This window comes from Clostridium sp. C105KSO13, from assembly GCF_001517425.1.
GTDB lineage: Bacteria > Bacillota > Clostridia > Lachnospirales > Lachnospiraceae > Muricomes.
On record NZ_FBWL01000168.1, the window covers coordinates 1 to 57,233 of the forward strand.

Here is a 57,233-nt window from a genome sequence, read left to right on the forward strand (position 1 = left end):
GATATGCCTTTTGAATCCGCCCTCAGAAAGTTGATTCTACAAGCAGCATAATCCGTTTTTATTATAACAAATTTTTCAGGCATAGCGACAGTTATGTCTATTTCTCATACTCTTTTTTCACTATTTATTTCATTTTGGATAATATTCACTTTTCAATGTCCTGTTGCCAGCAGTGCTGGCATGATCAATCAGAATTCCGAGAGATCATTGTATTGTTTGATAAGGTCAAGGCGCTCCATCAGAGAATGAACGGAACGCTCGGTTTCGACAGGTTTCGACAGGATACGACATTTTGCAGCCAGCTTATCCAGTAAGGAATTGGTGACAGCAGCACGGGAAAAGAGCATCGGGCCGTCGGCCTTGTTCTCCACAGGCGTGTCACTGGGACGCATCAGGATTTCATCGGCAAAGCCCATATCAACAGCCGTATGTGCATCCATCCAGGTCTCTGCATCCATGAGATGAGAGAGCTTGGCACGGCTCATGCCGGTTTTGATTTCATAGGCGTTGATGATGCTTTCCTTCACTTCGTCCAGCATGGCGATGGCTTTCTGCATTTCTGCGGAATCACCAAAAGCCACAGTGGCCGGATTGTGAATCATCAGCATGGACACGGGAGATACCAGCACCTTGGTACCGGCCATTGCAATGACAGAGGCTGCCGAAGCAGCGATGCCGTCAATCTTTACCGTGACGTTGCCCTTGTAATCCATCAGCATGTTGTAAATCTGTGCAGCAGCCACGCAGTCACCGCCCGGAGAGTTAATCCAGACAGTAATGTCACCGCTGCCGGTGAGCAGCTCGTCTTTGAAGAGCTTTGGTGTGACATCATCGTCAAACCAGCTGTCCTCGGCGATGGTGCCGTTTAGGAACAGTGTCCTCTCCAGTGTTTCCTCCTGAGTCTCCTGATTGGTCACTGTTTGATTCTTCCACTTCCAGAATTTCTTCATGGTCATCTTCCTCCTTTCCAGCAGCAGTGGTCGCTGCAAATATACCGGCATCCTCCAGCTTGGTCATGTTGCCGTTAATGAGATATAGGTCACCACCTTGCTCGGTGGGGATGCGGTCGAGATTTTCAAGTTCACGGATGTCATTGGCACTCATCCAGCCGTTCTGTCTGGCTGTTGCATAGCCATTCATGCGGCTTTGGTAATCACCACGGAGAAGACCGTCAACATTGAACTTCACAAAATAAGCAGCCTTCTCGGATTCGGAGAGAAGTGCCCGGTTGATGGATTGTTCCCAACGGACTATCCACGGCTCCAGAGTGTACTTCACGAATTCCAAGGATTGCTGCTCAATATTAGAAAAGCTCGACTTCTCCAAATCGCCGACCATGTGAGGCGGCACTCGGAAAATTCGAGCGATTTCATCAATCTGAAATTTTCGGGTTTCTAAGAACTGTGCCTCGTTTGGTGAAATGGAGATAGGCGTGTATTTCATGCCTTCCTCCAGCACAGCGACCTTGTTTGCATTGGAGCTGCCGCCAAAAGCGCTGTTCCAGCTTTCTCTGACCTTGGCTGGGTCTTTTACCGTGCCCGGATGCTCCAGGATACCGCCCGGTGTGGCCCCATTTGCAAAGAACTTTGCACCGTATTCCTCGCAGGCAATCGCCATGCCGATAGCGTTTTTGGCCATCGCAATGGGAGAGTAACCGACGAGGCCATCAAAGCCAAGGCCCGGAATGTGCAGCACATCGGTGGTCTTTAGCGTTACCGTGCCTGTTTTCATGGTGGGTGCATCGGAATCCTGCATCTGGTACTGATAGTAGAGCTTGCCCTTGTCATCCCGGTCGACAGTCATTCGATTGGGCATCAGTGGATACAGGGCGATGACTTCACCCTTGCCATTGCGAATAATCTGTGCGTAGGCATTGCCCCACAGGAGTAGGTGTGTCATCAAGGTTTCCCGAAACACAAAGGATGTCATCTCCGGATTAGGCGCATCGTGCAGGAGCCGATACAAGGAATGCTTCAGTGCTTTTTCCTTGCTGCCATCCTCCTGATATTTATATAGATGTACAGGCAGTCCGGCGATGGCCTCGGACAAGATACGCACGCAGGCGTATACTGCAGTCATCTGCAGCGCCGAGCGTTCATTGACCGGTTTGCCAGCGGTGGAGCCACCAAAGAAAAAGCGGTAGGCACTGCCGGAGGTGCTGTTTGTAGGCTTGTCCCTTGACCGGAACAGACCAGAAATAATGCTCATATAAAATCACTCCCTTCAGATAAACAAAATGCCTCTGTCATCATAAACAGAAGCGCCAGCATCGTTGCCACAGCGGATAGCTCGGTCGAGACCCATGATAGTAGCAACAGCGCCGTCAATCTTTTCTGTGGATTTTTCCTTGTCAGCCTTGATATTGCTAGCCGGGTCAGTACGGATGAAGATGTTATCCATCATCCAGCGGAGCACCGGATGCCCACTGTGGGCCAGACGTTGTTCCAGGGTCAGCTTCATCAGCTCCTTGGTAGGTGGGCTCATATCCTTAAAGCCCTGTCCGAAGGGCACGACGGTGAAGCCCATACCCTCCAGATTTTGCACCATCTGGACAGCGCCCCAACGGTCAAAGGCAATCTCGCGGATGTTAAAACGCTCACCGAGGCTTTCAATAAATTTCTCAATGTAGCCGTAATGCACAACATTTCCCTCGGTGGTTTGTACGAAGCCTTGACGTTCCCAAACATCATAAGGAACATGGTCTCGCTTCACACGCAGGTCGAGGGTTTCTTCTGGTATCCAGAAATACGGGAGAATGGAATATTTGTCGTCCTCATCCTCCGGTGGGAATACCAGTACAAAGGCGGTAATGTCAGTAGTGGAAGAAAGGTCAAGGCCGCCATAGCAGACCCGGCCCTCCAGGGCTTCCTCATCCACCTTAAAGGAACAGGCATCCCACTTATCCATTGGCATCCAGCGGATTGCCTGCTTGACCCATTGATTGAGTCGCAGCTGCCGGAAGGAATTCTCCTCACCGGGATTTTGCTGGGCGGATTCGCAGGCTGCCTTTACCTTATCCATCCCGACCGTGATGCCGAGAGAAGGATTGGCCTTCTTCCAGACCTCCGGGTCAGTCCAGTCATCGCTTTCATCCGCACCATAAATGACCGGATAGAAGGTGGAGTCCACCTTACGGCCCTCCAGAATATCCTTTGCCTTCTGATGCGTTTCATAGCAGATGCTGTTGGTGTCGGTACCGGCGGTAGTAATCAAAAAATACAGCGGCTGCATACGGGCGTCACCGGAACCCTTGGTCATAACATCAAAGAGCTTTCGGTTTGGCTGGGTGTGCAGCTCATCGAAGACAACGCCGTGAATGTTGAAGCCGTGCTTGGAGTAGGCCTCAGCGGAAAGCACCTGATAGAAGCTATTGGTAGGCTGATAAATGATACGCTTCTGAGAAGTCAGTATCTTTACTCGCCGGTTGAGCGCAGAACACATACGCACCATATCGGCGGCCACGTCAAATACGATGGTCGCCTGCTGGCGGTCAGCTGCACAGCCGTATACCTCAGCGCGTTCCTCACCGTCGCCGCAGGTAAGCAGCAGGGCCACCGCAGCGGCCAGCTCGGATTTTCCCATCTTCTTTGGGATTTCCACATAGGCGGTATTAAATTGTCGGTAGCCGTTTGGCTTGAGGGTGCCGAAGATGTCTCGGATAATTTGTTCCTGCCAATCAATAAGCTCGAAGGGCTTTCCGGCCCAGGTGCCCTTCGTGTGACAGAGGCACTCAATAAAATTGACTGCGTAATCCGCCATCTGTTTGTTGTAGGTGGAGTCCGCAGCCATAAAGCGTGTGGGTTTATAGCTTTTCAGTTTTCTCAACGGTGCAGCCTCCTTTCGGGCATAAAAAATGACCTGCCAACGGCAAGCCTTTGTAACAAGATACAGAGCCGTCAGGCTCCGCACTTGGGATATTCTGTTATCCAGGTGTTCTTAGTTGTGATTGTTTAAAAGGATGCAAAGCGCAAGCTCGGCTTCCTTGCAGGTGGGCTCGATGTCCCAGCCCCTATCGTAGTTGCAGATGATTTTGCCGTCTGCCTTCAGCATCAACTTGGAAATTTTGCCGCCATTGATGCCGTATTCCTCGCTGGGTTCCTCGTAATGCTTGACCCAGTAATGAACGACGGTGTACTTGCTGTCTGCTGCGGGGATTCTAATCGTTCCTTCACTCCACATGGTTTAGGCCTCCTTTACCGTCATCTTGATGGCAGGAATGCTGGCGTGTTCGCCGGTCTGCCAGTCGGTGTAGCGGGCCTTGACCTGGGTGAGCCCGGCCATGTGGCAGCCGCGCTTTTCAAATTCTGCCAGGGTGGTGATGAGGCTTGAAAAGGTGGAGCTGATGGTGAACTCGGTGATGCCAAGTGCTCTGCAATTTTCGAGGATTGGGTCGATGTCGTAATCCCAAATGACCTCGTTAAAGTCAATCAGGTTGTTTCCGGCTTCCTTGCTGTTCTGGTAAGCCCAGTAAAGAGTGCCGTTTAAGCCCTGTTCCTTGAAGCTCTTGCTGCGGTCGATGTTTTCAAATGTGGTAATCTCTTTCATGTTCGTAACCTCCGTGTGTTTGTTGTCTCGTCTGCCGACTCGGTCGGTGCTGTTGTCCGCTTTGCGTCCAACGGTTGCCACTGGCAACCCGCACCCTTTCGGTAGGTACATATTCGCTCTAAAAGCACATAATAGCAACTCATTTAGGGCCTATATATGTACCAAAGATTGTGACGATAAACTGTGTAATTTACAGCTTTCGACATCTATCGACACCGAAGATTACGTTGAGGCCGGAGCCATTGTCCCAGTTCACCAGAAGGCTGCCAGTATCATCGACACCGTAGACGGTGCCAAGAGTACCAATAGGCGGTGCCTGTAGGTCATCCATCTGAAGCAGCCCCACACGGGTGCCGTTTGGATATTGCTGACGCAGGCGTTCGACCTGCTCTTTACTCGGAAATCTCATTAGAAGGCACCTCCTTTTTTGTACCGGACTTGAAGGCTGCGGAGCCAGTCAGGTTGCGGAGCAGGATTTTGCGCTCCTCCTTGTACTCGTTGCCAATGAAGCCGAGGCGGAGTAGAAAGCAGCGGAAGGCGTACTTCTCGTTTTCCACCGGCTTCTCTGTGGCGCTAATGCGCTTCTGATTTTTGCTCATCTGGCAAAGGGCTGCGATGAAGTGAGTGTAGGCCTTGACCTCGTCAGGCTCCGGCAGCTTGTGGAACCAAGGGAAGGAAATAGTCTCCTCGGTGATGAGGATAGGCGTTTCTTCGATATTCAGCGCCGTCTTGATGAGCGTGCCCTTGGCCTCCAGAAGGTTTGTCAGGTTCCCGGCTGCGGCCTTGTCCAGTGGAAGTGTGACCGTCAGGCCAGTTTCCTCGTCCGGAATATCGTAGGCCGGAGGGCAATCCTCCAGCGGTTCCTCGCAGTCAAGTTCCGGCTGGGGCTCGTCGTATTCGGCACTTTCGTAATGGAAGCCGCGCTCGGTGAGGGCTGCCAGCACCTGCCGGATTTCCTCCGGGTCAGCCATGTCATTGAAGGTAAGATTGCCTTCTCTGGTGACAGTGAAGTAATCCACCTCGTAGGCGTAGGTTGGTGTTTTCTTGTAGATTGCCTTGGCTCCTGTGATTTCCTCAAGGGCCTTTACAAAAGGCTTTCTGTTGGTAACGTTGTAAGTAACTTTCATGGTGTGTACCTCCTTTGTTTTGGTACTACATTAATCACTCTAAAGGCACATATTAGCAAGTCAATTCGAAGAATAAACCTGACAAATATGTGCCTCCCAGATTGTGTATAGTACCAAGGCGGTTACTCAGCCACGACAGCGATTTCATCGTAGGAATAGGTCAGACCGTCACGGATGACGAAGACCTTTTCGGAGGAGCCGACCTGTTCAAGGTAGCGCTCCACGATAACATCGCAGAATTTTTCGTCCAGCTCGATGGTGCAGCAGAGGCGTTTCGTCTGTTCGCAGGCGATGAGTGTAGAGCCGCTGCCACCGAAGGGGTCGAGTACGATGGAATTGCTCATGCTGGAATTCATAATCGGATAGGCCAGAAGCGGGATAGGCTTCATGGTCGGGTGGTCACCATTTTTCTTTGGTTTATCAAATTCCCAGATGGTGGTTTCCTTGCGACCCGTGTACCACTGATGTTTGCCATTTTTCTTCCAGCCAAACAGCACCGGCTCGTGCATCCACTGGTATGGGGAGCGCCCCAGCACCAAGGACTGCTTTTTCCAGATGCAGCAGCCAGAGAGATAGAAACCTGCGTCTACGAAGGCTTTTCTGAAATTCAGTCCCTCGGTATCCGCATGGAATACATAGATGCTGGCGTCGTCTGCCATTGCAGCGGCCATCTGGGTGTAGGCGTCGAACAGGAACTGATAAAAAGCCTCGTTGCCCAGGTTGTCGTTCTTGATTTTCCCGGCGGAGCCTTCGTAGTTGACGTTGTAGGGTGGGTCTGTGACCACAAGGTTGGCCTGCTTGCCAGCCATCAAAAGCTCGTAGGTTTCGGGCTTCGTGGAATCGCCACAGACAAGGCGATGGTCGCCAAGGAGCCAGAGGTCACCGGCCTTGGAGAAGGTGGGCTTTTGCAGCTCAGCCTCCACATCAAAGTCGTCGTCCTTTATGCCGCTTTTGGTATCCTCGCGGAATAAGTCTTCCAGTTCCTCCGGCTCGAAACCGGTAAGGGAGACATCAAAGTCAGCGCCCTGCAAATCAGCAATCAAAAGGGCTAACTTGTCGTTGTCCCACTCACCGCTGATTTTATTAAGGGCCACATTCAGGGCTTTCTCTTTTTCTTCCTCCATCTGAACGATAACGCAGTCCACCTCGGTCATGCCCATGTTCTGCAGCACCTTCAAGCGCTGATGGCCGCCGACTACACGACCGGTGGTCTCATTCCAGATGACGGGTTCCACATAACCGAATTGCTCGATGGAGCGTTTCAGCTTTTCGTATTCCTTGTCACCCGGTTTCAAATCCTTACGAGGATTGTATTCTGCCGGGAGCAGGTCTTTTACGTTTTTCTTTTCAATCTGCATATTTCTTCACGACCTCCTCCAAGTGGATATCTTCCTTCAGCGAGAGCGAATCCTCCCAAGTGTTATAGCCGGTGAAATGACCATAGGTGGCGGTCTTTTCATAATCGGCATTGCGCAGGCACAGCTTTTCAAGGATGGCTGCCGGACGCAGGTTGAAAATCTCAAGGCAGCCTTTACGGATAGCCTCATCCGAATACTTGCTGGTACCGAAGGTGTTCACGGTGAAGGCCACCGGGTCAGCCTTGCCAATGGCATAGGAGATGCTGACCTCACATTCCTTGGCCAGCCGAGAGGATACGAGGTTCTTTGCAATGTAGCGAGCCATATAGGCACCGGAGCGGTCAACCTTCGACGGGTCTTTGCCAGAAAAAGCACCGCCGCCATGATGAGCAAGTCCACCATAGCTATCGACCATCAGTTTTCTGCCGGTGAGACCAGTATCAGCATCCGGGCCACCCTTCACGAAGCGACCGGAAGGATTGACCAGAATCTCTGTATCCTTATCAAACGGGAACTTCTCAAAAACGGGCCATAGGATATTGGAGATGATTTCACTGCGCAGCTGTTCAAGCTGTACGTTTTCCTTGTGCTGGATAGAGACCACGATGGCCTTCACACGAGCAGGCTGTCCATCACGATATTCGATGGTGACCTGGGACTTGCCATCCGGCAGGATGTCGTGAACAAGACCGGACTTGCGGCACTCATCCAGTTTTTTGCAGATATCGTGCGCAAAGAGCAGCGGGAGTGGAAGGTAGCGGTAGCCGCCTTCATCAATGGCATAACCATAAACCGTCCCCTGGTCGCCAGCGCCCATAGAGGAATACCAGCTGTCATCACCGTTGCGACTTTCCAGCGAGTAGTTCACGCCAGAAGCGATGTCCGGACTCTGCTTTCTGACATAGACCTGAAGCAAACGTCTCCAGGAGTTCATGCCTACTTCATCCAGCACGCGCCAGACTACCGACTGAATATTGACCTTGGCAGTAGAACTGATTTCTCCTCCAATAATGATGCGACGGCCCACGGCCATGACCTCTACAGCAACATGAGCACTTTTATCTTTTCTCAAATAGGCATCCAGAATCGCATCGGCGATTTTGTCACACAGCTTGTCAGGATGCCCCTCGCAGACAGATTCTGCAGTTTTATAAGTAATGTTCATATCAATTTCCTTTCCGTGCACGCAGCAGAAGTTCCATCGTGTCATCCATAGGAGTGGCACCGTTGTACTCGCTGGCACAATTCTCTTTTACAATTTGATAGATTTCCATCCAGAGACGATTGGTCTGGGACATGAAGTTCTGACTCATGGCCACATAGGGCGATTGGATTGCATTGCCGGTTGTGGGATGCTTGGCTAAGAAACCAAACTCAGAGATGGCTTCCTCGCATTGAATCCAACGGGCAGCACTCATGGCATACCGTTCCAGCAGGTCTGGGGAGACCAGCGAAGCGCAGTGACGTTCCTGTAACCATTCCCAGGTCTTTTTGTAGATACCTGGTGCAAGCAGCTTTTTGCCGTCCTTTTGTTTTGCAGATAATAGTCTGGATGGTTTGGGCATCGGCTGACCTTCTAAATCGGCTGATTGATTATCAAAGTCGATGACAGTCAACTCTCGTTTGCCCGGATTACCCTCGGCGAGCTTATCAGCTAAGGGCTTTTTCTTGGCTCCGGCACCTATACGGGCACCACCACGGTTTGTACCGTCCTTAGCCATTTTCACACCTCCATTTCTGGGGCCTATATACCCCGTTTGAATTTGCGACTTTGTGCGTAAGAGCCCACGCCCGTTCCACGGCGGCTTCAACGTAGAGATTCAGACCGCCCCTACCGGTTGTGCCAGCGGTCACCGTGTTCTGCATGAATCTTCGCATGACAGCTTTTGCACAGGGCAATGAGATTACTTCTATCATGCGTTCCACCCTGAGAGAGTGGGAGCTTGTGATGTATCTCTTCGGTGGCAACGTAGCGTCCGTCCTTTAGGCACTGCTCACACAGTGGGTGGGCAGCAGCATAGCTGTCACGGATGCGTTTCCAAGCCCTGCCGTAGCGTCGCTTGGTAGCAGGGTCACGGTCGTATCGTTCGTAGCGTTTGTTCTCTTCCTTCTCGTGTTCCAGACAGTAGCGACCGTCCGTTAGGTTAGGGCAGCCGGGATGGGAACACGGTCGTTTGGGTTTCCTTGGCATTGGTGTTCACCTCCTTCGGGCATAAGAAAAGCCCTGCAGGTCTGGTGATCCACAAGGCTCTCTGTGATTTTCGCTTTTCGCTATTGTAATAATATCATAGGATAGGACTCTCATTCTATCACATTAACTCTCATGCTTTGTCGGCACGGTGATTTCTTTTAGTGCGGCACTGTGCATGCGGTGGATGTGCTGCATGGAGTAGTTCATGTCCACAGCAATCTGCTCCCAGGTGATGAAGCACAGGTAGCGTTTCTCCAGTAAGGTCTGGTATTCCACATTGGGAACTGCTTTGATGACACCCATGATTTCATGCTTCAACTCAACCAGTGCGTCAATATCCCCGTTGATTTCTTCCTGCAGGGAAATAATCTTGATTACGGCATCTGCCATACGGGAGCCACCGTGATTCGGGTTTCTTGGCATATCCGAAATGGTAGAGGTGCATCTGGTCGCCAGCTCGTTCAAGGAAGCGATTTGCTGGATTTTAGAATTGATACGCTCGTCAAGGTAACGAGCCTGTAGTAAGTATTCTTTTTCTGTCATAGGATACCTCCGGAATTTTTAATTTCCCTCGGATTGGCATGGACTGTCATAGATTGGCTTTTACGGCATCAATCAAAGCGGTCTGGCTCAGCTCCTTTTGGGAGAGAGCCTTTAGTATCCGCTCGTCGATGGTGCCTTTTGTGATGATGTGTTCTATCACCACGGTACAGGAGGTCTGGCCTTGCCTCCATAATCGGGCGTTGGTCTGCTGGTACAATTCCAGTGACCAGGTCAGCCCAAACCAGATAAGGGTGGAGCCGCCAGCTTGCAGGTTCAGGCCATGACCGGCAGAGGCTGGATGAATAACTGCTACCGGGATTTTTCCGGCATTCCAGTCGGTGATATCCTGGCTATCCTTGATTTCCCTGACCGTGAAGCGGCGCTTGATACGTTCAAGGTCATGCTTAAACCAGTAGGCCACCAGAACGGGTTTGCCGTTTGCCGCTTCCAGAATGTCCTCCAGCGCATCCAGCTTTCGGTCGTGAAATTCAATGGTGTCGCCGGTATCGGCATAAATCGCACCATTGGCCAGCTGTGATAACTTGCCGGTAAGAGAAGCTGCATTTGCGGCGGTCACCTCACCGTCTGGAAGCTGCAATATCAGGTCTTTTTTCAACTCCTCATAGCGCAGGCGTTCTTCCTCGGAGAGCTTCACCTCATATTGCGAGGAAATCAGCTCAGGCATCTGCAGGTGGTCGGTGGATTTCATGGAAATCGTAATATCCGAAATCTGCCGGTAGATAAGTTCCTCTGCATAGGGCTGCGGTTTATAGGAATAGATAATCATGCCGTTTCGTTTATCTGGTGAAAAGTAATTGTTGCGGTATTCGGTAATAAAGCGACCGAGGCGCTTGCCCATGTCCAGCAGCCGGAACTCAGCCCATAAATCCATCAGGCCATTGGAGCTTGGCGTACCAGTCAGGCCAATGATGCGTTTGACCTTGGGCCGTACCTTCATCAGAGAACGGAAGCGCTTTGACTGGTGATTCTTGAAGGAGGAGAGTTCGTCGATGACCACCATATCGTAGTCAAAGGGAAAGCCACTGTCCTCTATCAGCCATTGCAGATTTTCGCGGTTGATGATGGTAATGTCAGCTGTGGCCATTAAAGCAGCCCGGCGCTCCTTCACGCTGCCAACAGCAACGGTAAAAGACAGGTGCTGCAGGTGTGACCATTTTTCAAGTTCTGCTGGCCAGGTATCACGGGCCACACGAAGTGGAGCGACCACCAGAATGCGGTGGGCCAGAAAGCTGTCAAACAACAGGTCAGCGATAGCAGTCAGGGAAATGACCGTCTTGCCAAGACCCATATCTAGCAGCACAGCAGCTACGGGATGTGTTTCAATGTAGTCGATGGCAAAGGCCTGATAATCATGTGGCTTGAAGTTCAAGAAGCATCCCTCCAATCTGTTCTATGCTGTCGATGACGTAAACACGAAAACCCAGGGAGCGCAGCAGTCGGTGCCTTGCTTCCTGTAAGGAACGTGGGCGTTTTCCAGGTGCCTTGAGTTCTACAAAGGCGATAACGCCATCAGGTAATAAGATAAGGCGGTCGGGCATCCCATCGAAACTCGGAGACACGAACTTTACTGCAATGCCACCGGCCCTTTTTACCGCCACGGTTAATTTGGTTTCTATCGTTTTTTCTCGCATACTTGTCCTCCCATCAGGGCTTTTAATCAATAGGTGCAAGGTGTATCAATGGTCTTTTCCTAACTTTTTCTTATAGACTTTCTTATAGTCCTAAGAGAATTTTTGTATATGACCTTGATACACCTTGTCATCTATAGAAAATCAGTTCAAAAAATCTTCTTCAACGTCATTTTTCTGTGTCAAACGCAGGCCCTTAAAGTAACGCTTGCGATTTTGTGTGATACGCTCATAACCAGCGTTCTCCAAGGCAAGATAGAAGTCTGCCGTGTTACGCACATAGTCATTGGTATCCACGCAGTAGTTTCGGTATGCCTGATAAAGCCCAGAGGAGCTTTCCTTATAGGACGCATCCACGTCACAGCAGTCCTCCATAAAATGACCAAACCAGTCATTCTGGTTGCGGTAGGCATCAATGGCCGTTTGTACGCAGGCCGGTACGGGAATCTGGTAATCCAGTTCGATGACCTTTTTGGCACCCTCGATGACCCACGCCAGAATACTATCACCGGCATTGTCATATAGGTACTCGCCATAATTCTTGATGTCGCTGTTGCCGGTAATCTTGGCACCAAACGGAATGACGATAAGACGACGCCAGATACCATCATCGGAGGCGCTGACACGAGGCAGATGGTTGGTATAAAGTACAAGGGTGTGGCAGGGCTTGAAGGAAAACGGGTCTTTGTATTTCTTTTCCGCAAACACGTCATCGGTGGAACAAAGCTGCTTGACGGTGGAGTCATTGAGGCGGGCACCTTCCTGCATTTCTGCTGCAATCAGCAGTCGCTTGCCCTTGACCTCAGCCATTTCTGGTTTGATGTTTCTGCGGCAGCCAACGGTCAGGGTGTCGGCGGAGATGTTGCCGCTGTACAGGCCCAGCACTCTGGAGATGGCATTCCAGAAGGTGGATTTACCATTTCGGCCATCGCCGTAGGCAATGATGAGAGCTTCCACGTAAACCTTGCCGATGGCGGACAGTCCACAAATCATCTGAACGTAGTCGATGAGTTCCTGATTGTTCTGGAAGATAAGGTCAAGACTATCGAGCCAAAGCTGCTGACCCTTTTGCCCCGGCGATACGGAGGTGATTTTGGTAATGAAGTCCTCCGGTAAATGTTCTCGTGCTCCGGCCATGCCACGGCGCAGGTCATAGGTGGCTTCCGGCGTACACAGGGCAAAGCAGTCGGCATCCAAATCTCTCGGCGAAATCTCCAGCATCGGATGAGCTTCCTTCAGCGTAGAGGTGATATTCTTGGAATCCCTGCGCTTGACTGCAAAGGCCTGATAGGCTTTCGCTGCGGAAAAATCCTGAAAAGCCTGCAGCTGTTCTTCATTCATCAGCTGTTCGGCCTTGCTCTTTGAGGCACCATCTAAAATCGCCTGTGCACCGCAGCTCTTTAATTTATCCAAGGCGGTGACCAGGTCGTTCCCGGCTTCCTTCAATTGGCGACGGGTCAGCTCATGTGCAACAGCCTGTGCGCCCGGTTCGGATTCCTGCCAGTAGTGGTCAGAGTAGCGAATGAAATGAGTGGCCGGAGAGTAGCGCAGCTCTTTTGAGAAATACTTCGCCAGCACCTCAGCCTGTCCAACATCGGAATAGTCGCCCGGCTTATAGCAGGACGGGTCATTATAAACCTCTGGTGCCACATAGCCTTCCTGGCTTGAGAGTCGCGCATAAAAACGCTGTGCGCTGTGCCAGATAGTGCCAAGCTCGCTGTTATCGAGAGGCGGTTCACATTTGGCGGCTTCTTCAAGGAAGGTCTGGTAGGCCTTATCCGTATCGCCATATTTCTTGATGACACGACCGGCGAAACGGCTCAGGGTTGCATTACGGCTGCCCTCCGGGATGATGGAAGAATCGTATTGACCCTCCGGCAGACCTTCGTCGAACAGGTCATCGTCCAAAAACCCGGTCAGGTTCATGCGCCCCGGATACAAAGCTACCTCGGCAGTAGCAGTTCCGAAAAAGAAGCGTGCAGCATCCAGCGCCTGCGTATCAAAATAAGGGAAGATGGAATTGACCAGCTTTTTCATATCACTGTAAAGGCCAGCATCTGTTACGGTAGCAATAGGAAAAAGCACATGGAACTTTGGCCTTGCAGACTTGCCGTTTTTCTCGCGCTGATTAAAACGACTGAAGTGAACAGCGAAGGTAACGCCGGGAAAAGCCTGCATCACGTCCTCTGGCGTAATCCAATCTTCCGGATTTTCAGAGTGGTCATTGTCACAGTCCACCGGCAAGCAGTCGCTGCCGATAAAGTTCTCACCGTTACGATAGCTGTTGCGATATTCAGCGCATACATAATCGTGGCAAATGGCCGCTTTCAAACCGGCTTCATCCAAAACGACCTGCTTATGGGGATAGGAGCAGTTACCGGGATTGCCGGTAACGTCCGCAGAATACAGTGTGAACATTAGTCAAACACCTCCTTGGCTTCGTCCTCCAACACCTTGGTGATAAACCTCAAGGCACGGATAGTGGTTTCCAGCTCGCAGTCGCCACCAAGGAAAACCTCAAAGCCGGTAGCATCACCGAAACGGTCGCGCAGCACACGAATATCCATATCCGTGCAGGCTGCATCCTGAATGCGGAAATAGGTGCGTCCGCCGAGACCAGTGTCACCACCCTGATAGCCGGTAGTGCCAGCTTCCACTTCGAGAATGTTGCAGCTTACTACCTCACGTGTATAGGTACTGATTTCAGTGCCGTCCGGCAACTTTTTTCTTTTTTCGATTACTTCATACATAGTCTTAGACCTCCTCCAGATTTTCAGTAAAATAGCGCAAGCGGTAGTTCTTCCACTTGGCTCGTTCAATTTCAGCTTCCATGCCGGGCGAGATGCGTTTGCCAAACACCCAGACCTCGGAACACTTGCTCATCAGGGCATTTCCGAAGAACAGACCAAGCTGGCGTTCCTGTGGGTCGGCGTCGTTGAGAAACTGCGGAAATAACAAATGTGGCGCGATAGGGATATAACCGGTTTCCACAGCAAAGCGACTGTAAGCTCTTGCAGCTTTTACGTTGGTTTCGATGTCTCCGGCAAAGGGAGAACAGATATAGACGATAGGCCTGAAAGCGCGAAGTGCTAGTTCTTCCTTGTCAATAACGGATAGTGCGCCATAGGCAGTGGGGTCAAAAGGTCTCACCTGCCGGTTCGGTCGGTGCTTAACGCTCCCCACTGGGGAGCAGCACCCTTCACTGTTAAATTTGCTGATGCTCATTGCACGAGTCCTCCTTTCCGGATGGCACAAAAAACGTCCACCTCATAATCGAGATGGACGTCTATGGGTAAATCTTCAAGGCACCATCTCACTATCCACTGGAGATGAGAGAGTGCTTTTGACGAAACGAATCAATCTTTTTTATAAAAATCTGTAACGTAGCCATCGGCGCGAAGCAGCAGGCCCTTTGCCCACGGTGGTGTCCGGCCCATCTGCTCACAGATTGCCTCCAGCGACATATGAGGGTCGCCTTCAATGACCAGTTCATCGTGGATATGCATGACAATGGAGCAGCAGCGCAGTGTCTTCAGGGCGTAGCACAGAATATCACGTGCGGTTGCCTGCACGATGTTTTCGACAAATTTCGGGCCGTAGGAATCCAGGCGTTCCCACTTCTTGGTGCCGCCGACGCCCTCATAGGTGATACAGCTGCCACCGAATCTATTCGTTCCAACCTTTGGCTTGACGTAGGCCAGCTTTCTGCCAGAGGGAAGCGTGATAAACAGCATTCCGCTGCGGCAGGAAAATGTCAGCCCATAATCGGTGGTGGTATGTTTGTACTTCACGGCTTCCATAACAGCGCGGTCAACGGCCCACCAAAATTCGACAATTTTCGGATTGGACTGTCGCCAAGCGCCAACAAGAGGAGGAAGCTCCCCTTCCGTGAGTCCCATATCCAAAGCGCCCATTGCCTTAAGCGCACCCACGCTGCCTCCATAGCCGAGGGCCAGCTCGGCGATTTTACCTTTTTGGCGAAGGTGGCCGTTGATACCATGCTTCTCTATCGGTACGCGAAACATCTGACTGGCAGAGGCGCAGTAGATATCGCCGCCCTTGGCGAAGACCTCCTGTCGCCAGCTTTCACCGGCAAACCACGCGATGACACGAGCTTCAATGGCCGAAAAGTCTGCAACGTAAAAGCGTGTGCCTTCTCTTGGAATAAAAGCCGTGCGAATAAGCTGGGAAAGTGTATCCGGGACATCCTCATATAAAAGTTCCACTGCCTCAAAGTCGCCAGAACGCACAAGGGCACGTGCCTCAGCCAGGTCAGGCAGATGGTTTTGAGGTAGGTTTTGCAGCTGTATATTGCGTCCGGAAAAACGGCCCGTCCTGTTGGCTCCATAAAACTGAAACATACCACGGGCACGACCGTCGGCGCATACGGTCTTTTCCATTGCCTGATATTTGCGAACAGAGGATTTCGCCAGTTGCTGGCGCAGGGTTAAGACCTCGCAAAGCTCTGGAGGCGCTGTCTTCAAAAGTTCTGCCACGGCCTTCTTGTCCAGGCTGTCAGTTGTCATGCCGTTTTCAGCCAGCCATTGTTTCATCTGCTGGACGGAGTTCGGGTTTTCCAGTGCGGTGATACGCTGCATCGCCGTGGTCAGTTCTTTCCGGGAACGGTTGTCCATTTCAAGCGCCTGCGTTACCAATTCCAGGTCGAGCCTCACTCCGGTGTCATTTATCTGCTGGTCAAGATGATATTCCTCCCATACCATTTCAGGCACAGGGAATTTATAAAGTCTTTGCTGGATTCCCATTTCGGTTTCCACATCACGGAGATTGTAACGCTTGAAGTCGGCCCATTTTTCTGGAGCATGAAAAGGGCGATTCCGGGTGCGTTCTCCATTGACCTTGGTAGGTGCACAGGGCTGGCAGAAATATTTGATGAGGTCTTTGCCCTCCGAGAGCTTTTGCTTTTCAAGACCAAGAACGGCACCAACTCCCTCCAAGGATAAGGGCAGGCCCATTGTGGCGGCCCATATCATGGAACAGCGCCAGCTTTCCGGGTCAAGGTAATCGCTGGTAGGATAGCCCAAGAAGCGTGAGAGGCAGATGCGTTCAAAACTGGCATTAAAGGCCCATTTTGTCACAGTCGCATCCTCCAAGGCCGCCAGTATTTCTTTGGGAATGTGTTCACCGCAGGCAAGGTCAATGACCTGCACAGGGCCAGCATCTACGCTGTAGCCAAAGAGCAGGATTTCAAAATCTGGAGCTTCCACATAGCGATATACGCCTGACTTTTGCAGCGGCGTGCTGCTGTAGGTTTCAATATCAATACTTAAGGTTTTCATAAAAGTACGTCCTTTCCGCGCGTCGCCACAAGCTGCATATCGCTCACTTCCCCACTTGTGCGGAAGTTCGTTCATTTCGCTGTGGCTCCTTTTCCCAAAAAGTCTACGACTTTTCGGGAACCCTGAATAAACAGGGTGACAGATTTCTCCGCCACCCTGCCGGTTACTCAGATACTGCTGTTAGTCAAGGAAATCCTCGGCTTCCTCCGTTGCAAAATCGGACTCAGCACTTGCCTTGCCGCCAAGAGGCTCACCATCACGTACCTTCTGCAGATTGTTCAGGCCGCAGGCGATGCCTTTGTTGCCAGAGCTGTTGAAGGCGTAGAAGCTGATGCTGGCACGACCGTACACGCCGGAGTAGACCTCGGAGCGAGTCAGGATAGGATTGCGGTCAACATCCACGATGCCAGGTGCAGAGGTGGCGTTGGCATTCACGAAGTAGGCGTTCGCGTAGGCGGAGTCATCCGGACGTTCCAGGTCGCCGTCACGCAGTGGAGTCTTGAGAACAGACAGTGCCGGTACGGATTTGCCGCTGCCCTTGAGCTTGCCTTCGCCTTCCTTGTAGGCAGCCTCGATAGCTGCTTCAATCTTAGCGACGGTCTTGGTGTCGGACTTCGGAATGATGAGGCTGACACTATACTTCGGAGTGCCACCGTTGATAGATTTAGGTTCCCAGACGTTGGCGTAGCTCCAACGGGTGTCCGGGCCAGTGATTACCTTCATGGGATTTGCGGTTTTGATATTTTTACTCATTGTCATTTTCCTCCATAAAATCATTTTTTGCGTTGTTCATTGCCGGGCGTTTATCGCTTTCCGGCACGAGTGTTGGTTTACCCTGTGGCTTTTCGATAAAGCCGTTCAGAAGTTCGTCGAAGCGAGATTTGCCAAGACGCTTCTGTAAGGCTGTGATGCCAAGCAGCTTCTTCTCATACGGGTCGAAGCCAGCCTCGCTGACTGCCTGAATGACAGCAGCTTCATTGGTGTACTTTCTGTTGGAACGACCTTCGACCAGCTTCCAGCCGTTCCATTCCTTACCGCTGACTGCCTGCTGCAGGGCGTATTCCTTAATATCGGAAGCCCATGCCACCAGCTCATCCACACGGGAGAGGATGACTTCAATTTCAGTGTCCTCCAGCAGCGGAGGCAGCTTGAAGTCATGTTGTGCAAGGGAGAGATTTGCTTCAGCTCTGGCCCGGCATTCATACTTGGCCTTGCAAAAGCCGCACCACTCACCGCACAGATAATTGCCATCACCGGCGAAAGCCAGAGCAGCGGTAGGCTTTAGAATTTCCTCGGCCCATCGGCCCAGTGGTAAAGCTCGTCCTTGGAAAGCTCAAAGGTTGAGATGTTCTGGCGTCTGGGCTGATAGATGGTCATGCTGACCGTATCGATGTCGTAGATGCCGTCGAACAGTTCCAGAGCACCAAGTGCGTAGCATTTCATCTGAGGATTATCCTCAGCGGAAACGAGGATGCCCAAGCCGTGCTTGTAATCGCAAATTCGGAGTGTTCCGTCTGCGATGACGATGCAGTCTGCGGTACCGAAGCCTTGTTCCACCCAACGAGAGAAATCTACTCGCTGTTCAATCAGGACGACTGGGTCAGCGCAGGTCTGCTTGGCAGCTTCTACCTGCTCAAGGATGTAGGCAGCATAGCCGGTGGCACAATCCTCCATTTCCTCGCTGTACCAGGACAACTGTTTCGTAGGATTTTTGGCCTTCTGACCCAGTGCCTTGCGGAGTTTGTATTCGCAAAGACTATGTGCCTCGGTGCCTTCTGCTGCGTAGTCGCTTCCTTTGTCCTCGTAGCTTTCACCGAGCCTTGCAGAAGGCGGACAATGAAGCCAGCGGTTGGAAGAGGAAGCTGAGAGAATTGCATGTCCATTAGGTGGCATCGCCAAGCACCTCCGCTTCCCTCAAGAGGGCTTCGTAATTTGCCGGGTCAATCTGCGACAGCTTGCTGGCTCCATATTTCAGAAGCAACTCGCGGATGGCAGCAGTATGACCGGCACGGGATTTATCCGCCAGTACAGCTCGTACCTGCTCCAGCGTCAGCTGCGGTTTCGGTTCAGGTTTCGGAGCTGTCTTTTTTACGGGCTGCGCATCAGCCTCACCGCTAAACTGTTTTGCCAGCCACTCGACTGCATCAGAGATGGCAGCAGCTGCACCTCGCAGTTCTTCGCAGGTCTGTGCCATATCGTTCATTTTGCTCATGGATTCTTCCTCCTTCCTCGGATTGTCTTTGTGCGGCAAGGATACTCAGGTTCCTTGCCAGTCTGCCGGATACGATACTGATTGAGGTCAAAACCTTAATCACCTCGGTATCGTCCTTGTGGCTGTTGTGATAGGACTGTCTCATGGTGTTCACCTCCAATCTGAAAGGCTGTTGTTCTGTGCCTTACACTTACCACTGGAGATGAGGGAACCGTTTTGACGAAGGAAAAGAAAAAAATTATAAAATCTCCGACTGCCACAAAAGCAGCCGGAGCGCTGCCTTATGTTTTAGAAGAAGTCAGGATACTCTGCAGCAAGAATATCCTTTGCTTTGGCTAAACGCGAGCGGAAGGTGGTGCGCTTGATGCCGAGGATGTCGGCGATTGCCTCGTCGGGTATATTCTGAAGACGAAGACGGCCGATTTCTTCGGCCTCCGGCATCAACTCCTGCAGGCGTCTGAATAACTGTTCCAGCGTGGCTCTGTCACAGACGATTTCGTCCAGTAATGGAGAATCGTCCGGAATAGCGTCCTGCGGAGTACAGGTGTCGCCGTCCTCGTTTTCTGAGGTGAAATCGAGGGAAAGCATGTCCCCGCCCCGACGATACTCGCAGTTGCAGCAGTCGCCATCGCAAAGCCAGAACTTGTTCTTCGGGCAGATGCACTGGCCGTGATACTGTGCCTTCTTGCGAAAGGCATCGTAAAAACGGGTGTGCTCACGATAGACGGTTTCGGATACTTCCACCCATTGACGGGTGGATTTCAGGTAGATACGGTGTTTGCATTGATTTTCGTTGATTGCCATGTGTTTTTCTCCTTTCGGCTGTTAAACCGAAGCGGAGATAACCTGTATGGCTGCCAGTTTTGCTTTTCATAAGCGGTCACCTCATGCGGATTTCTCCGCTTCGAATCGGTGACCAGCCGTCCGTTAGCTGGCACTCTATGTTTAATGTTCTTCCTTCCATCAACTACGAACACACCTCGTGGCCACGAAGAAGGTGAGCTGATTTCAGGAAAAGTAGTTTTACGCCTTGCTCAGGGCGTTCGTTTAGTTGTCGTTGGAAATTTGTTCCAAGTCAGCGAAGACCTCGCCGTAATAACAAGAAGCTAAATCATAAAATCCGTGAGCACCGTAGCGTGCAAAAACTGATTTCGCAACGGCGTTTCCATATTCGGCTGCCACTGTAGAAGCAGTATTCTCGATGTTGGTTTCCCACATTTCTTTTTCTGGATTTTTCACATGAATCACCTACCTTTCGTTGCTGTATACAAGTTCTTTTGCGGCTGGTGGCGAGAAAAACATTTATTTTGCATCGCTATTCATATATTCGTCATCGCAAAGATATTGTTTTCTTCGCGCCAATGTGCTATAATTAAAAAGTGTAAATTGCAAGGAGAGTAAATTTGCTCTTTGCTTCTTACAATCACAGTATATAAAATCGAATTTTTGAATCAGCGACAAACGCATACATCCGCATACATCGCCGCGTACATGGGAGGAGGAACACTCGATTGAAGTTTTGTGAATTAGCAAAAATACTGCATAAGTACAGAAGAGATAAAAGTGAAACCACTGCTATGTGTGTGATGATTTTGACAGATGCCATTCTTGATGATGTGGCTATCGAAAAAATCGGACTTGAAAACCGCGATACAAATCCAATGTATGGAAAGAAAGAATCTACCCTGCAGGCGATATATAGTGGCGTAAGATTAAAAATTTCCAAAGAAGATGCGGGCATTATGCTTTCGCGTGTTGATGAAGCGCACTTCGCTGATTTTGTAAATTCATATTCCTATGATGCTCTCGTTCAAATGAGTGAGGATGTTTCTGCATATGGATTTGATGCTCATCCAGACAATGTTGCTGAGATTTGTGCCAATATCATGGCACAGATAATCAATAATCGAGCAGAAGGAAAATCCGACGATATCACTACGCTTACTATCAAGAAGAAAGAAAATGGTAAGCGGATAAAAGATATCGCCCCTGCGACCATTGAGCGCAGAGGCGACAAATTACATATTTGTGGTGAAGAGATTGAAATCCATCAGATGCTGGTGCCACAGAATGTTGCTAATATTGAATTGAAATATATAAAAGCACTGTGCGATGCCTATGCGCAGGCCTTGGGTAGACAGGCCGTTGCGGAAGTAGATATACCATCTTTGCCGGAGCCTTTCCCTGACGACTTTTCAGACCAGCGCAAGGCATATTACAGCGCAGAGAGTATTGAGCACTCCATTCGAGATACATTTGATGATGGAGAAGATGAATTTACAAAGCTGAAAGAGGATGCATGGAATGGAATTAGTATGACTTATCGAAGCAGACGGTATCTTGATGGCTACGAGAGGCTGAATGCCGTTCTTGAAAAAATAACAAGCACTACCTTGGATTTGTCAGTGTTAAATCAAATCCGGGGCTTGATAGGAAACTTAGAGAAAAAAGGCATTTGCCACATTCTGGTGAATGACGGGACGATAAGCTCGTGGGTGGTCTAATATGGAAAAAGTATTCAATAGTGCATTTGAAACATCATTACGGATTATGCTGCTTTTGTCAGTCTGTGGTAATGGAATAACTGCCGACCGAATTGCTGAATATGATTTGTTGACGGTTTACAGCAGATATTTTGGTTTGTCAGACCAAGTGCTGAATGGAGATAATGACTTTGGGTTTAGCGAATACGCTGCCCGAAGAAAAAACATCCAAGGCACATTGAAAGATATGGTTCTGGATGGAACAGTAAAAGTAGTAAGAGGCAATGATGGATTTCGATACGCCATAACAGAAGCTGGATTTAACGCTTCAAAAAGAATGCAGTCGGAATATGCAATGACATATAAGAAGCTGGCGCTGGTAACAGCCCGGAAATATGGAAGTAAAACAGATTCGGAAATTATGGATGTAATAAATAAGGCATCCATGAAATCATTGAGGAGGTAATATAATGGCTGGATTTTATATCAAAAAAGTAATTGCAAAGAGCGATAAAAAAGAAACGGCTGATGTTACCTTTAAGCCAGGTCTGAATGTGATTCAGGGCCGGTCTGACACGGGCAAGTCCTGTATTGTTAAATGTATAGAATTTGTCTTTGGCGGCAGCATGAAAACTTTAAAAACGCCTTTTAAGCCATCCGCTGAATACAATGAGGCTATTGTTGTATTGGTTTCACCTGAAGGGGAAATTACGGTGAGCCGTAAAGTTGGTAAGAATCAGGTGGAGGTTTCCACAGAAATCGAAGGAATCGACAGCGGACTATATAATCTGAAGCATTCAGAAAAATCAAAAGTGCCAGATTTTAATCTGATAATGCTTCGACTTCTCGGTATAAATGGTGAGCCAAAAGTACCTTCAAATGCACGCTTTACACCAGGACGTCTGACATGGGCTAACCTGCTACGCCTGTTTTATGTAAATGAGCGCAGGATTGATGACGAAGTATCTATCGTTGAGCCACAGGAAACTTACGAGAAAACGCTTTTTATGTCATCCTTAATTTACCTCTTATCTGGTCGGGATTTTTCCGAAATGGATGTCCAGACACAAAAGAAAATTAGAAAAGCGAGAAAAGAAGCGGTTGAAGAATATGTGAATGGGAAACTATCGAATGCTGGTGAGCGAAAAGAGCGCTTAGAAAAAGAATTGCAGATATTCAGAGGCATCGATGTTGAAGCGCAAATTGTTCAAATGATTTCTTCTCTGGAAGAAACGGAACAAAAGATAGCCGCAGCACTGGAAGAGAGCAAGAAGCTGCTCTCCTCGATTATGACGTTGGAGGAAAAATCTGCTGAGTGCAATGTTCTCCTTTCAAGGTATCAGAATCTTCGTAGCCAGTATAAAGCAGATATTCAACGGCTTTCATTTATCGTTGAGGGAGAAGTCGAAACGAAGAAACTGCCGAGGGTTACCTCTTGCCCGTTTTGCGATGGTAAAATTACGCCTCACAGCCATAAATCATATGTAGAAACATCCAAAGCGGAGCTGGCCCGTATTATGGCTCAGATGGAGGGATTAGCTGCAACTGAAATAGATGTGCGTGCGCAGCAGGAACTTAACGAGCAACAACTCACTGTTCTTAGAGAAAGACGTTCTGGAATTGATGCGATGATTGAACAGGAGCTGAAGCCGGAATCTGTAAAACTGACAGAATCGATTAGAGGTTATCGTGCCTATATTCAAATTGATAAGGAAATGCAGCTTGTGTCAGAATTTGCGAGAGACTGGGCTGGCGACTTGACAAAATTGGATGTTCAAGAAGAGGATGATAAGGAAAAGGAAAAAATTCAATATCATCCCAAGGAACACTTCGATAGTCAGTTCCAAACTATAATGAGCGAGTATGCAGATTCTATTTTGAGAGAATGTAACTATCATGGTCTTGCAGCAGCTCGATTTGATATGAAAAAATTTGATATTGAAGTAAATGGTGAGCCCAAAGGAGCCAGTCATGGCAAGGGTTACTGCTCGTATTTGAATACAGTAGTGGCGCTTATGTTCCGCAAATATCTGATGGAGCATGGAAAATATAATCCAGAGCTACTCATCGTTGATACGCCGCTTCATGGATTTGATGAGGACGACTCTGAAGATGCACCTGAGAGCATGAAGGCTGGGCTGTTTAATTACTTCATAAATCACCAAGAAGGCCAGTTGATTGTGATTGAAAATCTTGATCACATTCCGCATTTGGATTATGAAGCAAGTGGTGCTAATGTTATAACCTTTACTAAACGAAAAGTAGATGGTGAGAGATATGGATTTTTAAATGATGTCTATTAATATAAAGTTGCGTGTGTTTTGAACAGACGGAGGTAAGAGAATGCGTATCAGTTATAACAAGCTCTGGAAACTGTTAATTGATAAAAATATGAATAAGCAGGATTTGCGAGAAGCAAGCGGGATTAGTTCCGCCTCTGTTGCCAAGCTCGGAAAAGGCGACAATATTACAACAGAAGTGCTACTGCGTATATGCACTGCATTAAACTGTGATATCAGCGATATCATGGAAGTAGTGGAGGATGCTCCACAGGAGGATAAATAAGCATGGCTCAAAACAAAGCGGCAGCACTGAGGGACGCAAGTCCCTACAATGCCGCCATAACAAGAGAACAATTTTTATTTTATGAAATGCGCACGACGGCAAAACTGCTGAATGAGGGCCTGAATGACGAAGAAACCGCCAACCGAATCGTATCAGAGAACCTGTTTCAGTACCCAACAGAGAAATCTGTGCGCAAAATGGCGCTGGCTTGCCTGCGCAGACTTCACGCAATGAACGACGATTCATTGATTTCTGCAATGGCTACCCAGCCTTCAGATGTATCAAAGCAGATTTGCCTATATGCCATGATGAAGCAATATCGTCTGGTTTGGGACTTCATGGTCACGGTTGTTGGCGAGAAGTACCGTTTAAGGGACACGTCCTTTGGTAAGATAGACTTGAACACCTTTTTCCTTCGTCTACAGGAGCAGGACGATTGGGTTGCCACTTGGAGTGACAGCACCATCACGAAGGTGAAACAGGTACTGAATAAAATGCTGGTGGAGAATGAGTACATCGATAGCACCACTGCCGACCACCTCAATCCGGTATGGCTCAATCCCATTCTGGAGAATGCCATCCGCAGCAACAATGATGACATTGTTCTTCCGGCATTCAATAACTTTTCGTAAAGGAGGCGCAGCATGGCACCTATAAAAGAGCGCTTAGATAATCTGCGCGAGCACATTCAGCAGCCGGAGTTTCTCGAAGGTAAAGGCCTGAGTAACGAGGTTAATATCCGCATTTTCTGCTATGATGCCGCAGATGAGATGACTGTCAGACAGTTCATCAACCAAATAACCACAGACCAGACGATTGCCTGCCACCTGGTGGAGTGCAATCTGTACCAGACATTCTTGTCCCTTTGCGATGACATCGACATTACAGATGCCATCCCTGACATGGAAGACAGCGATGGAAAAACCTTCTTGCTGGAGCAGCTTCATTCTGCAATTGGCGAGGGTGAGTTCATCGAAAAAATACAATATGAGCCACATAGACCTGGCGATATTCTGATGCTGACCGGCGTGGGTGATGTGTTCCCGTTCATGCGTGTTCACTCCCTATTGGAAGCATTGCAGCCGCACTTCTCTGACATTCCGATTTTGGTAATGTATCCGGGAACTTTTGATGGTAACTATGTAAGGCTGTTTGATAAGTTGACACCGAATCCCTACTATCGGGCATTCAATGAAATATAAAGGAGGCCAATTTCATGAGAATACAAAATATGTTCTTTGATGACATCAACCGTCCGATTAACGGCGTTATCAAAGTAGACCAGGACTCTATGGATATCGTCGAGCAGGAAGTTCGAGAGTATGTCATTACGAAGGAACTGAGGAAACATTTCTCGGCCTTCTTCAATTACTATAGTGACGCCTTTGATGTTCCTACCGCTGATATCGGTGTATGGATTTCCGGTTTCTTTGGAAGTGGTAAATCTCACTTCCTGAAAATGCTGTCCTATATTCTGGAGAACAAGGCCATAGGCGATACCAACACCGTGGAGCTGTTTCGTCAAAAGTTCGAGGATGACCCTGCCACCTTCATGATGATTGACAAGGCCACCAAGTGCGATACAGAAACCATTCTGTTCAACATCGATATTGAAGGTTCCATTAATAAGGACAAGACCGCTGTTATGCGTGTGTTTGCTAAAATGTTCTATAACCATCTTGGATTTTATGGTGAGAACCTGAAGGTCGCCATGATGGAATATTACATCGAGAAGAGTGGTAAAACCGAGGAGTTCCGCAAAGTGTTTGAGGAGAAGAAGGGCAAGCCGTGGGTGGAGATGCGCCGTGCATTTGCATTCAATGGTAAGTTCATCATCCCGACTCTGATGGAAGTGCTCGATATGAGCGAGGACGATGCGAAGAACTGGTTCAACGACAAAACTGCCGTAGAACTGTCTATTGCACAGCTCGTCCGTGATATTAAGGAATATGTGGATAGCAAGCCGAAGAACTTCAGATTGCTGTTTATGATTGACGAGGCTGGTCAGTACGTTGGTACCGATACAGATATGCTGCTTAACCTGCAGTCCCTCACCGAGAAAATCGGAAGCGAGTGTGAAAGCAAAGTGTGGGTATGCTGCACTGGTCAGGAAGCCATCGACGAGATTATCAAAGTTCGTGCAGATGAGTTCTCCCGTATTCAGGCCCGCTTTAAGACCAGACTTTCTTTGACTTCTTCTTCTGTAGATGAAGTCGTACAGAAACGTATCCTGAAGAAAACTCCGGAAGCAACCTCTGAACTGAATGAGGTATACGACCAGAATGATTCTGTTCTGCGCAACCTATTTACCTTCAATGGAGCCCAGCTTGACATTAAGGGCTATGGTGGTGCAAAGGAATTTGCAGTCAACTTCCCGTTTGTGCCTTACCAGTTTATTGTTATGCAGAAGGTATTCAACGAAATCCGTAAGCATGGTAATGCCGGTAAGCACCAGTCCAACGGTGAACGCTCTATGTTGTCTGGTTTCCAAGAGGCAGCCCAGAAGATTCAGGATAGAGATGAGTACGCTCTGGTGCCGTTCTTCCGCTTTTATGATACCGTGCATACATTCCTCGACAGTTCCATTCGTCGTGTCATCGAGCGCTGCGAACGTGCCGCCGACGCAGGCGATGGTATCGAAGCCTATGATGTTGATGTTCTGAAGCTGTTGTATCTGATTCGCTATATTGACAATGATGTGCCTGCCAATCTGGATAATATCGTAGTCCTCATGGCAGACGATATCCGCGTGGATAAAATTTCCCTGCGTGAGACTGTGCGTGATTCCCTGAATCGCTTACTGAGCCAGAATTATATTGGCAGAACCGGTGAGACCTACAACTTTCTGACCGATGAGGAGCAGGATATTCAGAAAGCTATTAAAAACGATACTTCTGTAGATACTGCTGCCATCGTGGAGCGTATTGCGCAGATGATTTTCGCTGACATTTATACAACCAAGAAATACCGCTACGGCAAATATGACTTCGCTTTTGACCAGATGGTAGACGGAGTGACCGTTGGTGCAGTCACTGGCGGTATGCGCCTGAAATTCCTGACTGACGCCACCGATGCAGCAGAGAAATCCAAACTGCGCCTGATGACGGAATCCACAGGACAGGCCATCGCGGTACTGGCAGAGACGGATTATTATAATTCTCTGGAACAGGCCATGAAAATCCGTAAGTATGTGAAGCAGAGAAATGTGGCTCAGCTTCCGAAATCCGTGCAGGACATCATCCGTGACCAGCAGGATGAGGCGACCCGTTTGGAGACTTCCGTTACAGAGGAACTGCGTAAGGCCATTGTTGGAGCTGAGTTCTATGTAGCTGGAGAGCATATTGAAATCAAGGCAAATGACGCGAAAGTAAAAATTGACCAGGCACTGGAATATCTGGTTTCCCATGTGTACAGTGACCTTGACTTGATTGACCAGAATGTTGAATCCGATGCTGATATTCTTGCTATTCTGAATGGTACTGTTACCATGATTCCAGGCACTGAGCCTAACCGGGATGCAGCAGCTAAGATGGAAGAATATCTGGAGGTGCAGCACCGTAAGAATCTGCCGACCTCTATGGCAGATGTGCAGAGCCGTTATCAGGCTATTCCGTATGGTTGGCGCGAGATTGATATTGCAGCAGTTGCAGCTCGTTTGATTTACGACCAGAAGGTCACCATCAAGTATGCAGGCACCACCATTCAGCCGAATAATCCGAAGCTGCCGGATATGCTTCGTAAAAAGAGCGAAATCGGCAAGACCAGCATCTCCAAGCGTCAGGTGGTTTCCATCACCAAGATGAAGGAAGTCAAAGAGTTCCTCCGTGAATACTTCGATGTGATGGACGTACCGGATGACGAAGATGGCCTGATTGCCTTCATTGTAGATAGATTTACGAAACAGAAACAGCACTACGAGGAACTGAATGCCCGCTATGCAGGGCACAGCTATCCTGACCGTGCACTGGTTTCTACAGCCATCCAGCTGATGGATGATGTGCTGTCCCAGCAGAAGGATAACATTGCCTTGATTGACCGCGTGGTGAAGAAGGAAGACGAGCTGGATATCAACCGCGAGAAGATGCAGCGCGTAGAGGCATTTTTCAAAAATCAGGTGACTGTATTCGATGCAGCTGTACAGATGGAAGCTGACTTGCATCACGATTTGGATTACCTTTCCCATGAACCCGAATCCAATACGGCCCTGAATCAGATTCGCCTTATCTGCATGGTGAACACAGGCAACAACTTTGATTACAAGCGCATCCCAGACCTGAATGGTCTGATGAACACGGTTACCGAAGGCCATGACCGTCTGCTGAAAGCAAAACGGGATGAACTGTTGGAAATTGTCCGTCAGTGCATGGAAGCAATCCATACTGCGCAGGGTGGCAATGCTGATGTTCGCAATATCATCCAGACAGCTGATACCTTCTATTCCCAGAAAAAGCAGCAAATCAATGAACTGAAAAGCCTCGCATTGCTCGACGGCCTTCTGCCTCCGATGTTGCAGTATAAAGATACTACCGTGGACAGGTTGGAAACAGCAAACAGGCCGCCAGTGGCACCTCCAAAGCCTTCTGTAGGCTCGACCGGCGGTGGCGTGACGCCTCCGGCACCAAAGAAGGTATATAAGCAACTCAATCGCTCCATCGTATTCCCTGCAAAGCGTCTGGAAACGGAAGCAGAGATTGATGACTATGTAGAGAAGATGCGCAGCAGCCTGAAACAGCTTTTGAATAACTGCGATGGCATCCAGCTGAAATAAGAGGAGAAAACAATGGACAAGAATGCGATAAAAAAATACGCAGTCTGGGCACGGCGAGAGCTTATCTCCCGTGTTACCCAGAAAGCGCTCCAATATGGAATTACTGAAAAAGAGATGCAGCCAGCCGACGCTTCCAGTGTGAACGGCGTTGTTCTGTCTGCCAAAGAGAAAAAACAGCGCCAGGCCCTGATTGCCAAAATAAGTGCCGAGGGCTTTGAACAGGTCATGGAAGAAGTGGCCTATACATGGTTCAACCGTTTCTCAGCCCTGCGGTTTATGGAAGTGAACGGCTACCTGCCTACCCATGTGCGTGTGTTCACCGATGAGGAGAATAACTTCAAACCACAGATTCTGGCAGAGGCTATCAATCTCGAAATCGAAGGTCTGGACATGGAGAAAGTCTATGCCCTGAAAGACGCCAACGATAACGATGCTCTGTTCAAGTATCTGATTATCACCCAGTGCAATGCGCTGAGTGCGATTCTACCCGGAATGTTCCAGAAGATTGATGACTACACCGAGCTTCTGTTCCCGGACAACCTTTTGCGTGAGGGTAGTGCCATTGAGCAGATGATTGCCATAATACCGGAAGAAGACTGGCAGGATGCTGTGCAAATTATCGGTTGGCTGTATCAGTATTATAATGCAGAGAAAAAGGACGACGTTTTTGCCGCCCTTAAGAAGAACGTTAAAATCACAAAAGAAAACATTCCTGCCGCAACCCAGCTATTCACACCGGACTGGATTGTCCGCTACATGGTGGAGAACTCTCTGGGCCGTTTGTGGCTGGAGGGTCATCCGAATGAAGAACTGAAATCAGAGTGGAAGTATTACCTGGATGAAGCAGAGCAGGAACCGGATGTTCAAGCCCAGCTTGCGAAAATTCGTAAAGAGTATGAAGGTTTGAAGCCGGAAGACATCCGCTGCATCGACCCATGCTCCGGCAGTGGCCATATCCTGGCCTATTTATTTGATGTGCTTGTGCAGATTTATGAAGCCTACGGATATACTGCTCGTGAGGCAGCAGCCAGCATCGTGGAGAACAACCTCTATGGTCTGGATATCGACGACCGAGCTGCGCAGCTTGCAAACTTTGCAGTTATGATGAAGGCTCGTCAGTATGACCGCCGTTTCTTCAGCCGTAGTATTCAACCTCATGTGTATGCAATTGTAGAAAGTAACCATGTGGATGCCTTTAATGTGGACTATTTTGCAAATGGTGATGCTGGACTGAAGAAGGCTATTACTACGATAATTGATGAACTTCACGACGCTAAGGAGTATGGTTCTATTCTGACCATTACACCGCAGGATTGGACAGCGATTTATACGAGGTTTGATGAAATTAGAGAAGATATCAACATTGCTCGTGATTCGACTTTGAATGAACTTTTGCCGATTGTGGGTGTGGCCCATGAGATGGCACAAAAATATGATGTTGTTATTACAAATCCACCATATATGGGTGGAACGGGAATGGACGATAAGTTGATTTCGTTTATCAAAAGAAATTATGATAAATCTAAAACAGATTTGTATTCTGTATTCATTGAAAGATGCATTGATTTTTCTCGCAAGGATGCATTTATCGCAATGATTACACAGCATGGTTGGATGTTTCTTTCCAGTTTTGAAAAGATGAGAGAGGATTGCTTAAACAGTAGCATTGTCAATATGGCCCATTTAGGCCCGAGAGCATTTGATGAGATTGGCGGCGAAGTTGTACAGTCTACAACATTTGTGATGAGGAAAACAAATTGTGATGACTACATTGCTACATACCTACGACTTGTTTCCTATCCATCCGAAAATGGCAAAGCCACGGAGTTTTTTAACAAGAATAATTTGTACTGTTCAAATCAGTCCAATTTTTTGAGAATTCCAGGAAAACCGTATGCTTACTGGAGTAGTGAAGCAGTTATTGGTGCCTTTTCAAAGGCGGCCCCATTAAGTAGTATTGCGGAGCCGAGACAAGGAGTTAAGACTCTGAATAATGATTTGTTTTTGAAATTTTGGTTTGAAGTTTCTCCAGAAAATGTCGACTACAACTGTTCATCCATAGAAGAATCAGTTTCTACTGGGAAGAAGTGGTTCCCGTATAATAAAGGTGGCAGTTATAGAAAGTGGTTTGGAAATAATGATTATGTGGTCAATTGGGAAAATGATGGTCGAGATATGAAAAAATTGGCTGTTGAAAAGTATCACTCCGTAACAAGAACTATAACTAATATTAGCTATTTTTTCTTGCCGGGATTGACTTGGTCATCGCTTTCTTCTGGAAACATTTCTTTAAGAGCATTTGACAAAGGATTTATCTTTGATTCAAAGGGGTCATCGATGTTCTTTACGGATAGAACGATAGAAAAGTATGTGTTGGCGCTTGTTAATTCGAAAATTAGTATGAAGTTTCTTGAATTTCTAGCACCCACATTGGACTTCAATATAGGCCCTTTGTCCAAAATTCCTGTGTTAATTGATAAAAGTAGCGTTTCCTCAGTTGATGAGATTGCCGATAAGTGCATTGGGCTGGCAAAAGATGACTGGGATGCATTTGAAAATTCTTGGGATTTTATTCGGCATCCATTAATTAGTGATGATTCGATATCAGAATCTTTTTCAAACTGGGAGGCAAAGTGCAACAAGCGTTTCAGTACCCTCAAAGCCAACGAAGAAGAACTAAACCGTATCTTTATTGACATTTATGGCTTGCAAGACGAACTGACACCGGAAGTGGAGGACAAGGACGTTACGGTTCGTAAAGCTGATTTGCAAAGCGACATTAGAAGTTTCATTTCCTACGCAGTCGGATGCGTGTTCGGTCGTTATTCTTTGGATGTGCCAGGGCTTGCTTTTGCAGGTGGAGACTGGGATGACAGCAAATATACGACTATCCCGGCGGACAAAGATAATATCATCCCAATTTGCAACGACGGTGATTATTTCGAAGATGATATCGTAGGCCGTTTTGTTAAGTTTGTTGAAGTAGTCTATGGAAAAGAAACGTTGGATGCAAATCTGAAATTTATCGCCGATGCTCTTGGCGGCAAGGGTCAGCCCAAGGATGTCATTCGCAACTATTTCTTGAATGATTTTTATGCTGACCATTGCAAGATTTATCAGAAGCGCCCGATTTATTGGCAGTTTGACTCCGGCAAGAAGAACGGCTTCAAGTGCCTGATTTATATGCACCGCTATCAGCCGGATACCATTGCACGTATCCGTACCGATTATGTCCACGAGCAGCAGGGGCGTTATCGTACTGCCATCGCTGATTTGGAGAAGCGCATGGAAGGTGCATCTACCAGCGACCGTGTAAAATTGAGCAAGCAGCTGGCAACCTTGCAGGCGCAGGCAGCAGAAATACATGACTACGAAGAGAAAATTCACCATCTTGCCGACCAGTATATCTCTATCGACCTCGATGATGGTGTGAAAGTGAATTATGCCAAGTTCCAAGATGTTCTGGCAAAAATTAAGTAAGGAGGTGGCAGAATGGCCAGCATGGATTTACAGACAATTACAAATGACCTGAATAGGCGGTTTGCTGCGCCTCTGCCGGAGTTTTATAAACGCCGCATTATCTTCTGGTACGACGATGACCGGGAGTTTGAAGATTTGCTGGACGAGCTTGGGCTTGAGAACGCGCAGCTTCTGGCCCTGACTGGTACTAACAACTTTGCAGCGAAGAAGCTCCTTGCAGTGGATGATACCACCAGCAACTTCCTTGTGTACTGCCCGCTCAGCTATGATAAGCCGGAGGATAACTGGCTCATCAATATTGAGATGTATAGTGAGGAATTTCGCGCAGACCTTAACTCCATCTGGATGGATGAGATGGGGCTGCCGAATAACCCAACCATCCGTAGAATGGTAAAGGGATACCGTAAGTTCTTTAATAATATTGACCGGCGTAAGACGGTGTCGGCACAGGCTGCGAATATTGCTACAGCATCCCAGCTGCATCTTGCTGTGATGGCAGCGATTTGTGGTTCTGGAGATATGCAGCCATCCAGTATTATTCGTGCGGTACTTGCACAGTCACTGGATTTGGAATCGAACACAATCTATCAGGATTTCGTAAAGTATGGCGCACAGAATCCGTTCTGGGTGATGGTATCGCAGGCAACCGGATATACCGAAGGCGATGACAGTGACCTTGGTCGTTTGGCAACCCATATCCTGCTGACAGCAACGACTCGCACCATGCGCTCGGAGCATCTGGCAGGCTTGGACGGCTTTATTTCTACGCCACACCAGTCCTATTGTTATGACCTTGTTTCCGATTGGCTTCAGAGCAACGACAGAGAGAGTTTGTACCATATTGCACGCTTTGTCGAAGATGAGGCACGGCTGCCGCAGCGTTTCCTGAAACTGGATGTGAACGACCTTGTGGGAACAGAGAGCTTTCCGTGCATCAATGAATGTATCTTGACCATTTTGATGAAGGAAATTGGAGACTACATTATCAATGTGGATACGATTACTGCAGTGGTTGAGAAGCGTCGAGCGATGGCGTGGTATGACGCAGTTTCCTGCTATTACGAAGGCTTACTGCAGGTAGCCAATATGCAGGCGTTTTTCCATGACCATGCATCCGGTTTCCACTTGGCACAGCCAAAGCAGGTGTGGGATGCCTATACCAGTGATTACTATAAGATGGATACCTACTATCGCCAGTTCCACCTTTGCTTTATTCGCAGCTTGACGGTTTCTAATACCGTGCTGGATGACTTGTTTAAGCATGTTGTGGAAAAGGTCGAAGGGCTTTATAATGGCTGGTACTTGAGCCAGCTCGGAAATAACTGGTCAGATGTTTGTGCAGAGGAATTGGCTGACTATGGACGCATTTTGGAAGTCAATCAGCAAGAGAACTTCTACCGTTCCAATGTGGCAAATGCGGATAGCAAAGTCTATGTGATTATTTCGGATGCCTTGCGCTATGAAGTAGCTGCGTCTCTGGCAGAACAACTTCGTCGTGAAACACAGAGCAAGGTTTCTCTGGATAGCATGGAGGCCATCTTCCCAACCATTACCAAATTTGGTATGGCAGCGTTGCTCCCGCATAAAGAGTTGGGTGCTGTACAAAAGCAGAGCGGGTTGGTTTCCGTTTTAGCAGATGGACAGTCTACCGAGAGCAACAACCGTGACAAATTGCTGAAAGGTGCCCATGTGCAGAGTGTGGCCCTGCAGTACAAGAATATCATCGGTATGAAGCGTGCAGACCGGCAGGCCTTAGTAAAGGGAATGGACGTGGTTTATATCTACCATGATAAGGTGGACGAAGCCAGCCATACTTCCGATACGATGGTATTCCCGGCCTGTGATGATGCTATCACGGAAATTAAAAATCTGGTGCGTATCATCTGTAACGACTTTGGTGGTACCCACATTTACATTACTGCAGACCACGGCTTCCTTTACACCTACAGCCCTCTGACTGAGGATGACAAGGTGGACAAGTCTGGTTTTGCTGACCGTATGCTGGAATACGGCAGACGTTTCTGTCTGATGCAGCAGGGCTCCAATCCTGATTATTTGCTTCCTGTCAAATTCTTAGAGGGCAAGACGGATATGGAGGCTTATGCGCCGAGAGAAAATATCCGTATTAAGATGAGCGGCGGAGGTTTGAACTTTGTACACGGTGGTATCAGCTTGCAGGAGATGGTGGTGCCAGTGATAGATTATCAGTACCTGCGTAACCAAAGCAAGGTATACCAGCGCAACAAAGACAAGTACGATACCAAGCCAGTCGAGCTGAGCCTTCTTTCTGCTACACGCAAAATCGTGAATATGTTGTTCTCTCTGAATTTCTATCAGAAGGAACCAGTCGGCGATAACCGCTCGGCTTGTAATTATCAGCTGTATTTCACCGATGCCGCCGGAAAGCAAATCAGTGATACCGTGCGCATCATTGCAGATAAAACCAGCGATAACGGTCAGGAGCGTACCTTCCGGTGCAGCTTCAACCTCAAGAGTTTAAAATACAGTAACCAAGACAGCTACTATCTGGTCATTGCAGATGAATCCGGTCTGCAGGCACCGCAGCGTGAAGAGTTCCAGATAGATATTGCTTTCGCACTGGATGAGTTTAACTTTTTCGGATAATGGGTGCGAGCATGGAGGTGCAGATAAATGGAACAGAATGCTGCGAGTGAATCGACTCGTGACGAAATAAAAGAAAAGCTCCGTCAAAACTTTGATGGCAAAATTGTCCGCAAAGACCTGACGAAGAAGATAAAAGAGGGAGCCAATGTACCGGTCTATGTCCTGGAATTTTTGCTGGGCCAGTATTGCAGCTCCGATGATGATGTAATCATCGAACAGGGCGTGCAGAAGGTAAAGCGCATCCTCGCAGATAATTTTGTGCGCCCGGATGAGGCACAGAAAATCCTGTCGAAACTTCGCAGGAATGGCAGCCATACTGTTATCGACATGATTACAGTGAAGCTGGATATTAATAAGAATCGCTTCTTTGCCGAGTTCTCTAACCTCGGCTTAGGAGGCGTACCTATTGAGGACGAGTATCCGGAGAAGTTTGACCGTCTGCTTTGTGGCGGCATCTGGTGTATCGTCCAGTTGAACTATGAATATAACGAGGAAGATAAGAAAAACGGCTATCCGATTCAGATTTCCAAGTTGACGCCGATTCAGATGCCCCATGTAGATATTGATGAGCTGAAGGCTGGTCGTAAGGCATTCACTAAAGAGGAATGGATTGATGTTTTGCTGCGTTCCATCGGTATGGAACCAGACGAGCTGGAGTATCGTGAGAAGTGGCTGCTGCTGACCCGTATGATTCCACTGGTGGAGAATAACTTCAACCTGTGTGAGCTGGGGCCGAGAAGTACCGGTAAATCACATCTGTATAAGGAAATCTCACCGAACAGTATTCTTGTATCCGGTGGACAGACGACCGTTGCAAATCTGTTCTATAACATGGGCCGTAAGACGGTCGGTCTGGTAGGCTTGTGGGATTGCGTAGCTTTTGACGAGGTCGCCGGTATCCGATTTAAGGATAAAGACGGCATCCAGATTATGAAGGACTATATGGCATCCGGCTCCTTTGCCCGTGGCAAGGAGGAAAAGGCGGCTTCGGCATCAATGGTATTTGTAGGCAACATCAACCAGAGCGTGGATGTGCTGCTCAAAACCTCCAGTCTGTTTGACCCATTCCCGGCAGAGATGGGCACTGATACCGCATTCCTTGACCGCATGCATTGTTACCTTCCGGGCTGGGAAATCCCGAAGTTCCGACCAGAGCACTTCACAGATGACTATGGTTTTATCAGCGACTATTTGGCTGAGTTCATTCGTGAACTGCGCAAAGAGCAGTATGGGGATAGCCTTGACCATTATTTCCGGCTGGGCAAAAATCTCAATCAGCGAGATACCATTGCTGTTCGTAGAATGGTAGATGGCTACTTGAAGCTGGTATATCCTGATGGCGTGTTTACAAAAGAAGAGCTGGAAGAAGTGCTGCAGCTTGCATTAGAGATGCGTCGTCGTGTGAAAGAGCAGTTGAAAAAATTAGGCGGTATGGAGTTCTACGATGTTAATTTCTCTTACATAGATACAGAGAATTTTGAAGAACATTATGTTTCCGTACCGGAGCAAGGTGGCGGCAAACTTATCCCAGAGGGAATGTGCAATCCGGGACAGGTTTACACGGTATCACGTGGCAAGTCCGGTATGATTGGTGTATTCCGTCTGGAAAGCCAGATGCTGCCGGGCAACGGTAAGTTTGAGCGCACGGGCATTGGCTCTGACCGTGATTGCAAGGAAGCCACAAACACTGCGTTCAACTTCCTGAAAGCAAACAGCAACCGTATCAGTGGCTCCATCAGCACGACCATGAAGGATTACATCATTAACTTTCAGGACTTGCAAGGCATCGGTATGACCAGCACGTTGGCAATGCCAACATTGGTGGCATTGTGTTCCATTGCAGTGGGCCGTCCGGTGCAGAGCTCTATGGTCGTACTTGGTGAGATGAGTATCAGCGGCACATTGATGAAGGTGGAAGAACTGGCCAATACGCTGCAGGTATGTTTGGACGCAGGCGCAAAGAAAGTATTGCTGCCAGCGACTTGCTTCACCGATTTGCAGGTGGTGCCGGTTGACCTTGCCACAGCATTCGACTTCATTTACTATAAAAGCGCAGAGGAAGCCGTCAGAAAAGCACTCGGCGTAGAATAACAGAGGAGGTACAGCATGGCGCAGTTTGACGTTTACAGCACGTCTGTACAAAATATCATAAGTTGGATTAAGTCGGGAGAAATAGCAATTCCTGAAATTCAGAGACCTTTCGTGTGGGATTCTTCAAAAGTGCGTGACTTGTTGGATTCGCTCTACAAGGGATTCCCGATTGGCTATATTATTGTATGGAAAAATCCTGATGTTCGGCTGAAGGATGGCACTATTTCCATCGGTAAAAAGATTTTGATTGATGGTCAACAGCGCGTGACGGCATTACAAGCGGCAATCGCAGGTATGCTGGTTACGGATGCCAATTATAAGCGAAAACCTATCCGTATTGCGTTCAATCCGCTTACGGAGGCATTTGAGGTGTTGAACCCGGCGATTGAAAAGGATTGTAAGTGGATACCGGATATTTCTAAGGTTTTTGAACCTACATTTGAGGAGTTCCAGTTTATTATCCAATATTGCAAAGATAATGACCTGGCGGGACAGGAAGGTGCCATCTCCAAGGTTATCAGTAAGTTGAAGAAAGTGCTGGATATCAGCCTTGGTGTAACGGATTTGAATCAAGGGCTTTCTATCGATGAGGTTACGGATATTTTCATTCGCATCAATTCTCAGGGTGTTGTGCTATCACAGGCAGATTTTGCAATGTCCAAGATTTCTGCTGATGACAAGTACGGTGGAAATGAAATTCGTAAGATGATTGACTATTTCTGCCACTTCATGCAGCGTCCGGCTGACTATGAAATGATAGCTGAGAATGACACTGATTTTTCCAAGACCGATGCCATGCAGAAAATCAAGTGGGTCGTAAAGGAAACAGAAGATATTTATGTGCCGTCCTATACAGATGTGCTGCGAGTGTCCTTCACTCATAAATTCAAGCGAGGTAAAATTTCCGATTTGGTCAGCTTGTTGTCAGGCCGTGATTTTGAAACCAGAGAGAACTTGGAGACGATTGCCGAAGCATCCTTTGCTACCCTGCGTCAAGGCGTAGAGGCATTTGTAAATCAGACGAATTTCCAGCGATATATCATGATTGTAAAGTCAGCAGGTATTATCGATGCCTCGTTGGTTCGTTCACAGAATGTGCTAAACTTTGGATACATATTGTATCTCACTCTGAAAGACCAGAAGATGGATGCAGGTCTTATTGAGAAACTGGTAAGAAAGTGGCTTGTGCTCTCGATGTTAACGGGCCGTTATTCAGGCTCTGCGGAGTCTGCAATCGATTATGACATCAAGCGTTTTACGGAGCAAGACCCGGTACAGTTTATCAAGAACACGGAAGCCGGTGAGCTGTCCGACGCCTTCTGGAATAGCGTTCTTGTTACCAGACTGGATACCTCTGTGGCAAGCAGCCCATACTTCCTTGTGTTCTTGATGGCGCAGGTAAAGGCTGGCTCCAGAGGCTTCCTGTCAGAACAGATTGATGTGAAGGCTTTGATTGAGCAGCGCGGTGACATTCACCATATCTTCCCGAAGAAGTATCTGCAGAAGAATGGCGTCAATAATAGAAAAGACTACAACCAGATTGCAAACTATGTGTACACGCAGTCTGAAATTAACATTAAAATTAAGGACGATGCTCCTTGCGAATACATGAAATTGATGAAGCAGCAGATTGCAGGCGGCGACCTCTCTTATGGTGGTATTACTGGAGAGGACGACTTGAAACGTAATCTTGCCGAAAACTGTGTGCCGGAAGAATTTATGGACATGGACATCTGGGGATATCCGGAGTTCCTTGAAAAGCGTAGATTTCTGATGGCTCAGTTTGTGAAAAAATACTATGAAGCATTGGATTAGGAGGAGGTAGAATGTTCATTGATACGCACTCAAAAGAAAGCATGGAAGAAACATTGTGTGCTTTAATGAATATTACAACAGATGAGCTATATACAATTATCGCTGAAATCAGAGACAGAGCAGGTGATGATTATGATGTATGGAAAAGCGGAATCAGAGACCTTATAAATCAACATCTCCCAGATAGCTTACCTGATGAGATTTTATTGTTCCATTTGGCTCGTAGACTTCAGGGCACCGAAGATGATGTTGTTGCTCGAAATCTCTTGAATTTGTTGACCACAGAAAACACGTTCAGTAAAGTTCTAAAAGAGCATAAGGTTGAGTTTTATGAAGAAGATGGTCATATTGAGACTGTCTACAATGGGAAAAAAGTGGACTGGGAAAGGTGCTGGAATGGTAATTCGAGTTATATGAAGTCTCGCCTTGGATATTTTAAGGGAAGAGAAGATTATTGTTTTAATGGATTTGCTTTTAAGGACTTACTATATAAGAATAGCTATGCCAGAAATCTATCTGGCGTTCCGGAATTTATAGGACAATTGATTGAGTGCCTTGGATGCAGAGAATTAGGCTATTATTTTATGGAGCACAGCAAATACTACTGCTATGAATATAAAATTCCAATAGACAGGGTTATGTTTGATGACCATGATTCTTACTCTACTGGAATGAAGCAGAAATATTTAATTGAATGTGTCATTGAACGCTTGCGTGATTATGTATATAGCAATCCACGCTATATGTATGACCATGAAAATCCTGTTCTAAGGTTAGCAGATGATGACATACTCCCAGCTTCCTATTTCGTGTCTAAAGAAATTATCACGGGAGATATGCTTAGGTGAACCTATGGCACTTTTCAATTTTGCCCCACTTTTTAATTTTACCTATTTTGACCGAAAGGAGGCCCGGAAAATATGACAGCAACAGCAGCAATGGCCCGTCCCAAAGCACCTTTTTATAGGAGCAGGACGAGCCGGAATTATCGAAGAACCGCTGAAAATGCCTTATTTGCTGGGCTTTTTCGGCCTTTTTACTACAGAAATCCTTGTATCAAAAACGTGGTCTTGATTGACTTGGCTTGATATAGAGGCTACATCTTGATGGATATGTATGATGACTTCGTTACGGTGAGCAACACATGGAAAATTCGAATGAGTTGGTGTGAGCTGTTGCAAATTTTGCAACAGTTGCGGTAAGTTGAGACGGTGAAAACGGCAAGTTGAGACGATTGCGGAAAAAGCCTATATTTCCTGCTGCATATAATATAGGTACAAGCGTGCCGATAGATATGTTCCCGCAAACGAAAAATCGTCTTGATATGTTTCCGCCAACAGGCAGCGACTACCCCGATAACCTGACATCATAATCGAGGTATCGAGCCATGTGGAGACGTGCGTACTTTTATCCCACAAAAACCCACAAACATCTCCACCGTCCTTATAAACAGGAAAATTGAATAAAATAGACTTCAAAGGCAATTCAACCTCGTCACATGGGAAAATCTCTATTTCTTTGATTAACGAAGAAATCAGAGATTTTTCTCTTCCTGGCTGATTTTATCATATACCTTATCAAAGTTTTCCAGTAGGGTGTAGATGTTTTCCAGTGTGATAGCATCTTGCTCCACGGCTTTGCGGCGCAGTTTTACATCTTCAATCTTTTCTTCCAGCTCTACAATGGTGTCGTACAGTCCATCAAGACGGAGGGTCATATCGTGGAGCTTGCGTTCTCTAAAACGGGTATCTTCCGGCAGACTGTCAATTTCATTTTCAAGACGAGTTTTATTGAGTTCCACTTCTCTAAGAATGTACCGCCGCCTAAAACACCTACAATCAAAAGCAGGGCAAGCATACCCATAGAGTTATTTTTCTTTTCGGGTTTTTCTGGCTCGGGTTCCTCTGAGGTCTTACCAGAGCATTTTGTCAGATCGTTTTTGCATACGGGGCAGGAGGTGTTGACTGCTCCGGCAGTACATTTATCGGTGCAGGAGCAAATCTCCGGCACAGGGGTGGCACTATCATCTTCAATGAGTGCCATGAGGTCAGCCTCGTCTACAAGGTTTGTTGTTTTTTAAATTAAAAGATGCTGCTTTTTTCAGATTAAATGTGGTGTGAATTGCATAGAACAAATGAAGCAATGCAGGCTACAGGAAGCTGTTTCATCACTTTGTTTTCCTTTCGAAAATATTTATGCGGATTAAAAGAGGGTGAGCCCCCCCCCACCCTTTGGTTTATTTATAATCATGCTTGGATAGTTCGACCAATGCATCTACGATACTTATAGTATCCACTTGAGATATGTCCGGATAAACCGTTGTCAGCCGCTCAAGGTTCCAGAAACGATCGGACAGACCGGCAAGTTCCGTCCCTATACCCCAATTAGGAACGCAGATAAAATTGTTATAGCTGTGTGCACCAATAATTGCATGAAATGTACTTCCCCGGGCACTGATGTTAATTTCAATGAATTTAGAACAATCCAAAAAGGTGATCTCCCCTTTCCAGATGGCCGGATTCATATGTTTAGTACCATGACATTTATAAAACAGGCTCATATCGGCTCCTCCTATCCGGGTTCACAGTCGTCCATGTTTAATGCTGCCGTTATCTTGCAGCTGTCTGAAAATGCCTGCGGCGGACATTCTTGGGTAGTTGCTTTTCAGATAACGTATCTGCTCCTGCAGTTCGTCATCTAACTTTCTTGGTTTGCCAAGGTCTGCGCTTCCCCTGGGCAACAGAGAATCAAAACCATCCTTTAAATATCCACGGTACCATTTTTCAATGGTGCCTTGGGCGTAATGTTTGATTGTGCCATCTGGAGCAGCTGCCCCCTTAAGAGAAGCTGCACGAAAGAAAGCCTCAAGGGAATCATAATCATCCTGAAGGCCTGTGATGAGCGGTGCGATGGTTGAGTAGCGCATCAGGGCAATGCTTTGCTTTTTTTCTTGATCCATAACCGGGTCCTCCTTAGTTTTTCCTTAAGTATAAGGAGAACTGAAATGGATGTCGTGTCAGGCTATGTGGTATCTGCAAAAAGAATGTCAGAGGTTCTTCTAATCTGCATGAACTGCCTTTTATAGCTTTTAAGACACTGCGAAATTAATAAGTACAGAGGGGAAAGGGTTATCTTTTCTGAAAGCAGCTTTTGCTTCCAATGACGAAGATACGGATGGATGATATACCGGCAGTTGCTTTCTGTAACGGAACTGTTGGCTTCCATGACGGAAGTCGGCGGCTCCTGGCCTATATAGGCAGATATGATGTCAACCTGAGCTTTTAAGGAGTGCTGCGAGTATGGAACAAACGATGATAAAATAAGTGCATGAGTGTGCCCGCAGGATTTACAGATCACGCGGCAGATTCGAAAATGGAGCTTGTCTTCAGAGACCTTTATATAACGATCATAATAGCCATGGACAGAAAGGCAGCCAGCTTGTCCGCAAGGACAAGTCAGACGGTGAAACTGAAGTTTAGAAATAATATCATTATAAAAATCTGGAGTTATAGGATTGTATTCTTCAACTTTAAGGGTTATCATAGTGGAGTAGGGAGTTATGGATTTATCCATGACTGTATTGCAAAGGCAGGAAACCAAACTTTGGTCGGGGAGGTTCCTGCTTTTTATTTATAGTGACCAGACTATGATAACAAAAGGCACAGGATAAAACAATGATTTACAGCAATCCGAGATGGCACGCAAGTACCTTAAAGAAGATTCTGACCAATGAAAAGTATATGGGCGATGCCCTTCTTCAGAAAACCTATACGGTGGACTGCCTTACCAAAAAGAGAGTTGCCAATGACGGAACCGTTCCTCAATATTATGTGAACAACGACCACGAGGCGATTATTCCAAGGGAACTTTTTGCAAGAGTGCAGGAAGAGATGAAGCGCAGGGCAAATATACGGCAGGGCGTGGATGGGAAAAGACGTGTTTACAGCAGCAAATATGCTTTGTCCAGCATTGTCTTTTGCGGGTATTGCGGCGATATGTACCGCAGAACCCATTGGAATAATCACGGCAAAAAGCAGATTGTCTGGAGATGCGTTACAAGGCTGAATGCTCCGGGAGTTGAGTGTCCGGCAAGGACGCTGTCAGAGATACAGCTTCAGAATTTAGTTCTGGAAGCAATCAATAAGGTGCTGGGCGGTAAACAGAGAGCCATCAAGGTTTTGGAAACGAATATCTCCGAGGTGGTTGGCAATGCTCACATTGAGGAACTGGAGCGCATCAAACAGCAGATTGAAAAACAGCAGACGCTCCTTGTGAAAATGATGGCGGCATCAGAGGATTATTCCAAGGTGGTGGATAAGATTTATGCCCTGCAGAAGGAGCAGGAAGAAGCGATGGCGGCTAATGTAAATTACAAGGCAGGAAAAGAACGGATTCAGGAGATGATTGAATATCTTAAGTCACAGCCGAAACGGGTCACTGCCTATGATGAACAGCTGGTGCGAAAGCTGATTGAGAAAATAACGGTGTATGATGACCATTTGAACTTCCTGTTCAAGTCAGGGATTCAGATTGAGATTAAAGGATAACAAATAGAATTACAATAATAGGCATTCTGCAGGAAAGCGGGGTGCTTATTTTTTGGAATGCATTGAAAAGAATATAGAAATGCGGTATAATAAATTATCTGATAAGTGTAATTTGTTAAAAACAGTGCAGACAGAGGAGAATTGTATGATAAAAAATAATATAGAAGTGGACGTAAAGGTAAAATGTATAGAGAGCGGCATGACACAGGCACAGCTTGCGGAGAAGATTAAAACAACAAGCCCGTATGTCAACCGCATCATTAAAAAGCAGGACGGTGTAGTGAACAAGACCTTTGTGCAGATGCTGGAAGCCCTTGGGTATGATATTGAACTAACCTATGTAAAGAGAGATTGAAATTTAAAATCGGTTATTTGGAAAGGAACTATATTATGGGTGATTTGATACCTTACCGCCGTGGACTTTACAGAATGAAGCAGTTTTATGAGCTTTACAAGGACGATGAAAAAGTGTCATCACTGGTGACACAATTGAACTGGACGAACCATCAATAATGAATAACGGGAGGAGTACTATAGTGGACAATCATGGAGAAATGCTGATTTATCAGACCGAAGATGGTTTGACTAAAATAGATGTTAATATGCAGGATGAGACAGTGTGGCTGTCTTTGGAACAGATGTCAGACTTGTTTCAAAGGAACAAATCTACCATATCAAGGCACATAAAAAATATTTTTGATGAGGGTGAATTGGTAAGAGCATCAACTGTTGCAAAATTTGCAACGGTTCAGAGTGAGGGAAATAGGCAAGTTGAAAGAGTGATTGAATATTACAATCTCGATGTTATCATCTCCGTGGGTTATCGTGTAAAATCACAGCGTGGCGTGCAGTTTCGTATATGGGCAACAAGTATTTTAAAGGAATACATCAAAAAAGGTTTTGCGATGGATGATAACCGCCTAAAGGAACTGGGCGGAGGTGGATACTTCAAAGAACTGCTAGAACGGATTCGTGATATCCGGGCATCAGAAAAGGTATTTTATCGTCAGGTTCTGGAAATCTATGCAACAAGCATAGACTATGATCCCAAAGCGGAGGTTTCTATTCAGTTTTTCAAAAGAGTACAGAATAAAATCCATTATGCTGTTTCCAGGGAAACGGCGGCAGAGGTGATTTACCATCGTGCGGATGCCGAAAAAGACTTTATGGGATTGATGTCATTTTCGGGAGAACAACCGACTCTGAAGGAAGCGAAAATTGCAAAGAATTATCTGAATGAAAAAGAACTTCGGGCTATGGGACAGGTGGTATCTGGATATCTTGATTTAGCGGAAAGACAGGCGGAGCGGGAAATACCTATGACAATGGAGGATTGGGCAAAGCATCTGGACGGGATTTTGACTTCCACAGGAGAAAATCTTCTCACTGGAAATGGCACGGTCAGTCATTTGCAGGCGATGGAAAAGGCTCAAACCGAGTATAAAAAGTATAAAGCTAAAACACTCAGCAGTGTAGAAAAAGATTATTTGGAAAGCATTAAGCTGTTGGAACGAAAAGGGAAACAGCCCAAATAAGTTATCCAATAAATTGGGATACCTGCTCGCTTGGAATTGAAACAAAACAGATAAAAAATATAAAGATTGATTAGAGTATCTAATCGGAAGTTAATGAAATCAATATATAGAATTAGATTTCCAAAAACGAAAAGAAATTATTGCCCCAAAGTGCTATTCTTTCGTTGTGGAGGTGAAGCATTTGTACTTTAATTATGGAGAAAAAGAAGTAGATTATTTGAAATCTAAGGATAAAAAATTAGCAGCGGTCATTGACCGAATTGGACATATCGATCGTAAAATTGATGTCGATTTATTCTCATCAGTTGTCCATCATATCATTGGGCAGCAAATCTCAACTGCAGCGCAGGCAACCATATGGAATAAATTATCTGATAAAGTTGGCGATGTAAGCGCTGATAGTATCTCGTCGCTGAATCGTGATGAATTGCAGTCCATAGGTATAACATACAAAAAGGCGGACTACATTTTGGATTTCACCGAAAAGGTCAGGGAGGGCTCCTTTGATATATCGGCTCTGGATCATATGACAGATGAACAGGTAATTCAGGAATTGTCTTCTCTAAAAGGGATTGGCGTTTGGACTGCGGAAATGATCATGACATTCTGTATGCAGCGTCCCGATGCGGTCAGCTATGGAGATTTGGCTATTATACGGGGAATGCGTATGCTGTATCGTCATAAAGAAATAGATAAGGCAAAGTTTGAACGATACCGAAAAAGATATTCCCCTTATGGTACAGTTGCCAGCCTTTATCTATGGGCAATCGCAGGAAGTGCAATTCCTGAACTTACTGATCCTGCACCAGCGAGGAAAAAATTATGACGGAACAGGAAATGTGGCAGGCAGTTTTGAACAATGATGCGGGATATGACGGCGTTTTCTTTTACGCTGTAAAAACGACAGGAATATACTGCCGTCCTTCCTGTAAGTCAAAACCACCCAAAAAGGAAAATATCTGTTTCTTTGAAACATCAGAACAGGCAAGAAAAGCCGGATTTCGTCCCTGCAAACGCTGTAGAAGTGACTTAATCGACTATCAGCCTATGAAGCAGATCGCCGAGGATGTAAAATGCAAAATTGAAAAAGTTTACCGTGAGCAGGCTGATTTGTGCCAAAAATTGAATGAGGTCGGCATCACGGGACGGCGGCTTGCTGATATTTTTAAGGATGAATACGGAATGACACCAAAAGCCTATGCCGACCATCTCCGATTAGCAGAAGCAAAACGGCTTTTGAAGGACACCGATAAAAAAGTGATTGATATTGCCTACTCGGTTGGATTTGGCAGCTTATCAGCGTTCTATAGCTTTTTCAAAAAAGAAGAAAAGATCACGCCGTCTGAATACCGGAGAGAAAGTAAAACCAAAAAGAGAACAGGAGATTTTCGACATGAGTAAAGTGATTGTATTGTTTGAAGTAAAACCCACAAAGGCGGGAATGCAAAAATACCTGGACAATGCCGCAATGTTAAAGCCTATGTTGTCCGGGTTTGAAGGATTTATTCGTGCAGAAAGGTTTACAAGTCTGAACGAGGAAGGAAAATTGTTGTCCATGAATGTCTGGACGGACGAAGCGGCAGTAGAACGCTGGAGAAATGTGATGGAGCATCGTATGTGCCAAAAGGAAGGAAAAGAACAACTGCTTGAAAGCTACAAAATTACAGTGTGTTCGGCTATTCGTGAGTATACGGATGTGGATAGAGACGAGGCACCTAAAGATTCCAATGAGTATATGGAAAAATAGATGGTGTAGAAAAGAGGTGTAAAGCTAACTTATGACTGCTGATATAAATGGTGGTGCAAAGACTGGCTGCTGTTTTCAGCGTTTCCAGCTTGGTTTTGGTTTCGGCAACAGCATCACCGAGCAACTTGTGCTTTTGGTCCAGCAGTTCAGTGTTACCGGGGTCGAGCTTCAGCAGTTTTTCCACATCCTTGAGCTGGGCCTGCGAATTCTTGACCTCGGAGTTGACACCTTTTAAGGCTGTTTGTAATTTGGTGGTATCGCCGCCAATCTCAACAGTAATACCTTTGATTCTGTTTGCCACGATAGCACCTCCTTCCCGTGGGCATAAAAATAGCCCGGATTTCTCCGAGCATAAGAAAAGCACCTGCCATTTCTGACAGATGCTTCTGGATTGATTCAATTACATTTTTGTGTACTTTTGAAGCTGTGCTTCAATGTCACGCCCACCATACATAACACGAATAATTGTAACGACAGCTTTTTCTGCATCCGGAATGTATAGGACGCATTAGTTGTCTACCGGCATGATACGAAGGCCGCGACTGTGCCAAGGTTCCTTTTCGTATTGACGGAAACGTTCAGGCATTTGGTCGAGCTTCATAATATTTTCTTCCAGACGGTCAAGCTGACCACTGGCGTTTTCGGGAGATTGCAATTTGTAGGCGATATATTCATAAATGCCACGAAGGTCAACATCCGCTTGTGCTGAAATTTCTATTTCAAAAATCATAAGTTATAGTCCTTGCGGATGTTTGCAAATACTGTTTTTGCTGGTTTGGTGCGATCAGCCTTCATGTCCGCATATCCTTTCTCCAATTCTGCATTCATTTCAGCTTCAGATAAGGTGCTCATATCCACAGGACACGCAGACGGCATCTTCACTTCAAAAGGAAGTCCTCTCTGAAGAATGATTTGCTTGTAGAACATATTGATAGCGTTGGAGGCAGGAATGCCAAGTGCAGAAAGGATACCTTCTGCCTGCTCCTTTACGTCGGGTTCGATTCGTGCGTATAAATTCGCTGATTTTGCTGCCATAGTGCATCGCTCCTTTCAGTTTTTCTTACATTTATATTATACGCTGTTGTCAGCACAATAGCAATACAAAAATAACAAAATTTATTTTCCGTTCATCAGAAATTATCGAAATTCTTTTGTGTTGCAACTTCTCTGTACTTATAATCGTCGTTCCGGCTCTCTGAGTACATATCGTTGACCATGCCAATCGTGAGTAAATCCAAGTCACGGATGGACAGACCAAACTGTACGCAGCGGAGCAGGAACAAGGGAGTTGTCATTTCTCGCTCAGTTGAGCGAAGTTTTTTTTAGACTGGACATCCGTCTGGGTGTTCAGGCCCCACAACTGGATGAGCTGCGGTAACACCTGATAGATTAAGAAGGTGTTGAAGTCATCCAGCCAATCCTCCGGTGAATCAAGGATAGAAGGGTCAGCGTGTTTCGCCATGATATAGGCGATGTTCTCGAACATCTCAAGGGAGAACATATCCAGATTGGAATCCCCTCACTGCCGTCGCCGACGGATTTCTCCAAGGAACGAAGGTCTTTGTAAATGTCACGATGGAACCGCATTCTATAAATACGGGGAATGGCAGCAGAGGCCTTGAAAGATACCTGCTTACCGTCAATCTCAATATTCTGTTTCATGCTCATGGCTTAACCCTCCTTCACAGCAGTGGCCTTGATCGCCGTAGTTGCTTTCGTAGCAGCGGTAACGGCTTGTGTTGCAGGCTCAGAAGGCTGTGCTTCCTCCGCAGTCGGCATATACACAGCACTATACCAGCCCTGATATACGGCATCCGTAGTCACGTCGCTGGTCTTTGCTTTGACATAGCCATTGGCAAGAGGCGTAGCAGTCAAGGCAAGAGTCGCGGTCTGCACTTCGATTTCATCCTCATTCGTCTGAGATTCGATGCTCGGACGGCTTGCCGCGCAGTTATACAGGACATGACGGATTTTTCGGACATCACCGTCGAACTCGAAGAGCAATGCAAAGTTGGCAGTCTCCACGTTGGCGTTTTCTACCAACACCTTGTTGGCATCCAGCGTCTCCTTCAGTACATCCGTGCGGAAGCTCTCAGGTACCATGTTGTTTGGTGATCTCCCCTTTCCAGATGGCCGGATTCATATGTTTAGTACCATGACATTTATAAAACAGGCTCATATCGGCTCCTCCTATCCGAGTTCACAGTCGTTCACTGCCTTCATTACGCTCTCTGTTGTAATAAGATCCGCCTTATTGCTGTCCCCAATGAGCATACTTGCATTGCAATACTTGTTTATCAGTCTTGGCGTGCCATCAGCGGCATTTAGGATTGCCTCAATAGCGGCATCCTCAAAAACAGCCTGCACCTTTGAACTTTTCCTGAATATAGTAACGTCCTTCATCTTTCGTAATGCCTTCAAGGTTATAATTCATTACAATACGCTGTTTAAGTGGTTCGTGTATCCCGAGTCCCAGGGTAGAATTAAGCTTTGGGAGTCCAGTCAGAAGAACGGCTGCGCGGTCACGGGAATCCATTTCAAAGTTAAAATTATATGTAATTACTGATAAACTTAATTATAAATTCGATTCCATGAGTCCTATGTCATTGGTGCTTGTAGGGCAAACGGAATTGTGGGATAAACTTCGCTTACAGCGATATGCCGCTGTAAGACAGCGTATTGACATCAACTGTGTTCTTCCGCATCTGGTCCGTTATACCATCGAACATGAAATGCTGGGAGGTGATATATAAAATGGAATTCATCTGTCAATGCAAGAGGAAGCAGCTTTCATCTGCTTGTAGGTAAACATGCTTACGGTAATTATCTCTGCATTCCCAACTGGGGCATCGGAACAGAATTATCTTTCTTATCGGATCAATTCTGGAATACAGGACGTCTAAAAACGGAGTATCCAGAGCTTTCAAATCCCGATGTTATCAGCATCGTGAATGCTTTGGCTACCATTGGAAGACAAATTGAACTATGGGATGACCGGCGGGGAGACCTGACGAAAATCCAGGCAACACAATGACAGCATCTTGAGCTGATGGAAGTCATGTAGCATGAGCAGCTTGGTGACAGCTCAGGAGATCATTAACATTTAAAGTCATACTGAGCAATCATAAGGTTGGCTTCAGCTCTAGCACGACATTCGTGTTTGGCCTTACAGAATCCACACCATTCACCACAGAGGAAATTTCCATCTCCGGCAAAAGCAAGGTCTGTAGTAGGTTTTAGTACTTCATCAGTCTATTTGTACAGGTCGTCTTTGCCAATCTCAAAAGCAGAAGGAAGTATAGCGGATGCTCCGGCTGCTTGTGTTTCCCCCATTTTCTGTGTATTGAAAGTCATTTAGCGGTAGCTCTGCAATTGCCTCAGCAAGTACACGCACGTAGGCATATACCGCAGTAGTCTGCATGGCAGTTCTTTCTGTAACAGTATTTCCGGATGACGGATCTTTTTCAATAAATTGATAAAACAAATATCCCCTTTTTATCATAGACGAATTCACTGCTATCAAACAAAAAATGATAGGCACTGCCTCGGAAAAGAACAGGCATCCCACTTCTACATAGGCATCCAACGAACTGCCTGTTTGACCCATTGATTCAGACTCAATTGCCGGCGTGGGATCAACCTTTCGTCCCTCTAGGAGATCCAACGCTTTCTGATGTGTCTTAAAACAAATAGAATTGGTATCTGTCCCTGCTGTTGTAATCAGGAAATACAAAGGCTGCGTTCTGGCATCTCCGGAACCTTTTGTCATAACGTCAAAAAGCTTTCGGTTTTAATTGCTCCTTTACCGATTTCAACGAAAAAGTGGGCCAATTTTACTTGACAATCAACAACGGTTTGTGGAAGTCTGTTGCCCCACATGCCAGGTAGATGTGTCTTGCATCTTTTACAAACAGATCCATTATAACTGTTGTACCTGCCGGATGAGTTGAATGGCTTTGATCCATTGTATAACCTCCTAAAGACATCTTAGGTTAATTTTACAGGATCTGCATGGAGATTACACGACGCTATCTTTTGAAGCACTTACGAGTATTCATTAGTAGATTGACTGTTTCAAGGACAAAATCTAGTTCAAGTGATTCACTTAGAACATAGGATAGAAGCTGTTTGGTATATGCATCCATAATGGTTGAAAGGTAAAAGAAATGCCCATCAAATGGAATATATGTAATGTCCGTGAGTAGAACGAATCTTGGACCGTGCTCTGTAAATTCACGTTGTAGGAGATTGTCAGCAACATTATTTGTGCGAAGTGCTTTAGCCATTCTTCGATATGGGTTAGCCTTTCGTATAGGGCAAAAGAGATTATATTTCTTCATCAGGCGGCGGATCTTCTTAACATTCATCTGAATCGGTGGCTCCAGATGTAATAATCGCATCTGAATACCACGAGCCCCTTTCTTGTAGCTACGATAATTATAGGCATCGAGAATAAGTTCAAAATCAGCTCTGTCAGCTGCTTCACGAGCATTGCGAAGGCTTGCCGTATTTACCCAGTGATAGTATCCGGAACGGGAAACATTTGCAATATCACACAAATCAGAAACACTTAAAATGTTTTTATCATCAGAAATGATGTCATAGATAAGTTGAAATTTAACATTTGGTGCATCCATAATCATTGCCTCCGCTAATCTGATTTGTCCGCTTTTAAAATTTTTTTTATAAACTCAAGTTCCTGGCGCATGTAGAGCATCTCATGCTGCATGCGAGCCATTGCCTGGTCAGGAGGCATGTTTTCATAGGTATCGTCAGAAGGTTGTTTAAAACGTTTCTTATTACCTTCATGCAGACCAGCAGCTGATTTTGCTTCTCTTTGGATACGACCAGAAATGTTACACATCCTGTCATGACCAAGCATATCGGGATCATATCCAAGTTCTGAAAATATGCCCCGAAGTGATTTTCCAGCAAGTAAGAGACTCATAAATTTTTCTTTAAAAGCAAGAGTAAACCTGAGCTGTGTGTTGCTAGCGCTCAATGTATAAGGATTTCGTTGCAATAAGTCAACTTGTTCTTTCGTAAACGTAGTATAAGCCATAGAGACTCCTTTCTAATTAGATTATATCATGGCTTATACTACATCGGAACAAGAATAAGGGTGTCCTGTGGTCGGGATGCTCGTAAAAAAATCAAGTACTAAGTAGTGGATACTCGTAAAAGTGTGTGTCCACAGTACGGGATTCTGATAAATGACAGTAATAAACTTGTCAAAATAGAGTGTCCGATGTTTTGGATTCTCGTAAAAAAATGTGTCCGAAGTTTGGATTTGGTATGAAAACCACTGTCCAGTCTATGGGGTACATTTTAAATTAGTTTTTTGAAATATGGCTGCACTTTTTACAGCCACTGGCTTCAATTAGTACAGCCAATTACGTATTTTGGCTATAAATAGTGTAGCCAACAACATAAATCCTTGAATAATTCATCTTATCAGTGAAAATATTGGCTACAAAAAGTACTGCCATTTTACATAGTTGGCTATAGAAAGTACAGCCATCTTGTAACAGTGGCTACAGAAAGTGTAGCCATATGAAATATATAAGGGGTTTCAGGGGATTTTAGCCCCTGACAAGTTGCGATAGGACGGCGACGTCGCTGTTGCGTAACTTGCTGTGCACTATCCCTTAAAAAATGTTCACTACGTAAAGAACTGACACATCAGCGAAGCACAAATAAGAAAGAATTTAATTTGTAAATTTCATATTTGAATTATTTTAAAAGCATGGTTTCTGACACTTTTTGATCAAGTGAAAAACAGAAGAACCGTGCTTTTTTTAGATTAAAAGAGGTGGAATCGATTTGCCACGATTATTGTGTGAACAAAAATCAGACTTAATAAAAGCACCAAAATCTGGTTTGAAAAAACTAAAATACACCAGCCTGGTTTCTATCGGAAAAATGGAAAAGCAGTTAATATTTATGATATAAACCGGTTCAATAAGAAATCAGTGAGGTGATACTTTATAGAAGAGATAGCAATAAATACAAATGAAATAAAAACAGAAATCCCCATATGGAGAAAGTATATTCTTTCGGTGCAGGAGGCATCCGAATATTTTCATATCGGATATAAGAAGCTTAGAAAGATAATAGATGAACATCCAGACGCAGATTTTATTTTGTGGAATGGTACCAGACCACAGATAAAAAGAAAGCTGTTTGAACAGTATGTGGATGAGAATCTAACAGCAATTTGACTCAATAATTGCACCAGAGCGGATTGGGAAAATCCGATTTAAACAATAAGAATCAGATAGATAAAGAGCCATGTTTATGGTATATTTGATATATCATAGCTTGGCTCTCTTCTATAGAGAAAGGAGTTTTTGATATGCCAGATGAAGTAAGACGTGACAGTAAAGGTCGCAAATTATGGAATGGTGAGAGCCAAAGAAAAGATGGACAATATGAATATAAATATATGGATGCTTTTGGAAATAGAAAGACAGTATACAGTTGGAAACTAACAGCATCTGACACATTACCAAAGGGAAAGCGTGATTGTATTTCGCTAAGAGATCAACAAAAGCAGATTCGCAGGGACTGCGCTGATAAGGTAGCAGTGGATGGTGGAAATATGACCGTACTTGAACTGGTAAAAAGATATGTTGCTCAAAAGCAGGGAGTTCGCCATAATACCAAAGCAAATTACAAATTTGTAATCAATATTATCGACAAAGAAGTGTTTGGAACAAAGCGGATTGATAAAATCAGACTATCCGATGCGAAGGCATGGGTGATTAAGCTACAAAAGGATGGACGAGGATATTCTACGATTCATGCGATTAGAGGAATTATCAGACCAGCTTTTCAGATGGCAGTGGATGATGATTTGATTCGAAAGAATCCTTTTGATTTTCAATTGCACACAGTGGTCATCAATGACAGTGTGACACGAGAAGCGATTACAAAGCAGCAGGAAAAAGCATTTCTGGATTTTGTAAAAAATGATAAGCATTTTTCAAGGTATTATGATGGTATTTTTATTTTATTTAAGACAGGACTAAGAATTTCGGAATTTTGTGGATTGACCATAGGAGATATCGATTTTGAACAGAAAAGAATTTCTGTTAATCATCAGCTTCAGCGCAAGAGAGATATGGAATATATCATGGAAGAACCTAAGACTTCATCCGGTATTCGTTATATTCCAATGTCTCAAGAAGTAAGCGGGTGTTTTTGGCGTATCATTTCAAATCGAAAGAAGCCAAAAGTGGAACCGATGATCGATGGCAAATGTGGTTTCCTATTCTTGGATAAGAACCATATGCCGATGGTGGCACTCCACTGGGAAAAGTACTTTAAACATATCTGGGAAAAGTATAATAGCCTTTATAAAGTCCAGTTGCCAAAGATAACACCTCATGTATGCAGACATACCTTTTGCAGTAACATGGCAAAGGCAGGAATGAATCCGAAAACCCTGCAATATATTATGGGACATAGTGAAATCGGGGTGACCTTGAACACTTATACTCATATGGGATTTGAAGATGCATCGGCGGAGATGTTAGCAATAGAATGTTAGTCTGACAAAGGTATTTACCCTGTCGTAAAAGTTTTTAATTTACGACAGATTTTACGACACTTGATGGATGAGATAAGCGAAAATAAGCAAATTTATACCGAAAAACGGTAAGAATGGCACTGTCAATAAAATGGCGTAAAATCAACGAAAAGTTAGTAAAATCAAGCGTTTACAAGGAGAAATTAAAGATGATAAAAGTTTTATTCGTCTGCCACGGCAATATATGCCGTTCTCCCATGGCAGAATTTGTTTTCCGTGACATGGTACAAAAACAGGGAATGGAAAATTTGTTTTCCATAGCGTCAGCCGCAACAAGCCGGGAAGAAATCGGAAATCCGGTTCACCGTGGAACGGTAAAAAAATTAAAGGAACACGCCATCAGTACTGCCGGAAAGTATGCAGTTCAGCTTCAAAAAAGGGATTACAATGCATATGATTACATTATAGGGATGGAAAATCAAAACATCCGTAATATCAAGCGGATTCTCGGGGAAGATAAAGAGTATAAAGTACACAGACTTCTGGATTTTTCCGATCATCCCAGAGATATCGCAGACCCATGGTATACGGGTAACTTTGACCGCACTTATACTGATGTACTGGAGGGCTGCGAGGCCCTTTTGCAGCACATTCTGGAATACAATAAATTACCATCTGATACATAGTGCACTCAAATTGTAATAAAATGTTAAAATTATTGAACACTATTTACAAAAAGGGGAAGATAAACTATTATGAATTTATGATATTTAATAGCATGTGCATGAAGATACAAAGGGGTAAGTATTCTGTATGACCCCGGTTCTGCTATTAAAAATGATTAAAGGAGGCAATGTCAGAGGTGAAAGTAGGATGTGTAAAAGAAATCAAAAAGTATGAGTACAGAGTTGGGTTAACCCCGGAAAATGTAAAAGAATATGTAAACCGTAAAAACCAGGTTTACATTCAAAAGGGCGCAGGGGAAGGCGCTTTTTTTACCGATGAAATGTACCGGGAGGCCGGGGCGGTTATTCTGGATACGGCAGAAGAGGTATGGGCAAAATGTGATATGATCGTAAAAGTTAAAGAACCGTTGAAAGAGGAATATGGCTTGATTCGGGAAAATCAGATTCTTTACACCTATCTTCATCTTGCGGCAGATAGGTCTCTTACGGAGGCACTTCTGAAAAAAAAGGCCAAGGCTGTAGCCTATGAAACAATCCGGGACAGAAGCGGCGGACTCCCCCTTTTGAAGCCTATGAGTGAAGTGGCAGGAAGGCTGAGTATTCAGGCGGGAGCAAGATGTCTGGAGCGCACAATGGGCGGCATGGGCCTGTTACTGGGCGGCGTGGCAGGTGTCAGACAGGCCAATGTGTTAATTATAGGTGCGGGTGTTGTGGGAACAAATGCATGCAAGATGGCTGTGGGTATGGGTGCAAGGGTCACCATTGCGGATAATAATCTGGACCGCCTCACATATTTGGATGATATTTTCGGGTCAAGAATTCAAACCATGTACAGCACAGACTCCGGGCTGGAGAAAGCATGTTATGAGGCGGACCTTGTGATTGGATCAGTTTTGATTCCCGGTGCAAAAGCCCCCAAATTGATAAAAGAGAGATATCTTGACGGAATGAAAAATGGAAGTGTTATTGTGGATGTCGCAGTGGATCAGGGGGGATGCTGTGAGACGACAGTGCCTACGTACCATGACAATCCTACTTTTATCAAGAAAGGAGTGGTTCATTACTGCGTAGCCAATATGCCGGGGGCAGTTGCAATGACTTCCACATTGGCACTCACAAATGCAACATTGCATTATGGACTTGGAATTGCCGATGATGGTTTAGAGGAAGCAATTCAAAAGGACAGGCTTCTTGCACTCGGGGTAAACTGCTATGAGGGTAAATTAACCTGCAGAGAAGTTGCCCAAGCACATGGAATGGAATATACAGACATTTTTGAGCTGGTTTAATTTTAAAATTTATTAATGCAGAGAAAGGAAATCTATTATGAAATTTTGTTGGAGCACACTTTATGTAAAAGATTTGGATAAATCCATACAGTTTTATGAAGAAATCATAGGACTGCCCCTTGTCCGCCGTTTTAATGCAGGGGAGCAGACAGAAATTGCCTTTTTAGGCAGTGGGGAAACACAGATAGAGCTGATTCATGACACAACTCGTCCGGGCGGCAACACAGGCACCGATATTTCCTGGGGATTTGCAGTAGATTCATTGGAACAGACATTTGAGAGTATGAAAGATAAGGATATTAAATTCTTGAGTGACATTATCCAGCCAAATCCACATTCCCGGTTTTTCTTTATAGAAGACCCTAACGGATTTAAGGTTCAGATCGCAGAGATTTAACGGTGAGTCTCATCAAAGAGACAGCTTTTCACCGGCAGTAGTGAGGAATTTGATGTAAAATAAAAAAGGCCCCTGCCAAACCTATAATTTTGATGGCGGGGGCCTGTCTTGTTTAAAAGCAAATTTTAAAACAGTTCAGCTATGCAAATTCTCATGAGTGAATTGAAGTTTAAACGGATGTAGTATATACTTAATCTTATGAGAAATATGGGGCGTACCTTGAGATGACATAGAAACAATAAGGTGGAAAGATCATATGAATTTTTATAAAAGAACGGCCTTAGTCTGCCGGCAGATTCCGGTGGGACGAGTGGCAACCTACGGACAGATTGCGCTGCTCTGCGGAAAACCGAAGAATGCAAGGCAGGTGGGATATGCCCTGGGTCATGATCTGGCGGGAGATGTGCCGGCCCATCGGGTGGTAAATGCAAGTGGGATTTTAAGCGGTGCAGCAGCCTTTGAGACACCGGATCTGCAGAAACTGATGCTGGAGCAGGAAGGCGTACGGGTAAACCGGACAGAGCGGGGCCTGCAGGTTGACTTAAAAAAAGACGGCTGGAAGAATACGATGGAAGATGCACTCTGGCTGCGGAACGAGTTTGAGGTCCGGGGAATATGACTCACCTTAAAAGGTTAGTAACTGTTCAGAAAATACAAAAGAAAGAGGAGAGGAATGGATTCACACAAAGTTTTAAAAGAAGTTTTTGGATATACCTCCTTCCGTGAAGGGCAGGAAGAGCTGATAGAGAGTA

General features: G+C 46.1%; 60 protein-coding genes and 8 pseudogenes (1 of these 68 running past the window's edge). 28 read left to right on the plus strand and 40 right to left on the minus strand.

Annotation, left to right across the window (positions count from 1 at the left end; genetic code table 11):
• Positions 1-188 precede the first annotated feature (188 nt).
• The 23 genes and pseudogenes from BN3456_RS10325 to BN3456_RS10435 all read right to left on the minus strand — a co-directional run bounded on the left by BN3456_RS10325 (position 189) and on the right by BN3456_RS10435 (position 20,161).
• Positions 189-950, minus strand: coding sequence for a head maturation protease, ClpP-related (locus BN3456_RS10325; RefSeq protein ID WP_141654513.1), 762 nt, complete (start codon positions 948-950; stop codon positions 189-191).
• A complete protein-coding gene (locus BN3456_RS10330; protein ID WP_089984066.1) occupies positions 835-2,208 on the minus strand; it encodes a phage portal protein in 1,374 nt (457 codons plus the stop codon). The genes BN3456_RS10325 and BN3456_RS10330 overlap by 116 nt, the downstream gene beginning before the upstream one ends.
• A 15-nt stretch (positions 2,209-2,223) precedes the next feature.
• The gene (locus BN3456_RS10335; protein WP_207644098.1) at positions 2,224-3,825 is read right to left on the minus strand and encodes a terminase large subunit; all 1,602 of its coding nucleotides are present in this window, start codon (positions 3,823-3,825) and stop codon (positions 2,224-2,226) included.
• Between the two features lie 111 nt (positions 3,826-3,936).
• A complete protein-coding gene (locus BN3456_RS10340) occupies positions 3,937-4,179 on the minus strand; it encodes a DUF7678 domain-containing protein (protein WP_089984067.1) in 243 nt (80 codons plus the stop codon).
• A gap of 3 nt (positions 4,180-4,182) precedes the next feature.
• The gene (locus BN3456_RS10345) at positions 4,183-4,545 is read right to left on the minus strand and encodes a DUF7698 family protein (RefSeq protein WP_089984068.1); all 363 of its coding nucleotides are present in this window, start codon (positions 4,543-4,545) and stop codon (positions 4,183-4,185) included.
• A 190-nt stretch (positions 4,546-4,735) separates the two neighbouring features.
• On the minus strand, positions 4,736-4,954 hold the full coding sequence (locus BN3456_RS10350; protein WP_089984069.1) for a DUF4314 domain-containing protein: 219 nt from the start codon (positions 4,952-4,954) through the stop codon (positions 4,736-4,738).
• Entirely contained in the window at positions 4,938-5,672 is a 735-nt protein-coding gene (locus BN3456_RS10355) for a virulence protein (protein WP_089984070.1), read from the minus strand. The genes BN3456_RS10350 and BN3456_RS10355 overlap by 17 nt, the downstream gene beginning before the upstream one ends.
• A gap of 122 nt (positions 5,673-5,794) precedes the next feature.
• Entirely contained in the window at positions 5,795-7,030 is a 1,236-nt protein-coding gene (locus BN3456_RS10360; RefSeq protein WP_089984071.1) for a site-specific DNA-methyltransferase, read from the minus strand.
• Positions 7,020-8,195 carry a methionine adenosyltransferase gene (metK, locus tag BN3456_RS10365; RefSeq protein WP_089984072.1) on the minus strand — a complete coding sequence of 392 codons (1,176 nt, stop codon included), beginning with the start codon at positions 8,193-8,195 and terminating at the stop codon, positions 7,020-7,022. Before metK ends, BN3456_RS10360 begins: the two co-directional genes overlap by 11 nt.
• A gap of 1 nt (position 8,196) precedes the next feature.
• Positions 8,197-8,751, minus strand: coding sequence for a P27 family phage terminase small subunit (locus BN3456_RS10370; protein ID WP_089984073.1), 555 nt, complete (start codon positions 8,749-8,751; stop codon positions 8,197-8,199).
• Between the two features lie 110 nt (positions 8,752-8,861).
• Positions 8,862-9,221 (minus strand): HNH endonuclease, encoded by a 360-nt coding sequence (locus BN3456_RS10375; protein ID WP_089984074.1) that lies wholly within the window; start codon positions 9,219-9,221, stop codon positions 8,862-8,864.
• A 123-nt stretch (positions 9,222-9,344) separates the two neighbouring features.
• Positions 9,345-9,764 (minus strand): DUF1492 domain-containing protein, encoded by a 420-nt coding sequence (locus BN3456_RS10380; protein ID WP_089984075.1) that lies wholly within the window; start codon positions 9,762-9,764, stop codon positions 9,345-9,347.
• Between the two features lie 46 nt (positions 9,765-9,810).
• Positions 9,811-11,154, minus strand: a complete 1,344-nt coding sequence (locus BN3456_RS10385; RefSeq protein WP_089984076.1) for a DEAD/DEAH box helicase — start codon at positions 11,152-11,154, stop codon at positions 9,811-9,813.
• Positions 11,135-11,416, minus strand: coding sequence for a VRR-NUC domain-containing protein (locus BN3456_RS10390; protein ID WP_089984077.1), 282 nt, complete (start codon positions 11,414-11,416; stop codon positions 11,135-11,137). The genes BN3456_RS10385 and BN3456_RS10390 overlap by 20 nt, the downstream gene beginning before the upstream one ends.
• Positions 11,417-11,557: 141 nt before the next feature.
• Positions 11,558-13,831 (minus strand): phage/plasmid primase, P4 family, encoded by a 2,274-nt coding sequence (locus BN3456_RS10395; RefSeq protein ID WP_089984078.1) that lies wholly within the window; start codon positions 13,829-13,831, stop codon positions 11,558-11,560.
• Positions 13,831-14,163, minus strand: coding sequence for a hypothetical protein (locus BN3456_RS10400; protein ID WP_089984079.1), 333 nt, complete (start codon positions 14,161-14,163; stop codon positions 13,831-13,833). Before BN3456_RS10400 ends, BN3456_RS10395 begins: the two co-directional genes overlap by 1 nt.
• A 4-nt stretch (positions 14,164-14,167) precedes the next feature.
• Positions 14,168-14,638: a DUF7768 domain-containing protein gene (locus tag BN3456_RS10405; protein WP_242862860.1), complete on the minus strand. Its 471-nt coding sequence runs from the start codon at positions 14,636-14,638 to the stop codon at positions 14,168-14,170.
• A 131-nt stretch (positions 14,639-14,769) separates the two neighbouring features.
• On the minus strand, positions 14,770-16,710 hold the full coding sequence (locus BN3456_RS10410) for a DNA polymerase (protein WP_089984199.1): 1,941 nt from the start codon (positions 16,708-16,710) through the stop codon (positions 14,770-14,772).
• A gap of 180 nt (positions 16,711-16,890) precedes the next feature.
• Entirely contained in the window at positions 16,891-17,463 is a 573-nt protein-coding gene (locus tag BN3456_RS10415) for a DUF2815 family protein (RefSeq protein ID WP_089984080.1), read from the minus strand.
• A pseudogene (locus BN3456_RS10420) lies at positions 17,456-18,603 on the minus strand (DUF2800 domain-containing protein). Before BN3456_RS10420 ends, BN3456_RS10415 begins: the two are co-directional and overlap by 8 nt.
• Positions 18,593-18,922 (minus strand): DNA ligase, encoded by a 330-nt coding sequence (locus BN3456_RS10425; protein WP_089984081.1) that lies wholly within the window; start codon positions 18,920-18,922, stop codon positions 18,593-18,595. The pseudogene BN3456_RS10420 and the gene BN3456_RS10425 overlap by 11 nt, the downstream one beginning before the upstream one ends.
• 288 nt (positions 18,923-19,210) lie before the next feature.
• Positions 19,211-19,726, minus strand: coding sequence for an RNA polymerase sigma factor (locus BN3456_RS10430; RefSeq protein ID WP_089984082.1), 516 nt, complete (start codon positions 19,724-19,726; stop codon positions 19,211-19,213).
• A gap of 243 nt (positions 19,727-19,969) precedes the next feature.
• Positions 19,970-20,161: a hypothetical protein gene (locus BN3456_RS10435; RefSeq protein WP_089984083.1), complete on the minus strand. Its 192-nt coding sequence runs from the start codon at positions 20,159-20,161 to the stop codon at positions 19,970-19,972.
• A 272-nt stretch (positions 20,162-20,433) separates the two neighbouring features.
• Here BN3456_RS10435 and BN3456_RS10440 point away from each other — a divergent pair, with 272 nt between their 5' ends.
• Genes BN3456_RS10440 through BN3456_RS10495 form a run of 12 tightly spaced genes read left to right on the plus strand, consistent with a single transcriptional unit; the run spans position 20,434 to position 39,597 of the window.
• Positions 20,434-21,426, plus strand: coding sequence for an ABC-three component system protein (locus tag BN3456_RS10440; protein ID WP_089984084.1), 993 nt, complete (start codon positions 20,434-20,436; stop codon positions 21,424-21,426).
• Position 21,427: 1 nt separating this feature from the next.
• Complete coding sequence (locus BN3456_RS10445) at positions 21,428-21,871, plus strand: ABC-three component system middle component 2 (protein WP_089984085.1); 444 nt, start codon at positions 21,428-21,430, stop codon at positions 21,869-21,871.
• A 4-nt stretch (positions 21,872-21,875) separates the two neighbouring features.
• Positions 21,876-23,708 (plus strand): AAA family ATPase, encoded by a 1,833-nt coding sequence (locus tag BN3456_RS10450; protein ID WP_089984086.1) that lies wholly within the window; start codon positions 21,876-21,878, stop codon positions 23,706-23,708.
• Between the two features lie 40 nt (positions 23,709-23,748).
• Positions 23,749-23,970, plus strand: a complete 222-nt coding sequence (locus BN3456_RS10455; protein WP_089984087.1) for a helix-turn-helix domain-containing protein — start codon at positions 23,749-23,751, stop codon at positions 23,968-23,970.
• 2 nt (positions 23,971-23,972) lie between these two features.
• Positions 23,973-24,602 (plus strand): DUF1819 family protein, encoded by a 630-nt coding sequence (locus BN3456_RS10460; protein ID WP_089984088.1) that lies wholly within the window; start codon positions 23,973-23,975, stop codon positions 24,600-24,602.
• Between the two features lie 12 nt (positions 24,603-24,614).
• Positions 24,615-25,172, plus strand: coding sequence for a DUF1788 domain-containing protein (locus tag BN3456_RS10465; protein ID WP_089984089.1), 558 nt, complete (start codon positions 24,615-24,617; stop codon positions 25,170-25,172).
• 14 nt (positions 25,173-25,186) lie between these two features.
• Entirely contained in the window at positions 25,187-28,738 is a 3,552-nt protein-coding gene (brxC, locus tag BN3456_RS10470; protein WP_089984090.1) for a BREX system P-loop protein BrxC, read from the plus strand.
• Between the two features lie 12 nt (positions 28,739-28,750).
• Positions 28,751-32,218 (plus strand): BREX-1 system adenine-specific DNA-methyltransferase PglX, encoded by a 3,468-nt coding sequence (gene pglX / locus BN3456_RS10475; protein ID WP_089984091.1) that lies wholly within the window; start codon positions 28,751-28,753, stop codon positions 32,216-32,218.
• Between the two features lie 12 nt (positions 32,219-32,230).
• Complete coding sequence (gene pglZ / locus BN3456_RS10480) at positions 32,231-34,843, plus strand: BREX-1 system phosphatase PglZ type A (RefSeq protein WP_347458042.1); 2,613 nt, start codon at positions 32,231-32,233, stop codon at positions 34,841-34,843.
• 27 nt (positions 34,844-34,870) lie between these two features.
• Positions 34,871-36,934: a protease Lon-related BREX system protein BrxL gene (gene brxL, locus BN3456_RS10485; protein WP_089984092.1), complete on the plus strand. Its 2,064-nt coding sequence runs from the start codon at positions 34,871-34,873 to the stop codon at positions 36,932-36,934.
• 15 nt (positions 36,935-36,949) lie between these two features.
• Positions 36,950-38,749, plus strand: a complete 1,800-nt coding sequence (locus tag BN3456_RS10490; protein ID WP_089984093.1) for a GmrSD restriction endonuclease domain-containing protein — start codon at positions 36,950-36,952, stop codon at positions 38,747-38,749.
• Positions 38,750-38,760: 11 nt separating this feature from the next.
• Positions 38,761-39,597 (plus strand): hypothetical protein, encoded by an 837-nt coding sequence (locus BN3456_RS10495; RefSeq protein WP_089984094.1) that lies wholly within the window; start codon positions 38,761-38,763, stop codon positions 39,595-39,597.
• Between the two features lie 686 nt (positions 39,598-40,283).
• On the opposite strand, the gene BN3456_RS16600 is transcribed toward BN3456_RS10495, so the two are convergent.
• The 4 genes from BN3456_RS16600 to BN3456_RS10515 all read right to left on the minus strand — a co-directional run bounded on the left by BN3456_RS16600 (position 40,284) and on the right by BN3456_RS10515 (position 41,708).
• Positions 40,284-40,466: a hypothetical protein gene (locus BN3456_RS16600; protein ID WP_207644099.1), complete on the minus strand. Its 183-nt coding sequence runs from the start codon at positions 40,464-40,466 to the stop codon at positions 40,284-40,286.
• Positions 40,463-40,792, minus strand: coding sequence for a CD1107 family mobile element protein (locus tag BN3456_RS10505; RefSeq protein WP_089984095.1), 330 nt, complete (start codon positions 40,790-40,792; stop codon positions 40,463-40,465). The genes BN3456_RS16600 and BN3456_RS10505 overlap by 4 nt, the downstream gene beginning before the upstream one ends.
• A gap of 193 nt (positions 40,793-40,985) precedes the next feature.
• Complete coding sequence (locus BN3456_RS10510) at positions 40,986-41,309, minus strand: DUF6618 family protein (RefSeq protein WP_089984096.1); 324 nt, start codon at positions 41,307-41,309, stop codon at positions 40,986-40,988.
• 21 nt (positions 41,310-41,330) lie between these two features.
• A complete protein-coding gene (locus BN3456_RS10515; RefSeq protein ID WP_089984097.1) occupies positions 41,331-41,708 on the minus strand; it encodes a helix-turn-helix domain-containing protein in 378 nt (125 codons plus the stop codon).
• A gap of 200 nt (positions 41,709-41,908) precedes the next feature.
• Here BN3456_RS10515 and BN3456_RS16475 point away from each other — a divergent pair, with 200 nt between their 5' ends.
• The 8 genes from BN3456_RS16475 to BN3456_RS10555 all read left to right on the plus strand — a co-directional run bounded on the left by BN3456_RS16475 (position 41,909) and on the right by BN3456_RS10555 (position 46,578).
• Positions 41,909-42,034 carry a hypothetical protein gene (locus BN3456_RS16475; protein ID WP_278280293.1) on the plus strand — a complete coding sequence of 42 codons (126 nt, stop codon included), beginning with the start codon at positions 41,909-41,911 and terminating at the stop codon, positions 42,032-42,034.
• A 389-nt stretch (positions 42,035-42,423) separates the two neighbouring features.
• Positions 42,424-43,296 carry a recombinase family protein gene (locus tag BN3456_RS10530; protein ID WP_089984100.1) on the plus strand — a complete coding sequence of 291 codons (873 nt, stop codon included), beginning with the start codon at positions 42,424-42,426 and terminating at the stop codon, positions 43,294-43,296.
• A gap of 145 nt (positions 43,297-43,441) precedes the next feature.
• Positions 43,442-43,651: a helix-turn-helix domain-containing protein gene (locus tag BN3456_RS10535; RefSeq protein ID WP_089984101.1), complete on the plus strand. Its 210-nt coding sequence runs from the start codon at positions 43,442-43,444 to the stop codon at positions 43,649-43,651.
• A gap of 35 nt (positions 43,652-43,686) precedes the next feature.
• The gene (locus BN3456_RS16480) at positions 43,687-43,809 is read left to right on the plus strand and encodes a hypothetical protein (RefSeq protein ID WP_278280296.1); all 123 of its coding nucleotides are present in this window, start codon (positions 43,687-43,689) and stop codon (positions 43,807-43,809) included.
• Positions 43,809-44,831 (plus strand): virulence RhuM family protein, encoded by a 1,023-nt coding sequence (locus BN3456_RS10540; protein ID WP_207644100.1) that lies wholly within the window; start codon positions 43,809-43,811, stop codon positions 44,829-44,831. Before BN3456_RS16480 ends, BN3456_RS10540 begins: the two co-directional genes overlap by 1 nt.
• 181 nt (positions 44,832-45,012) lie before the next feature.
• Positions 45,013-45,657 carry a DNA-3-methyladenine glycosylase family protein gene (locus tag BN3456_RS10545; RefSeq protein ID WP_089984103.1) on the plus strand — a complete coding sequence of 215 codons (645 nt, stop codon included), beginning with the start codon at positions 45,013-45,015 and terminating at the stop codon, positions 45,655-45,657.
• Complete coding sequence (locus BN3456_RS10550; RefSeq protein WP_089984104.1) at positions 45,654-46,232, plus strand: bifunctional transcriptional activator/DNA repair enzyme AdaA; 579 nt, start codon at positions 45,654-45,656, stop codon at positions 46,230-46,232. The genes BN3456_RS10545 and BN3456_RS10550 overlap by 4 nt, the downstream gene beginning before the upstream one ends.
• Positions 46,225-46,578, plus strand: coding sequence for an antibiotic biosynthesis monooxygenase family protein (locus BN3456_RS10555; RefSeq protein WP_089984105.1), 354 nt, complete (start codon positions 46,225-46,227; stop codon positions 46,576-46,578). The genes BN3456_RS10550 and BN3456_RS10555 overlap by 8 nt, the downstream gene beginning before the upstream one ends.
• 64 nt (positions 46,579-46,642) lie before the next feature.
• On the opposite strand, the pseudogene BN3456_RS10560 reads toward BN3456_RS10555, so the two are convergent.
• The 7 genes and pseudogenes from BN3456_RS10560 to BN3456_RS10585 all read right to left on the minus strand — a co-directional run.
• A pseudogene (locus tag BN3456_RS10560) lies at positions 46,643-46,879 on the minus strand (hypothetical protein); the annotation flags it as partial.
• A 207-nt stretch (positions 46,880-47,086) separates the two neighbouring features.
• Entirely contained in the window at positions 47,087-47,308 is a 222-nt protein-coding gene (locus BN3456_RS10565) for a type II toxin-antitoxin system RelE/ParE family toxin (RefSeq protein WP_347458043.1), read from the minus strand.
• On the minus strand, positions 47,305-47,613 hold the full coding sequence (locus BN3456_RS10570; RefSeq protein ID WP_089984106.1) for a type II toxin-antitoxin system RelB/DinJ family antitoxin: 309 nt from the start codon (positions 47,611-47,613) through the stop codon (positions 47,305-47,307). Before BN3456_RS10570 ends, BN3456_RS10565 begins: the two co-directional genes overlap by 4 nt.
• A 95-nt stretch (positions 47,614-47,708) precedes the next feature.
• Entirely contained in the window at positions 47,709-47,873 is a 165-nt protein-coding gene (locus tag BN3456_RS15925) for a hypothetical protein (RefSeq protein WP_176699170.1), read from the minus strand.
• Positions 47,870-48,246: pseudogene (locus BN3456_RS10575) on the minus strand (hypothetical protein). Before BN3456_RS10575 ends, BN3456_RS15925 begins: the two are co-directional and overlap by 4 nt.
• A 3-nt stretch (positions 48,247-48,249) precedes the next feature.
• Positions 48,250-48,678 (minus strand): annotated as a pseudogene (locus tag BN3456_RS10580) (major tail protein); the annotation flags it as partial.
• Positions 48,679-48,768: 90 nt separating this feature from the next.
• Positions 48,769-48,999 carry a hypothetical protein gene (locus BN3456_RS10585; RefSeq protein ID WP_141654514.1) on the minus strand — a complete coding sequence of 77 codons (231 nt, stop codon included), beginning with the start codon at positions 48,997-48,999 and terminating at the stop codon, positions 48,769-48,771.
• Positions 49,000-49,148: 149 nt separating this feature from the next.
• On the opposite strand from BN3456_RS10585, the pseudogene BN3456_RS16320 reads away from it, so the two are divergent.
• Positions 49,149-49,277: pseudogene (locus tag BN3456_RS16320) on the plus strand (AAA family ATPase); the annotation flags it as partial.
• A gap of 397 nt (positions 49,278-49,674) precedes the next feature.
• On the opposite strand, the pseudogene BN3456_RS16325 reads toward BN3456_RS16320, so the two are convergent.
• The 6 genes and pseudogenes from BN3456_RS16325 to BN3456_RS10615 form a co-directional block, all read right to left on the minus strand.
• Positions 49,675-49,815 (minus strand): annotated as a pseudogene (locus tag BN3456_RS16325) (DUF2800 domain-containing protein); the annotation flags it as partial.
• Between the two features lie 50 nt (positions 49,816-49,865).
• Positions 49,866-50,032 (minus strand): annotated as a pseudogene (locus BN3456_RS16330) (phage portal protein); the annotation flags it as partial.
• Between the two features lie 119 nt (positions 50,033-50,151).
• Positions 50,152-50,368, minus strand: a pseudogene (locus BN3456_RS10605) (terminase large subunit); the annotation flags it as partial.
• A 43-nt stretch (positions 50,369-50,411) separates the two neighbouring features.
• On the minus strand, positions 50,412-50,543 hold the full coding sequence (locus BN3456_RS16485; protein WP_278280294.1) for a hypothetical protein: 132 nt from the start codon (positions 50,541-50,543) through the stop codon (positions 50,412-50,414).
• A gap of 63 nt (positions 50,544-50,606) precedes the next feature.
• Positions 50,607-51,215, minus strand: a complete 609-nt coding sequence (locus tag BN3456_RS10610; protein ID WP_176699171.1) for an IS3 family transposase — start codon at positions 51,213-51,215, stop codon at positions 50,607-50,609.
• A gap of 14 nt (positions 51,216-51,229) precedes the next feature.
• Entirely contained in the window at positions 51,230-51,640 is a 411-nt protein-coding gene (locus BN3456_RS10615; protein ID WP_089984111.1) for an HTH domain-containing protein, read from the minus strand.
• Between the two features lie 955 nt (positions 51,641-52,595).
• Between BN3456_RS10615 and BN3456_RS10620 the strand changes: the two genes are divergently transcribed.
• The 7 genes from BN3456_RS10620 to recQ all read left to right on the plus strand — a co-directional run.
• A complete protein-coding gene (locus BN3456_RS10620; protein WP_089984112.1) occupies positions 52,596-52,799 on the plus strand; it encodes an excisionase in 204 nt (67 codons plus the stop codon).
• 134 nt (positions 52,800-52,933) lie between these two features.
• Entirely contained in the window at positions 52,934-54,130 is a 1,197-nt protein-coding gene (locus BN3456_RS10625) for a site-specific integrase (RefSeq protein WP_089984113.1), read from the plus strand.
• 188 nt (positions 54,131-54,318) lie between these two features.
• Positions 54,319-54,795, plus strand: coding sequence for a low molecular weight protein-tyrosine-phosphatase (locus tag BN3456_RS10630; RefSeq protein WP_089984114.1), 477 nt, complete (start codon positions 54,319-54,321; stop codon positions 54,793-54,795).
• Positions 54,796-54,971: 176 nt separating this feature from the next.
• A complete protein-coding gene (gene ald, locus BN3456_RS10635; RefSeq protein WP_089984201.1) occupies positions 54,972-56,084 on the plus strand; it encodes an alanine dehydrogenase in 1,113 nt (370 codons plus the stop codon).
• A 37-nt stretch (positions 56,085-56,121) separates the two neighbouring features.
• Positions 56,122-56,481: a VOC family protein gene (locus BN3456_RS10640; protein ID WP_089984115.1), complete on the plus strand. Its 360-nt coding sequence runs from the start codon at positions 56,122-56,124 to the stop codon at positions 56,479-56,481.
• A 256-nt stretch (positions 56,482-56,737) separates the two neighbouring features.
• Positions 56,738-57,100 carry an MGMT family protein gene (locus BN3456_RS10645; RefSeq protein WP_089984116.1) on the plus strand — a complete coding sequence of 121 codons (363 nt, stop codon included), beginning with the start codon at positions 56,738-56,740 and terminating at the stop codon, positions 57,098-57,100.
• 54 nt (positions 57,101-57,154) lie between these two features.
• A protein-coding gene (recQ, locus tag BN3456_RS10650) for a DNA helicase RecQ (RefSeq protein WP_089984117.1) crosses the window boundary here: on the plus strand, positions 57,155-57,233 show its beginning. The gene runs 1,769 nt beyond the window's last position; only the first 79 of its 1,848 coding nucleotides appear in the window; the start codon lies at positions 57,155-57,157; its stop codon lies off the right edge, out of view.

Coding starts and splice junctions, on each gene's coding strand:
- BN3456_RS10325 (WP_141654513.1), bottom strand. CDS start 950: ATGAAGAAATTCTGGAAGTGGAAGAATCAAACAGTGACCAATCAGGAG.
- BN3456_RS10330 (WP_089984066.1), bottom strand. CDS start 2,208: ATGAGCATTATTTCTGGTCTGTTCCGGTCAAGGGACAAGCCTACAAAC.
- BN3456_RS10340 (WP_089984067.1), bottom strand. CDS start 4,179: ATGTGGAGTGAAGGAACGATTAGAATCCCCGCAGCAGACAGCAAGTAC.
- BN3456_RS10345 (WP_089984068.1), bottom strand. CDS start 4,545: ATGAAAGAGATTACCACATTTGAAAACATCGACCGCAGCAAGAGCTTC.
- BN3456_RS10350 (WP_089984069.1), bottom strand. CDS start 4,954: ATGAGATTTCCGAGTAAAGAGCAGGTCGAACGCCTGCGTCAGCAATAT.
- BN3456_RS10355 (WP_089984070.1), bottom strand. CDS start 5,672: ATGAAAGTTACTTACAACGTTACCAACAGAAAGCCTTTTGTAAAGGCC.
- BN3456_RS10360 (WP_089984071.1), bottom strand. CDS start 7,030: ATGCAGATTGAAAAGAAAAACGTAAAAGACCTGCTCCCGGCAGAATAC.
- metK (WP_089984072.1), bottom strand. CDS start 8,195: ATGAACATTACTTATAAAACTGCAGAATCTGTCTGCGAGGGGCATCCT.
- BN3456_RS10370 (WP_089984073.1), bottom strand. CDS start 8,751: ATGGCTAAGGACGGTACAAACCGTGGTGGTGCCCGTATAGGTGCCGGA.
- BN3456_RS10375 (WP_089984074.1), bottom strand. CDS start 9,221: ATGCCAAGGAAACCCAAACGACCGTGTTCCCATCCCGGCTGCCCTAAC.
- BN3456_RS10380 (WP_089984075.1), bottom strand. CDS start 9,764: ATGACAGAAAAAGAATACTTACTACAGGCTCGTTACCTTGACGAGCGT.
- BN3456_RS10390 (WP_089984077.1), bottom strand. CDS start 11,416: ATGCGAGAAAAAACGATAGAAACCAAATTAACCGTGGCGGTAAAAAGG.
- BN3456_RS10395 (WP_089984078.1), bottom strand. CDS start 13,831: ATGTTCACACTGTATTCTGCGGACGTTACCGGCAATCCCGGTAACTGC.
- BN3456_RS10400 (WP_089984079.1), bottom strand. CDS start 14,163: ATGTATGAAGTAATCGAAAAAAGAAAAAAGTTGCCGGACGGCACTGAA.
- BN3456_RS10405 (WP_242862860.1), bottom strand. CDS start 14,638: ATGAGCATCAGCAAATTTAACAGTGAAGGGTGCTGCTCCCCAGTGGGG.
- BN3456_RS10410 (WP_089984199.1), bottom strand. CDS start 16,710: ATGAAAACCTTAAGTATTGATATTGAAACCTACAGCAGCACGCCGCTG.
- BN3456_RS10415 (WP_089984080.1), bottom strand. CDS start 17,463: ATGAGTAAAAATATCAAAACCGCAAATCCCATGAAGGTAATCACTGGC.
- BN3456_RS10425 (WP_089984081.1), bottom strand. CDS start 18,922: ATGAGCAAAATGAACGATATGGCACAGACCTGCGAAGAACTGCGAGGT.
- BN3456_RS10430 (WP_089984082.1), bottom strand. CDS start 19,726: ATGGCAATCAACGAAAATCAATGCAAACACCGTATCTACCTGAAATCC.
- BN3456_RS10445 (WP_089984085.1), top strand. CDS start 21,428: ATGGAAAAAGTATTCAATAGTGCATTTGAAACATCATTACGGATTATG.
- BN3456_RS10450 (WP_089984086.1), top strand. CDS start 21,876: ATGGCTGGATTTTATATCAAAAAAGTAATTGCAAAGAGCGATAAAAAA.
- BN3456_RS10455 (WP_089984087.1), top strand. CDS start 23,749: ATGCGTATCAGTTATAACAAGCTCTGGAAACTGTTAATTGATAAAAAT.
- BN3456_RS10460 (WP_089984088.1), top strand. CDS start 23,973: ATGGCTCAAAACAAAGCGGCAGCACTGAGGGACGCAAGTCCCTACAAT.
- BN3456_RS10465 (WP_089984089.1), top strand. CDS start 24,615: ATGGCACCTATAAAAGAGCGCTTAGATAATCTGCGCGAGCACATTCAG.
- brxC (WP_089984090.1), top strand. CDS start 25,187: ATGAGAATACAAAATATGTTCTTTGATGACATCAACCGTCCGATTAAC.
- pglX (WP_089984091.1), top strand. CDS start 28,751: ATGGACAAGAATGCGATAAAAAAATACGCAGTCTGGGCACGGCGAGAG.
- pglZ (WP_347458042.1), top strand. CDS start 32,231: ATGGCCAGCATGGATTTACAGACAATTACAAATGACCTGAATAGGCGG.
- brxL (WP_089984092.1), top strand. CDS start 34,871: ATGGAACAGAATGCTGCGAGTGAATCGACTCGTGACGAAATAAAAGAA.
- BN3456_RS10490 (WP_089984093.1), top strand. CDS start 36,950: ATGGCGCAGTTTGACGTTTACAGCACGTCTGTACAAAATATCATAAGT.
- BN3456_RS10495 (WP_089984094.1), top strand. CDS start 38,761: ATGTTCATTGATACGCACTCAAAAGAAAGCATGGAAGAAACATTGTGT.
- BN3456_RS16600 (WP_207644099.1), bottom strand. CDS start 40,466: ATGACCCTCCGTCTTGATGGACTGTACGACACCATTGTAGAGCTGGAA.
- BN3456_RS10505 (WP_089984095.1), bottom strand. CDS start 40,792: ATGGCACTCATTGAAGATGATAGTGCCACCCCTGTGCCGGAGATTTGC.
- BN3456_RS10510 (WP_089984096.1), bottom strand. CDS start 41,309: ATGAGCCTGTTTTATAAATGTCATGGTACTAAACATATGAATCCGGCC.
- BN3456_RS10515 (WP_089984097.1), bottom strand. CDS start 41,708: ATGGATCAAGAAAAAAAGCAAAGCATTGCCCTGATGCGCTACTCAACC.
- BN3456_RS16475 (WP_278280293.1), top strand. CDS start 41,909: ATGACGAAGATACGGATGGATGATATACCGGCAGTTGCTTTCTGTAAC.
- BN3456_RS10530 (WP_089984100.1), top strand. CDS start 42,424: ATGATTTACAGCAATCCGAGATGGCACGCAAGTACCTTAAAGAAGATT.
- BN3456_RS10535 (WP_089984101.1), top strand. CDS start 43,442: ATGATAAAAAATAATATAGAAGTGGACGTAAAGGTAAAATGTATAGAG.
- BN3456_RS16480 (WP_278280296.1), top strand. CDS start 43,687: ATGGGTGATTTGATACCTTACCGCCGTGGACTTTACAGAATGAAGCAG.
- BN3456_RS10540 (WP_207644100.1), top strand. CDS start 43,809: ATGAATAACGGGAGGAGTACTATAGTGGACAATCATGGAGAAATGCTG.
- BN3456_RS10550 (WP_089984104.1), top strand. CDS start 45,654: ATGACGGAACAGGAAATGTGGCAGGCAGTTTTGAACAATGATGCGGGA.
- BN3456_RS10555 (WP_089984105.1), top strand. CDS start 46,225: ATGAGTAAAGTGATTGTATTGTTTGAAGTAAAACCCACAAAGGCGGGA.
- BN3456_RS10565 (WP_347458043.1), bottom strand. CDS start 47,308: ATGATTTTTGAAATAGAAATTTCAGCACAAGCGGATGTTGACCTTCGT.
- BN3456_RS10570 (WP_089984106.1), bottom strand. CDS start 47,613: ATGGCAGCAAAATCAGCGAATTTATACGCACGAATCGAACCCGACGTA.
- BN3456_RS15925 (WP_176699170.1), bottom strand. CDS start 47,873: ATGACAACTCCCTTGTTCCTGCTCCGCTGCGTACAGTTTGGTCTGTCC.
- BN3456_RS16485 (WP_278280294.1), bottom strand. CDS start 50,543: ATGGATCAAAGCCATTCAACTCATCCGGCAGGTACAACAGTTATAATG.
- BN3456_RS10610 (WP_176699171.1), bottom strand. CDS start 51,215: ATGGATGCACCAAATGTTAAATTTCAACTTATCTATGACATCATTTCT.
- BN3456_RS10615 (WP_089984111.1), bottom strand. CDS start 51,640: ATGGCTTATACTACGTTTACGAAAGAACAAGTTGACTTATTGCAACGA.
- BN3456_RS10625 (WP_089984113.1), top strand. CDS start 52,934: ATGCCAGATGAAGTAAGACGTGACAGTAAAGGTCGCAAATTATGGAAT.
- BN3456_RS10630 (WP_089984114.1), top strand. CDS start 54,319: ATGATAAAAGTTTTATTCGTCTGCCACGGCAATATATGCCGTTCTCCC.
- BN3456_RS10640 (WP_089984115.1), top strand. CDS start 56,122: ATGAAATTTTGTTGGAGCACACTTTATGTAAAAGATTTGGATAAATCC.
- BN3456_RS10645 (WP_089984116.1), top strand. CDS start 56,738: ATGAATTTTTATAAAAGAACGGCCTTAGTCTGCCGGCAGATTCCGGTG.